At 56.7% G+C, this 56,705-nt stretch carries 54 protein-coding genes and 1 other RNA gene (2 of these 55 cut by a window edge); 42 read left to right on the forward strand and 13 right to left on the reverse strand.

Translation table 11 applies throughout. The annotated features are described in order from the left end of the window. The 18 genes from ACYQ6M_RS04580 to ACYQ6M_RS04665 all read left to right on the forward strand — a co-directional run. Window positions 1–356: the 3' portion of a hypothetical protein gene (locus tag ACYQ6M_RS04580; RefSeq protein ID WP_055655567.1), read on the forward strand. 115 nt of this gene lie to the left of the window's left edge; only the last 356 of its 471 coding nucleotides appear in the window; its start codon lies beyond the left edge, outside the window; its stop codon occupies window positions 354–356. Window positions 357–504: 148 nt separating this feature from the next. Next, the gene (locus ACYQ6M_RS04585; protein WP_460072395.1) at window positions 505–993 is read left to right on the forward strand and encodes a hypothetical protein; all 489 of its coding nucleotides are present in this window, start codon (window positions 505–507) and stop codon (window positions 991–993) included. Window positions 994–1,101: 108 nt separating this feature from the next. After that, the gene (locus ACYQ6M_RS04590; protein ID WP_075282655.1) at window positions 1,102–1,572 is read left to right on the forward strand and encodes a hypothetical protein; all 471 of its coding nucleotides are present in this window, start codon (window positions 1,102–1,104) and stop codon (window positions 1,570–1,572) included. 146 nt (window positions 1,573–1,718) lie between these two features. Then, window positions 1,719–2,198, forward strand: a complete 480-nt coding sequence (locus tag ACYQ6M_RS04595) for a hypothetical protein (protein WP_023000427.1) — start codon at window positions 1,719–1,721, stop codon at window positions 2,196–2,198. Continuing rightward, window positions 2,198–2,509, forward strand: coding sequence for a hypothetical protein (locus tag ACYQ6M_RS04600; RefSeq protein WP_460072397.1), 312 nt, complete (start codon window positions 2,198–2,200; stop codon window positions 2,507–2,509). The genes ACYQ6M_RS04595 and ACYQ6M_RS04600 overlap by 1 nt, the downstream gene beginning before the upstream one ends. 175 nt (window positions 2,510–2,684) lie before the next feature. Then, window positions 2,685–4,448: a hypothetical protein gene (locus tag ACYQ6M_RS04605; protein WP_460072399.1), complete on the forward strand. Its 1,764-nt coding sequence runs from the start codon at window positions 2,685–2,687 to the stop codon at window positions 4,446–4,448. Between the two features lie 324 nt (window positions 4,449–4,772). Beyond that, window positions 4,773–4,994 (forward strand): hypothetical protein, encoded by a 222-nt coding sequence (locus tag ACYQ6M_RS04610; RefSeq protein WP_460072401.1) that lies wholly within the window; start codon window positions 4,773–4,775, stop codon window positions 4,992–4,994. Further along, complete coding sequence (locus ACYQ6M_RS04615) at window positions 4,994–6,697, forward strand: portal protein (protein WP_460072403.1); 1,704 nt, start codon at window positions 4,994–4,996, stop codon at window positions 6,695–6,697. The genes ACYQ6M_RS04610 and ACYQ6M_RS04615 overlap by 1 nt, the downstream gene beginning before the upstream one ends. Next, complete coding sequence (locus ACYQ6M_RS04620) at window positions 6,684–6,998, forward strand: Bbp19 family protein (RefSeq protein ID WP_460072405.1); 315 nt, start codon at window positions 6,684–6,686, stop codon at window positions 6,996–6,998. The genes ACYQ6M_RS04615 and ACYQ6M_RS04620 overlap by 14 nt, the downstream gene beginning before the upstream one ends. A 2-nt stretch (window positions 6,999–7,000) precedes the next feature. Then, a complete protein-coding gene (locus ACYQ6M_RS04625) occupies window positions 7,001–7,912 on the forward strand; it encodes a hypothetical protein (RefSeq protein ID WP_460072407.1) in 912 nt (303 codons plus the stop codon). Window positions 7,913–8,115: 203 nt separating this feature from the next. After that, complete coding sequence (locus ACYQ6M_RS04630) at window positions 8,116–8,772, forward strand: hypothetical protein (protein ID WP_460072409.1); 657 nt, start codon at window positions 8,116–8,118, stop codon at window positions 8,770–8,772. A 301-nt stretch (window positions 8,773–9,073) separates the two neighbouring features. Beyond that, window positions 9,074–9,631, forward strand: a complete 558-nt coding sequence (locus ACYQ6M_RS04635) for a hypothetical protein (protein ID WP_460072411.1) — start codon at window positions 9,074–9,076, stop codon at window positions 9,629–9,631. 811 nt (window positions 9,632–10,442) lie between these two features. Next, entirely contained in the window at window positions 10,443–11,213 is a 771-nt protein-coding gene (locus ACYQ6M_RS04640) for a hypothetical protein (protein ID WP_460072413.1), read from the forward strand. Window positions 11,214–11,953: 740 nt separating this feature from the next. Beyond that, entirely contained in the window at window positions 11,954–12,991 is a 1,038-nt protein-coding gene (locus ACYQ6M_RS04645) for a hypothetical protein (RefSeq protein ID WP_139314137.1), read from the forward strand. A gap of 211 nt (window positions 12,992–13,202) precedes the next feature. Then, entirely contained in the window at window positions 13,203–13,541 is a 339-nt protein-coding gene (locus ACYQ6M_RS04650) for a hypothetical protein (RefSeq protein WP_062488068.1), read from the forward strand. A gap of 21 nt (window positions 13,542–13,562) precedes the next feature. Then, on the forward strand, window positions 13,563–14,225 hold the full coding sequence (locus ACYQ6M_RS04655) for a hypothetical protein (protein ID WP_460072415.1): 663 nt from the start codon (window positions 13,563–13,565) through the stop codon (window positions 14,223–14,225). Between the two features lie 132 nt (window positions 14,226–14,357). Next, window positions 14,358–14,957, forward strand: a complete 600-nt coding sequence (locus ACYQ6M_RS04660) for an FMN-dependent NADH-azoreductase (protein WP_031269103.1) — start codon at window positions 14,358–14,360, stop codon at window positions 14,955–14,957. 750 nt (window positions 14,958–15,707) lie between these two features. Further along, window positions 15,708–16,853, forward strand: coding sequence for a DUF2336 domain-containing protein (locus ACYQ6M_RS04665; protein WP_062488094.1), 1,146 nt, complete (start codon window positions 15,708–15,710; stop codon window positions 16,851–16,853). A 5-nt stretch (window positions 16,854–16,858) separates the two neighbouring features. Here ACYQ6M_RS04665 and ACYQ6M_RS04670 read toward each other — a convergent pair whose 3' ends face one another. Further along, on the reverse strand, window positions 16,859–17,485 hold the full coding sequence (locus ACYQ6M_RS04670; protein WP_460072418.1) for a LysE family translocator: 627 nt from the start codon (window positions 17,483–17,485) through the stop codon (window positions 16,859–16,861). A 98-nt stretch (window positions 17,486–17,583) separates the two neighbouring features. Between ACYQ6M_RS04670 and ACYQ6M_RS04675 the strand changes: the two genes are divergently transcribed. Together ACYQ6M_RS04675 and ACYQ6M_RS04680 are read left to right on the forward strand one after the other, a co-directional pair. Continuing rightward, complete coding sequence (locus tag ACYQ6M_RS04675; protein WP_460072420.1) at window positions 17,584–18,378, forward strand: extensin-like domain-containing protein; 795 nt, start codon at window positions 17,584–17,586, stop codon at window positions 18,376–18,378. A gap of 73 nt (window positions 18,379–18,451) precedes the next feature. Next, the gene (locus ACYQ6M_RS04680) at window positions 18,452–19,672 is read left to right on the forward strand and encodes an alanine racemase (protein ID WP_055655505.1); all 1,221 of its coding nucleotides are present in this window, start codon (window positions 18,452–18,454) and stop codon (window positions 19,670–19,672) included. Window positions 19,673–19,842: 170 nt separating this feature from the next. Here the strand turns inward: ACYQ6M_RS04680 and ACYQ6M_RS04685 are convergent, their stop codons facing one another. After that, complete coding sequence (locus ACYQ6M_RS04685; protein WP_062488097.1) at window positions 19,843–20,283, reverse strand: BA14K family protein; 441 nt, start codon at window positions 20,281–20,283, stop codon at window positions 19,843–19,845. Window positions 20,284–20,465: 182 nt separating this feature from the next. Between ACYQ6M_RS04685 and ACYQ6M_RS04690 the strand changes: the two genes are divergently transcribed. Continuing rightward, window positions 20,466–21,230, forward strand: a complete 765-nt coding sequence (locus tag ACYQ6M_RS04690) for a HugZ family pyridoxamine 5'-phosphate oxidase (RefSeq protein WP_077292326.1) — start codon at window positions 20,466–20,468, stop codon at window positions 21,228–21,230. Between the two features lie 357 nt (window positions 21,231–21,587). Next, entirely contained in the window at window positions 21,588–22,190 is a 603-nt protein-coding gene (locus ACYQ6M_RS04695; protein WP_228872737.1) for a DUF1062 domain-containing protein, read from the forward strand. Between the two features lie 115 nt (window positions 22,191–22,305). Here the strand turns inward: ACYQ6M_RS04695 and ACYQ6M_RS04700 are convergent, their stop codons facing one another. After that, window positions 22,306–24,060, reverse strand: coding sequence for a methyl-accepting chemotaxis protein (locus ACYQ6M_RS04700; RefSeq protein WP_460072423.1), 1,755 nt, complete (start codon window positions 24,058–24,060; stop codon window positions 22,306–22,308). A 222-nt stretch (window positions 24,061–24,282) separates the two neighbouring features. Continuing rightward, window positions 24,283–27,867, reverse strand: a complete 3,585-nt coding sequence (locus tag ACYQ6M_RS04705) for a hydantoinase B/oxoprolinase family protein (RefSeq protein WP_460072425.1) — start codon at window positions 27,865–27,867, stop codon at window positions 24,283–24,285. 202 nt (window positions 27,868–28,069) lie between these two features. On the opposite strand from ACYQ6M_RS04705, the gene ACYQ6M_RS04710 reads away from it, so the two are divergent. Next, window positions 28,070–28,312: a hypothetical protein gene (locus ACYQ6M_RS04710; protein WP_460072427.1), complete on the forward strand. Its 243-nt coding sequence runs from the start codon at window positions 28,070–28,072 to the stop codon at window positions 28,310–28,312. Between the two features lie 2 nt (window positions 28,313–28,314). On the opposite strand, the gene ACYQ6M_RS04715 is transcribed toward ACYQ6M_RS04710, so the two are convergent. After that, window positions 28,315–29,766, reverse strand: coding sequence for a glycosyltransferase family 39 protein (locus ACYQ6M_RS04715; RefSeq protein WP_460072429.1), 1,452 nt, complete (start codon window positions 29,764–29,766; stop codon window positions 28,315–28,317). A 223-nt stretch (window positions 29,767–29,989) separates the two neighbouring features. Here ACYQ6M_RS04715 and ACYQ6M_RS04720 point away from each other — a divergent pair, with 223 nt between their 5' ends. The 7 genes from ACYQ6M_RS04720 (at window position 29,990) to arsH (ending at window position 35,151) form a co-directional block, all read left to right on the forward strand. Beyond that, window positions 29,990–30,985, forward strand: a complete 996-nt coding sequence (locus ACYQ6M_RS04720) for a TRAP transporter substrate-binding protein (protein WP_460072431.1) — start codon at window positions 29,990–29,992, stop codon at window positions 30,983–30,985. A gap of 75 nt (window positions 30,986–31,060) precedes the next feature. Further along, entirely contained in the window at window positions 31,061–31,618 is a 558-nt protein-coding gene (locus ACYQ6M_RS04725) for a TRAP transporter small permease (RefSeq protein WP_031269105.1), read from the forward strand. Further along, window positions 31,618–32,922, forward strand: coding sequence for a TRAP transporter large permease (locus ACYQ6M_RS04730; protein WP_460072433.1), 1,305 nt, complete (start codon window positions 31,618–31,620; stop codon window positions 32,920–32,922). The genes ACYQ6M_RS04725 and ACYQ6M_RS04730 overlap by 1 nt, the downstream gene beginning before the upstream one ends. A 202-nt stretch (window positions 32,923–33,124) precedes the next feature. Beyond that, entirely contained in the window at window positions 33,125–33,583 is a 459-nt protein-coding gene (locus ACYQ6M_RS04735; protein ID WP_208984317.1) for a winged helix DNA-binding protein, read from the forward strand. Between the two features lie 66 nt (window positions 33,584–33,649). Beyond that, window positions 33,650–33,988, forward strand: a complete 339-nt coding sequence (locus tag ACYQ6M_RS04740) for an ArsR/SmtB family transcription factor (protein WP_023000467.1) — start codon at window positions 33,650–33,652, stop codon at window positions 33,986–33,988. A gap of 16 nt (window positions 33,989–34,004) precedes the next feature. Beyond that, the gene (gene arsC / locus ACYQ6M_RS04745; RefSeq protein WP_055655490.1) at window positions 34,005–34,418 is read left to right on the forward strand and encodes an arsenate reductase (glutaredoxin); all 414 of its coding nucleotides are present in this window, start codon (window positions 34,005–34,007) and stop codon (window positions 34,416–34,418) included. Beyond that, on the forward strand, window positions 34,411–35,151 hold the full coding sequence (gene arsH, locus ACYQ6M_RS04750; protein WP_460072436.1) for an arsenical resistance protein ArsH: 741 nt from the start codon (window positions 34,411–34,413) through the stop codon (window positions 35,149–35,151). Before arsC ends, arsH begins: the two co-directional genes overlap by 8 nt. Before the next feature lie 18 nt (window positions 35,152–35,169). Here arsH and ACYQ6M_RS04755 read toward each other — a convergent pair whose 3' ends face one another. Continuing rightward, complete coding sequence (locus tag ACYQ6M_RS04755; protein WP_460072438.1) at window positions 35,170–37,374, reverse strand: putative bifunctional diguanylate cyclase/phosphodiesterase; 2,205 nt, start codon at window positions 37,372–37,374, stop codon at window positions 35,170–35,172. Window positions 37,375–37,740: 366 nt separating this feature from the next. Here ACYQ6M_RS04755 and ACYQ6M_RS04760 point away from each other — a divergent pair, with 366 nt between their 5' ends. From ACYQ6M_RS04760 to ACYQ6M_RS04770, 3 genes are all read left to right on the forward strand, one after another. Continuing rightward, window positions 37,741–38,433: a J domain-containing protein gene (locus ACYQ6M_RS04760; RefSeq protein ID WP_023000471.1), complete on the forward strand. Its 693-nt coding sequence runs from the start codon at window positions 37,741–37,743 to the stop codon at window positions 38,431–38,433. Then, entirely contained in the window at window positions 38,430–39,194 is a 765-nt protein-coding gene (locus ACYQ6M_RS04765; RefSeq protein ID WP_023000472.1) for an N-acetylmuramoyl-L-alanine amidase, read from the forward strand. The genes ACYQ6M_RS04760 and ACYQ6M_RS04765 overlap by 4 nt, the downstream gene beginning before the upstream one ends. Window positions 39,195–39,607: 413 nt before the next feature. Beyond that, entirely contained in the window at window positions 39,608–40,207 is a 600-nt protein-coding gene (locus ACYQ6M_RS04770) for a lytic transglycosylase domain-containing protein (RefSeq protein ID WP_023000473.1), read from the forward strand. Window positions 40,208–40,296: 89 nt separating this feature from the next. On the opposite strand, the gene ACYQ6M_RS04775 is transcribed toward ACYQ6M_RS04770, so the two are convergent. After that, on the reverse strand, window positions 40,297–40,971 hold the full coding sequence (locus tag ACYQ6M_RS04775; protein ID WP_460072441.1) for a pyridoxamine 5'-phosphate oxidase family protein: 675 nt from the start codon (window positions 40,969–40,971) through the stop codon (window positions 40,297–40,299). Window positions 40,972–41,055: 84 nt separating this feature from the next. Here ACYQ6M_RS04775 and pdxR point away from each other — a divergent pair, with 84 nt between their 5' ends. After that, window positions 41,056–42,528, forward strand: a complete 1,473-nt coding sequence (gene pdxR, locus ACYQ6M_RS04780) for a MocR-like pyridoxine biosynthesis transcription factor PdxR (protein WP_460072443.1) — start codon at window positions 41,056–41,058, stop codon at window positions 42,526–42,528. An 11-nt stretch (window positions 42,529–42,539) separates the two neighbouring features. Here pdxR and ACYQ6M_RS04785 read toward each other — a convergent pair whose 3' ends face one another. From ACYQ6M_RS04785 to ACYQ6M_RS04800, 4 genes are all read right to left on the reverse strand, one after another. Beyond that, a complete protein-coding gene (locus ACYQ6M_RS04785; RefSeq protein WP_460072445.1) occupies window positions 42,540–43,190 on the reverse strand; it encodes a 3-oxoacid CoA-transferase subunit B in 651 nt (216 codons plus the stop codon). Then, complete coding sequence (locus ACYQ6M_RS04790) at window positions 43,190–43,843, reverse strand: CoA transferase subunit A (protein WP_460072447.1); 654 nt, start codon at window positions 43,841–43,843, stop codon at window positions 43,190–43,192. Before ACYQ6M_RS04790 ends, ACYQ6M_RS04785 begins: the two co-directional genes overlap by 1 nt. Window positions 43,844–43,973: 130 nt before the next feature. Beyond that, window positions 43,974–45,659 carry a methyl-accepting chemotaxis protein gene (locus tag ACYQ6M_RS04795; protein ID WP_077292341.1) on the reverse strand — a complete coding sequence of 562 codons (1,686 nt, stop codon included), beginning with the start codon at window positions 45,657–45,659 and terminating at the stop codon, window positions 43,974–43,976. A gap of 12 nt (window positions 45,660–45,671) precedes the next feature. Beyond that, window positions 45,672–46,274 carry a hypothetical protein gene (locus tag ACYQ6M_RS04800; protein ID WP_460072449.1) on the reverse strand — a complete coding sequence of 201 codons (603 nt, stop codon included), beginning with the start codon at window positions 46,272–46,274 and terminating at the stop codon, window positions 45,672–45,674. Window positions 46,275–46,702: 428 nt separating this feature from the next. Between ACYQ6M_RS04800 and rnpB the strand changes: the two genes are divergently transcribed. After that, window positions 46,703–47,125, forward strand: an RNA gene (rnpB, locus tag ACYQ6M_RS04805) — RNase P RNA component class A. Window positions 47,126–47,137: 12 nt separating this feature from the next. On the opposite strand, the gene ACYQ6M_RS04810 is transcribed toward rnpB, so the two are convergent. Continuing rightward, complete coding sequence (locus tag ACYQ6M_RS04810) at window positions 47,138–48,625, reverse strand: flavin-containing monooxygenase (RefSeq protein WP_460072451.1); 1,488 nt, start codon at window positions 48,623–48,625, stop codon at window positions 47,138–47,140. A 94-nt stretch (window positions 48,626–48,719) separates the two neighbouring features. Continuing rightward, window positions 48,720–49,166 (reverse strand): cupin domain-containing protein, encoded by a 447-nt coding sequence (locus ACYQ6M_RS04815; RefSeq protein ID WP_031269111.1) that lies wholly within the window; start codon window positions 49,164–49,166, stop codon window positions 48,720–48,722. A gap of 125 nt (window positions 49,167–49,291) precedes the next feature. Here ACYQ6M_RS04815 and ACYQ6M_RS04820 point away from each other — a divergent pair, with 125 nt between their 5' ends. From ACYQ6M_RS04820 to ACYQ6M_RS04850, 7 genes are all read left to right on the forward strand, one after another. Next, window positions 49,292–50,344 (forward strand): cupin domain-containing protein, encoded by a 1,053-nt coding sequence (locus ACYQ6M_RS04820; protein ID WP_460072454.1) that lies wholly within the window; start codon window positions 49,292–49,294, stop codon window positions 50,342–50,344. 414 nt (window positions 50,345–50,758) lie between these two features. Further along, window positions 50,759–51,226, forward strand: coding sequence for a division/cell wall cluster transcriptional repressor MraZ (locus ACYQ6M_RS04825; protein WP_023000484.1), 468 nt, complete (start codon window positions 50,759–50,761; stop codon window positions 51,224–51,226). Next, window positions 51,223–52,263: a 16S rRNA (cytosine(1402)-N(4))-methyltransferase RsmH gene (gene rsmH, locus ACYQ6M_RS04830; protein WP_023000485.1), complete on the forward strand. Its 1,041-nt coding sequence runs from the start codon at window positions 51,223–51,225 to the stop codon at window positions 52,261–52,263. The genes ACYQ6M_RS04825 and rsmH overlap by 4 nt, the downstream gene beginning before the upstream one ends. A gap of 1 nt (window position 52,264) precedes the next feature. Continuing rightward, window positions 52,265–52,618, forward strand: a complete 354-nt coding sequence (gene ftsL, locus ACYQ6M_RS04835; RefSeq protein WP_023000486.1) for a cell division protein FtsL — start codon at window positions 52,265–52,267, stop codon at window positions 52,616–52,618. Window positions 52,619–52,628: 10 nt separating this feature from the next. Next, window positions 52,629–54,341, forward strand: a complete 1,713-nt coding sequence (locus ACYQ6M_RS04840; protein ID WP_460072457.1) for a peptidoglycan D,D-transpeptidase FtsI family protein — start codon at window positions 52,629–52,631, stop codon at window positions 54,339–54,341. Between the two features lie 101 nt (window positions 54,342–54,442). Further along, window positions 54,443–55,912: a UDP-N-acetylmuramoyl-L-alanyl-D-glutamate--2,6-diaminopimelate ligase gene (locus ACYQ6M_RS04845; RefSeq protein WP_460072459.1), complete on the forward strand. Its 1,470-nt coding sequence runs from the start codon at window positions 54,443–54,445 to the stop codon at window positions 55,910–55,912. Further along, window positions 55,909–56,705, forward strand: partial view of a UDP-N-acetylmuramoylalanyl-D-glutamyl-2,6-diaminopimelate--D-alanyl-D-alanine ligase gene (locus tag ACYQ6M_RS04850; protein ID WP_460072461.1) — the 5' portion only. It continues 634 nt past the right edge of the window; only the first 797 of its 1,431 coding nucleotides appear in the window; it begins with the start codon at window positions 55,909–55,911; the stop codon falls past the right edge of the window. The genes ACYQ6M_RS04845 and ACYQ6M_RS04850 overlap by 4 nt, the downstream gene beginning before the upstream one ends.

The following is a 56,705-nucleotide window of genomic DNA, read 5'->3' on the forward strand; positions in this document are numbered from 1 at the left end:
CATATGAGAATGTCGTGCAGATGGTTGAACTGATCCGCGGTGATGAAGAGCTGCACGAGGCTTTACGGAAGAAAATCTGGTTTGCGGCCTATGCCGAAAAGCATGATCTGGAAGTTCACGACGATGAGTTTCTAGAGCTGAACCCGCTCGAGGCTCATGACACCTTTATCGCATTTGAACGGTGGTACCTGATGAAAGCTCCGGTTCGCTTTGATAAAAGGGACTTGATCGTTGCGACATGGCTGGCCATCGATTTGGAGGAGGGCAGGCTGACATCACTCAGAACTGAACAGGCCCGAGACTTCATCAAGGAAAATTATGCGCGCTATATCTCCTTTCCGGGGGAGGAGACGTGATGGAGAAGATTGTTGCGATAGATGCCAATGAAATCAGCCCGATCATGAAAAACTTGGGGCTGGAAGGATTGATCGCCACCGCAAAGCGGGGCTGAAAGAACTTTGGAACAATTGGTGAACATTTGAGACGAGTTTGGAAACAGGACCCATGGCTGATTTTGAAGACATTACCGGCTGGCGGGAAGAGTTGGCCGCATTTGAGAAAACGGAAGAAGGCAGGGCCTTTTTCGACAAATACAGTTCGTGGAGCCCAACAAGACCCCGGGCACCCAAATTGCCATATGAAACAATCCTCCATTTCGCAGAGTTATTCCTCAGGCATCCGGAAGTTCTTGAGGCGCTGAAGAAATCAGGTGCTTGGCGCGATTATCTGACTGCCAATCCGGATTTCGGCCGGGATGATGAGGGGTTTGATGAGCTTTGCCCGTGGGCGGACAACGAAACCATGTACGACTTCGAACGCTGGTATGCGATGAAAACGCAGATCCCCTATGACGGTAACCTCGATCCCGGCCGGCGCTTAGCCTACAGGGTTGCGATCGGAGAGCTTCCATCCCTGGCGGCTCCGGAGACCCGGGCTTACGCTGAAAGAGAGCATTCGACGGATATCGCCTTTTCAGACAAGGGGGCGAAATGAAAGAGAAGGTTATTTTTCCGGACGTAAGCAGACGCAGTGCTTCTGTCGTGTGCAAGAGTGTTTCGGAACAATTGATGAACATTTGGTATGGATTTGGACATAGGACCCATGGCGGATTTTGACGACATTACCGGCTGGCGGGAAGAGCTGGCCGCATTTGAGAAAACGGAAGAAGGCAGGGCCTTCTTTGCCGGCAACAAGCGCTACGGTGGCATTAAAGTTCCATATGAGAACGTCGTGCAGATGGTTGAACTGATCCGCGGGGATGAAGAGCTGCACGAGGCTTTACGGAAGAAAATCTGGTTTGCGGCCTATGCCGAAAAGCATGATCTGGAGGTTCACGATGATGAGTTTGTAGAGCTGAACCCGCTCGAGGCTCATGACACCATTATCGATTTCAGGAAATGGTACCTGATGAAAGCTCCGGTTCGCTTTGACAAAAGGGACATGATCGTTGCGACATGGCTGGCCATCGATTTGGAGGAGGGCAGGCTGACATCACTCAGAACTGAACAGGCCCGAGACTTCATCAAGGAAAACTATGCGTCTTTTGTCTCCTTTCCGGGGGAGGAGGCGTGATGGAGAAGATTGTTGCGATAGATGCCAATGAAATCAGCCCGATCATGAAAAACTTCGGGCTGGAAGGATTGATCGCCACCGCAAAGCGGGGCTGAGAGAGTTTCGGAACAATTAGTAACATTTGAGATAATTTGGACACAGCACCCATGGCGGATTTTGAAGATATTACCGGCTGGCGGGAAGAATTGCAGGCATATTACGAAGAAGGGGGGCAAGAGGCGGTCGATTATATCTATCGACATGATCCAGAGGTCTTCCTTGTGAGTACCAGGCTCTCCCAAGTGCAGCGTTTTGCTGAACTTCTGCTAAAAGACCCGGAACTTAGAGATGCGACTGCTCAGCAAATGGAGTGGTTGAAAGTTGTTGACGCCAATGGGGGAGCCGTTGGCAGGGGGGATCCGGAATGGGACAACCGGCCACTAGAGGCTCACATACTCATGGGAGACTTTTACGAATGGTACTGCCTGAAATCCGGGTATCCTCACGAAGCCAGGCACCTGTATAGTTTTGGTATGTTTACTGCCTGCGATGTCCTTGCGGGAAAATACGAATCTGTTCGGTCAAAGGCGTGTGTCGAATTTTTGCTAGATAGTGGTTACATCGAGCAAGACGAAGGAGGCTTGTGATGAGCAAGCAAACAGTCGTTGCACTCGACCATGCCAAGGTCGGGACGTTGCTCGCCTATACTGTCGAAAAAAAATTACCAAAAGAACAAATAAGGAACAAAGTATTTTCTGTTCTTGATGCCGTTGCTGGATTGGGCGACAAGGTTCTCTATGTACCAAGCGTTGGAACAACAGAACTCACAAACAATATTGCGATTGAATATCTGCCGCATTTCGATGGCTGGTTGAAAAAAAAGAACTTACAACAACAAGATCCTCACAGCATCCGAGGTGAAATCCGAGCGGGCCAAGAAGAAATTCGATCCGGATAATAGGCGAAACTCGTCCAGAGGGGGGTATGAAGGCTGGGATATGGATGTCCGGCAGTTCATGCTGAATAGAAACAACAGAGAGAAGTACGATTTTCTCGTTATTAGTGCGGACGGTGCTTTTCTAGATAACAAATTCAATGCCGACAATGCACTTGAGCGCATGAAATTCAGACGGATGAGTTTCAAATCCCTGATGATCTCGATGCTCACCCATCCGGATGTACCGCTGACACCGCAACAGCACGACACAATTGTTCACGCAGCGAACTCGACTAGCCAAAAATTTGGTGCTTTTCACAATCTAGAGCAAAGTCACCCGAAGATTCCTGAAAGCTTCGAGGCAGCGCTCGAGATTAAGAACGCTCACCGACCGATTGAACTCAACGTTGGCAAGCGGTTTAAGAAGTTGGTCAAGAACGGCGCGCCGGTTTTCGTTCTTGGCCTTGCCGCGCCGGTGATATTCAACAAGGTTCAGGCACGTGCGGACGAGCGGAACATACCGTTTGCGCAGGCGGCAAGAGAGCTGGGGCTGGAGTTTACAGAGGACGATCTGAAGTCCATGGCGGCGGAGGCGGGCCTCGACCTGGCCGTTTCGCTGACGCCTGTCGGGCCGCTGAAAAAGGCCTGGGACGTTCTGGGCAATCTGGACGACATTATCGCCTTGACCCAGCTTTATGGCGAAGCCTATCCGGACAACCTGGTGATCCGGAAAATGGCCGAAATTGCTACAACCGTCGAAGGATCGGAGGCATTTGGCGCTTACGTTTATGGCCGGGACGCGCTGACAGGCGCGGTGGGCAGCGCAATCGACTGGGCGTTTGCCGGCAGCGAGGGTGAGGAAGAGGCCTTGCAGGCGCTGCAGGGGATACAGAACGCGCTTGAGGCCGGCGGAGCCGTGGAGCAGGCCGCAAACCGCGGCGCAACACGCGAAGAATTGACTGACACCCTGACGAGAGACGCAGAGCTGCACCGGGGACAGGTCAGGCAACTGTTGTCGGCGGCCCCGGTGGCGGCGACAGATGCGCCGCTTACGGCACCGCGGCTGGAGGACGGCAGTCTTTCTTCTGAAACCATCCTGATGGATGGCGGGCAAGTGCCATTGGGCGAGAAGCCGGTTCTGCCAGGCTCTTCCGCCATTCTGGCCCCTGGTTTTGAGGAGGCGCGCCAAAACGGCGTGTCTGAGGGCAGCGTGTCTGGAGCCGGCGCAGTTGGGGCCGAAGTGGGCACCGGCAAGCTGGACGGCGTGAGTGCCACAACGGCGGCCGATGTTGCTGACGCCTCGGCCGGTTTGGCTGCATCTGCTGATCTGGCCCGGAAAAGTTCCTATGACCGATATCGGCAGATCGGCAGAACTGCCGCCGAAGAGGCGGAAGCGCTTGCGGATTACGAAAGGCTGTTCAGGCAAAGCTATGTCGAACTGGGCGGCCACAAGGAGGCTGCCAGGGACTATGCGATTTACCGGTTCAAGCAGATGTGGGGTCTTTCGGCCTTCGCGCCGGAGGCGGCAGGAACCGTATTGAAATATCCGGTCGAGACAGCCTATCCGGATCTTGAAAAAGACGGCCATGGTTACGTGCGCAAGGACGTTGAGGACCTGCTGAAAGCACAGGGTGTGCGCGCCGCGAAATGGCATCTGATGCCAAATGACAAGACCGGCCGGGACAGGCAGCAGGCCCCGGCGGACGAGGACGGCTACGGCCCGCGCATGACATTGACCTATGACGACGAGACCGGACAGCGCCATTTGCTGACGGAAGACTTTCAGGCAAATGTCGGCCGGGTTCGGGACAGGGCGTGGCAGGCGCACATCCCAAACAACAGCAGGCGGGCCGCGCGGCAGGCCCCTGCCGCACCGGCTGGAAACATTCCGGCGGCGCTGGCTGCCGCAGCGCCCGGTAAAGCTGCGCCGGTGGATGGAGCTTCCTCCGGGGCGCGGTGAAAAACACCGCCTCGGGCGCACAACCGGGAAGCTTCAAAAAGCCTTTGAGTGGCAAGAGCTTTCCGGAAATGCGTGTCTGAACAACAGGTTCAGACATCTGGCCTTGCTGGACGCTTCGTCAAAACAGGGCTAAAACAGACCTCATACCGGTACTTTGGAAAATTGCGGCTTGGCCGGCAGGAACGCCTTGGCGCAGCCGGATACGTCCGTTCGATCTTTTTCCGGCCGCTTGCGCGGACCGGCCTTGAGGCGCTGCCGCCGTGCCGGCAGGCGGCGCCGATTACACGTTTTCAAGACATTGAGAGAAAGGGACCACCCATGTGCATGTTTGGTGGGGGAGGCTCCAAGCAGCCGGACCCGGAACCGACACCGCCGCCGCCGCGCGAACCCGACCCGCAGCGGCAGGCGCGCATCCTGCAGGAAAACGGGCGCCGGCGCCGGGCCGCCGCCTATAACACCCGGGCCACCAACCTGACCGGCCCGTTGGGCGTTGCCGATTACGGCAGTGCCTCGCGGCCCGGTGTCACACTTTTGGGGCGTGCGTGATGGGAGTTGTCGACGATCTGAAAACCGAGTTGCAATCGGCCCGGGCGGAGCGCCAATGGGTGGAGGCGGACTGGCAGGACTATGTCACCTATACGGCGCCGGACATGGAGCGGGCCTTCAACCGGCCCGGCGGCGTGAGCGCCCGGGATGGCATGAGCGCCCTGCGCGGGTCTGCCGCCCGGGACCGGTCGCGCAAGCTGTACGACCCGACCGCTGTCTGGCTGCTGGACAGGCTTGCTTCCGGCATCGGCTCGCTGACCATGCCCGAAGGCTTTCCCTGGCATGGGGTCGGTTTCGGCGATCCGTTTGCGCCGGCGCCCAGCCAGGCGGACGAGGAGTTTTTCGAACTGGTGCGCGATCACCTGTTTCGTGTGCGGTATTCGGGACGTTCCGGCTTTGCGCTGGCCAACCGCTCGCGCCTGCTGTCCACCGTGAAACTGGGGACGGGTGTGCTGTTTCCGGTCGAAAACGAGGACAGCCTGGCGGATATCCGCACGCCGGTTCATTACCGCTATGTGCCGCTTTACGAGATTTACCTGGTCATCGATGCCCAGGGCAACGATTGCGGGTTCTTTCGGGTGCGCACGCTGAAGGCGTGGCAGGCGGTGAAGGAATACGCCGGCAATGTGTCGCCCAAGGTGAAGGAAGACGCGGCCGACGCGAAGCGCAAGAACACGGACTACACTTTCGTGCATGCCTGCTTTGTGCGCGAAGGCGGTCACGCCCAGGCAACCGACACCAGGAAATCGCGGTTCGAGAGCATCCACTTCGAGGAAGACAGCGGGCATATCTGCCGGCGGGGCGGCTTCTTCGAATATCCGCTGGTGATCAGCCGGTGGGACCGGGACGGGCTGTCGCCCTATGGCTCGCCGCCGCAGGCAAAGCTGATGAGCGACATCAAGAGCCTGCAGAGCCTGGCACGAGACGGGCTGATTGCCAGTTCGCAGGCGGTGCGCCCGCCGATCGCCACCCATGCGCAGGAGCGCCAGCTTGACCTCAACCCCGGCCGGATCAACCCCGGGCTGATCGACGAGCAGGGCCGGCCGCTGTTCCGGCCGATGATTGACACGGTGAACCCGGGGGCGGCGGATGCGCAGATCGAGACCATCCGCGAGAAGCTGCGGGTGGGGCTTTATGGCGACCTGTGGCAGACGCTGCTGGAAGGCAATGGCCGCACGGCAACGGAAGCCAATATCCGCCGCAAGGAAATGGCCGACATGATCGGGCCGTTCTCCACCAACATCATGGCCGGAAACGAGGCCTTGTTCGAACGTGAGATCGGCATTCTGGGCCGGAGGGGCGCTTTTGCCCCCGGTTCGCCCCTTACCCCGCCGCAAAGCGTGCTGGAGGGCGATGTGACCCTGACGCCGACGGCGCCCATCGACCAGATGCGCGAGGCCGGGCATTTCGAGGCGATCATGGGCTTCCAGGAGTATCTCGGCATCGCAGCGGGGGCCGATCCCTCCATTCTGGATCTGCACGACCGGGAAGCCGAATACGACCTGACCCGCCGCGCGCTAGGGCTTCCCGCCAAGCTGAGGCGGCGGCCGGAAGAGGTGGAGGCGCTTCGGCAGGAACGGGCGGCCGAGCAGCAGCAACAGCAGCAGCTTGCGACCGGCGAAAGCATGGCGCGGATCGCCCGCGACGGGGCGCCGCTTCTGCAGGCCCTGGGCGGCGAAGGAGGGCTGGATGGTCTGGCGTAGCCTCAAACGAGCCGCCCGGCAGCGCCGGGAGCGGGCTGGAATGCTGGAACGGGCCTATCGGTCCGTTTTTTTGTGTCCGGACGGCGAAATCGTGCTGGCGGACCTGGCCGCCGAATGCGGCATCTACCAGGCGCCGCCGGTGAACCTGGAGCCGAGGGCGGGCGGTTATCTGGACGGGCGCAAGGCACTTTATGCCCGCATCCTGTCGATGATCCGCATTCCGCCGGAAGAGCACGCCGCGCTGCAGGAAGCCGCCCGGCTGGAAATGCTGCCCGAGTTCGAAACTGACGAGGAATATTGACGATGTACGACGCGATCGACCCGGCGGCAGGACCGGAGGCCGGCGGGCAAGACGGTTCTGGACACGATGGTATGGGGTATTACCCTTCGGAGGGGGGAGGTTTCATCGACGGCCTGAGCGATGCCGACCGGGACATGGCCGCCAGCTATGGCTGGCGCGATACCGCCGGCATTCTGGAAAGCTATCGCTCGCTGGAAGACAGACTGTCCGGGGCGCTGCGGGTTCCGGGCGAGGATGCCGGCAGCGAGGAGCAGGCGGCCTTTTATGCCGATGTTTCCAGCCGCTGGACGCCGAAGGACGGCTATCGCTTCAAGATGCCCGAGACGCTGCCGGAAAACTTTCCCTACGACCAGGCCTTTGCGCAGGAAGCCGGAGACTGGTTCAAGGAGGCGGGGCTTCACCCTGAGGCAGCGCAGAAGCTGCACGACCGGTGGGTGGGCAAGATGGCAGAGCAGTTTTCCGCCCATGAGGAAGCGGCTTTTGACGCAGCGCAGAAACAGGGCGAGGCCGCCGAGGCCGCGCACATGTCTCTGGTCAGGGAATATGGCGAACCGGACAGCGACGGCTATCAGAACGCCATTGCCAAGGCCGACCGGGCGCTGAGCACCCTGAAGACGGCCGGGGTGGACCTGACAGGATGGTTTGCGGAAAAAGGCGCCCTGACCACGGCTGGAAGCGACGGTTCGCAGCAGGTGACGGACCCCGTGGCGGTGAAGCTGCTCGCCTTCATCCACGACAGCGCCTTTTCGGAAGACGGCCTGAACGGTTTCGGCGCGGGTGGGGAGGGGGGCAATCCCTTCGAGACCGGCAATCCGGACCTCAGGCAGCAGTCGGATCTTCTGGAAAACAGCCCCTTGCGGGCACGGCAGATGATCGTCGCGGCGGGGCGGGATCCACGGTTGTTCGGGCTGTAGCGAAGTCTGATAATGATGGCCACAAACTGGTTTAAGGCTTGGTTTTCATGAAGCCGTAGTTCGCAGGAAGGTCTGCTTTGTTTGGTAGGTGAACTTTTCTCATACACTTTTCAGTTGACTACTGAACAAATCATGAACAAATTGGACTCTAGGCAGAGGTTTTGCCAGGTAAAAATTCGAAGTGATTGAGAAGGGAGCCGACAGTGCGTCGTTTTACAAGACTAAGAAGACTTATTATTGCTGGTGCAACAATTTTGGCCACGACAAGCCTTGGAACCACTGTTTCCTACGCCTGTGTAAACAATATGGATATGGTCAAAACCATAACTGGATTGATGGCGGACAGAAAATTCCAACAAGCAAGCCAGTATGCGGAAGAAAATCTCGACGTATGCCCGATGCAGGCCAGGTTTTATCTGGCGTTATTGACTGTAGAGGGACGCGATAACCGGCCAAGTTGCGACGCCGTGTACCAGTTGGAAGAAAATTTCTCGATTAACAATTCCAAAGACAGCCCGGAAATCTTAAGAAAGTCGAATGAAGACACAATTGTAAGTTTGCTCAATCGTATCTACATCGGCGGATATATTGAATATTCAATGATCGAGGGGAATACCTATTCAACTCAGTTGTATATCTCTGAAAATCAGGAAAGATTTCTGAATTACCTGGAACTCGATAAGAATCTTGACACTGGTTACCTGAATGTTGTTCGGCTTCTCAGCTATGCGGAGCAACTTGGCGTTGATCTAAACAACTTTCCCAAAATTCTTGAAATTGTCGGCGCAGATTTCGAAAGAGACGAATACCTGACGAATTCGGGTTGGCCAAAGTCGATTATATGTGATGTTAGAAAATAGGCAGTAAAACTGAATGAAAAATCTGAATGACAATGAGGTTGAAACGGTTTTCGATTTGTACCGGCGTGGAAACACTCTTCGACAAGGTGACTTTCCAAATGAAAAGAATGGGCTCAAACCTTTCATTCGCGAAGGCAATCCCGGTAATCTGGTCGACGAAGGTTCGTTGGAATACCTGCGTTCGCAATAACTAGACCGGCTTTACGATCTGCCTGTCGATAGCAAACAGATTGGTGAGTTTAAGGAACGAATAAACAAGCTGAGGACAGAATTTTATAATCGTTCTATTCTTCCCGAAAGATTGCAAGAAAGTGTATTCGGATATTTTGAGAAAGTAATTGTTCAGGGAGAGATCGCTGACATCTTCAATGAAGAATTACAGAAAAACAATTATGATGGAGACATTGCAGAACAAAAAACCAGGGACTTTTATGAGAGAGCGTGGCCTGCCCTAGAAAGGGGTTATTCGATCGAAGACCTTCGAAAGGGGAAATATTCTGGGGAACATGATCTCAACGGTCCTGAAGGGAAAGTTTTTGATTTAAATCGCGAGATCGAACAAAAGCCATTTCAGAAGAGTCCTGTTCCCAGAGAGCAAATGGTGCCTGCTCCCTTCATGGTTCCCGTTCCGTCCAGCAAGCCAATGCAACCGATGTCTCGCAGAACTCCCTCTGGTTCGAAAAGTCCGAATGTCGGAATGGCAAGTTCAGAAGAAACACTAAGGCGATCGAACCAAAACCCGTTTTTTCTTGAGAAATCTGACCTTCGAGAACAAGATCAACTTCTGGAGAGCAATCCCTTGCTAGCACGGCAGATGATCGTCGCAGCGGGGCGGGATCCGCGGTTGTTTGGGCTGTAACAAGCAGTCTTTTCAAGTTGCCGCGGCGAGGATGAGCGCAAATCGCGTTTGGTGCCGGTTTTCGATTGTTAGTCTGGCAGATCTTGTGCTCAACCCGCATGGTGCAACACGCGAAGAAAGCCAGTGGTGAGCGAAACCCTGTTACCCGGTGAGTTCCTCACACCTGGGAATGATCCACGGTTCGCTGGATGGATCAACGTCGGTGGACCAGAAGGCCAGGTCGCCGGTTTCCAGTACTTCTGCGTGTACCTGATAAACACTGACATCGTCAGAGCCAGGCCACTTCTCGCGGCACACAAAGGTTTTTCCCTCTAATTTTTGGCATCTTGCGCTGTGATAAGCGCGATTTATCAAGAGTAGGTCGTCGATCATTGCGAAATCGTAAGGTATCCACTCTTCTGTGCAGAAATTTTCCTTTGCTTTTAATTCGTTAACGGAAAGAAATACCAGTAGATATGCGGCGATAAACTTAATGAAAAATCTCGTCAACGAATTCACTCGCAATGTCTATATCGCAGCTAAAAACCTTGGGTTGCCTGATCCTCAGGCGCGCTTGGCGGCAACACAAGCATCACTTGAGACCGCATATGCAAATCTGTCAAGATCGGTAATCCGGCCCACAGGCAACAATCGAATCTTTTGGAAAACAACCCTTTGCGGGTACCCCAGATGATCGTGTCCGCCGGTTTCGGAAGAGGTTTTCGTGCCAATTTCAATTAAGGGTTGATCAGGAACAAATAATGAACATATTCTGATTGTGCAGCAACTCGATGCCTTTCTTCGAGAGCGATGATATATAAAGGGATCCGGAATGAAATTGAACACCTTTCGCTTTATCAAGGGCTTTGGGGCAATTCTGAAAGTGTCGGGGGTTATTGCTCTGCCGTCGGTTTGCCTGGCCGCGGACGGTGCTGTCATCCCGTGGGAACAGCAACCTGAAGTTCTTCGGTCTGAAATAGAGGGCTATGTCAATTCAAGCCTCGATCCCGCAATGTTCAAGGTGCAGGTCGCGGAGGATGTCCGTGTGGTCTATCTGGGCTTTTCGCCCGAGGAAATCGAACAGAATGCGGAGCAGTTTCCGGATATTCCAGGCCACAAGGTGACACATCTTCCTTATGGTCGAGAGGATTATTATAGCATTCCCGTAAATATTGTAGATTACCAGACAAATAATACGATCACCTTGCTCAGTGTTGATTTGACAAAGGATGTCGTGCCGGGCGCTGACCTCTATAAAGGAGACATCAGAAAAGTGCTCGATCCGGATGGGGATTTTTTCCATGCGATAGGTACCTCTGTTTATCAATTGATGAGAGCTGGCGGTGTCATCGTTGAACTCGGCCCCCCGATCGAGCGTTTTCGTGATGCGGAGTTCTTCCATCGCAAAGCATTGTTGAATACGGCCTGCACGTCTCAATTCGATTACGCGTCGTTTGACGACGGTACACAGGAAAACACCATGGTTGTTTATTCCGGCGCCGAACCCGGTTCTGCCGAGCAGCTTCAGTGCCTGGAGATGCAGGCTCTGGTTTTCATGCGGCCTGCGGGACTTGCATTCGAGAGTGTATCTTCGAACGACTGATCTACTGCGGTTATTGACCTGATAAACCAAATTGCAGATCACTCGTCCGGGGGGCGTGTGGCCGGTTCCCGGACGGTGAAACGGCTTTGAAGTTCACGGTATGGGCCCGGTCTGACTTCCGGCTGTTCTGATGAGCAAGGCGGAACCAGCTAACTGCCGTGCCTCTGCCTTCGCGGTTGGCTTCCGAGCGAAGCGCATGGTCAAATTCCACCCCTTTATCAATTTCGATTTCAGTGTGCAGGCCTTTTGGCCTGCACAGATGTATTTCGACGTGTCGAATTCGCTGAGGAGGCGAGACAGCAGGCGCGGGAAATTCTGGGACTGAGCAAACCCGGAACGAAAACGTACGTGACACCCTGGACTGATGGATGGTCCGGAGTAAGGCTTCAAAATGGAGCAAATCCGTTCGACGTGAAGCGGTCTGATCTCAAGAAACAAGCTGAAATGCTGGACCGTAATCCGGCTGTCGCCCGTAAACTTATCCTCGCTGCGGGCCGGGACCCCGAATTGTTCCTGGTCTGAGGGGCCCGAGGCTAAGTGCGTTCTATGTCAACGTTACTCGAAGACGAATTTGCTGCTCCGATACCCCGGCCTTGCGCCGGGTTTTTTGTTTCTCACCCCAATAGGCAAACGCAGCGTGAAACAAACGATTTTGAAGGCGTGACCGAATGGTTCGCGATGCCTCGCTTTGTTTGCCTCTTGCTCAAACTTGATCTCTTACACAAACCCAAGGAAATTCAATGACATCTCAAATTTCTGACATCGTCGTCCCGCGTGTGTTTACCCCCTATATGGCGGAGAACAAGCCGGCGAAGCTGATCATGCTGGAAAAATCCGGCATTCTGGCCGGTCCGGCACCGGAAATCGGCAAGCGCTTCAAGGCCGGTGGCAACCAGATTGAAGTGCCGTACTGGGAAGACCTTGATGATGCCGAGCCGACGGTGATCGATGACAGTGATAACAAGATCGGTGTCAGCAAGATTACCGCCAGCGACATGAAGGCCTACAAGCACCGCCTGGCCAAGAAATACGGTGCCAAGACGGTGGCAAGCTATGCCGCAACGGGTCGGGGCGACAGCGCCATGAACCGGGTGGCGGAGCGGATCAGCGCTTACTGGGGACGCCGCAAGGAAGAGCGCATCATTGCGACGGCTGAAGGCGTGATCGCCGACAATGTCGCCAATGACAGCGGCGACATGGTCTATTCCATCTATTCCGATGTCGGTTCGCCGACGGCTGCCAACCGCATCAGCTATCAGGCGATCAACCGGGCCCGGCTGACCATGGGTGAAAACCTGGACGACCTGCGCGTGATCGCCATGCACAGCTTCGTCTATGGCACGCTTCTGGACGACGAAAAGATCGAGTTCAAGAAACCGTCCGAAGCGCCGTTCGAGGTGCCTTACTACGCCGGAATGATGGTGGTGCATTCGGAAATGATGCCGGTGACGGCGGGTGCCAATTCGGACGAATACTCCTGCTTCCTGTTCGCACCGGGCGCTTTCATGCATATCGACGAAGTGCCGAGCCGCTCGACGATCTACGGAAACGAGGGCACCGAAATCACCCGTGATCCGGATATTGGCGACGGCGGCGGTGCCGACTATCTGACCACCCGCCGTTTCGAGCTGATCCATCCGGCCGGAATGGATTTCACGGCGTCTTCTCTTGCCAAATCCCAGGGAGCGAGCCTGGCCGAACTGCGCAACGCGGCCAACTGGGACCGGAAATACAACCGCAAGAACGTGAAGCTGGCCTGCCTGAAGGTGAACATCTGACGGCGTACCCAGCGGGCAGTCTGGAGGCGAGCGACCGCAGACATCCACCCCAACGTTTTTGGACCGATCGACGTTTCTGCCCGTAGCCTTTCCTGCGGGCTTTTTGTTTGACCGGTTCGACCTCTCACGGGCCTGATCAAGTCAGGGCCTGTCAAACTTCTTGGGGCGGCGTTTGCCGCCCTTTTTCATTTTCTCGAAAAAGAGGCCAGACATGGACGAGATCATCATGCGCCGCTTGCGGCATCTCCAGCGCCTGGAAGAACAACACGAAGCCGATTTTCTGGCCCGTTGCGCCCCACCCAAAACCGAGGCCGAAAAGCGGCAGGAACACCTGGCCGATGCGCTGGCCGCGGACTGGAACCGCAAGCAAAGGGCGGCAAGGCAGCCACAGGCCGAAAAGCCGCTGCCCAAAGGCTGGCGCAAGGAGCACTGGAAGACCCAGCAGGCCATGGCCGCGGATTATGCCGGCGTAAAAGCCGCCAACAAATACGAGGCTGTTCAGGCGCTTGCTGCCTATGAGGCCAAAGCCGGCGACCTTGCCGCCGCCTGACCCATTCAAGGAAACTATTTCATGTCGGGAACCGTCAACACAGCCGTTGAGATGGCGAACCTTGCGCTTGCGCATCTGAAGGAAGCGCCCATCCGCGACTTCGATTTTTCCTCCGTGGCGTCGCGCTGGTTCAGGAACCATTATGCAGCGCACCGGGATGCCTATTTGGCCATGCACGACTGGGACTTTGCCATCGAGCTGGTGAACCTGCCTGCGGAAACCGAAAAACCGCCGTTTCGCTGGGCCTACCAGTACCAGCTGCCGGCCGACACGCTTCGCATTCCACAGCAGAGTGTTGGTGGATCGCCGGGAGCCGCTGGACGTGGCCTTGATCCGGACCGACCAGGCGCTTGGCCGGGCCAATGCCCGCGTGTTGCGGTGCAGCCGGTGGTACGACGAAATCAAACAGGGTTACGCAGGAGGCGTGCAGTGAACGAAGATCAGATGCGGGAAATTGCCCGCGAAGGCGGCAAAGAAGGCGGCCGGGAGGCTGCTCAAGAAGTGCTCAAGGCGCTCGGCGTCGATATCGAGAACACCATCGAAGCGCAGAAAGACATGCACTTTCTGCGTGATCTGCGCAAAGGAACGTCCAGCGTCAAAGGCAAGGTGATCAATACCGTTGTAGGGGCGTTGGCGCTGGCTGGCCTCTACAAGCTTCTGTCGGGAATTAGATGGGGGGCTTGAATTCTCAAAAAGGCATTGTTCGTTAACTTGACATACTGTTCACCATTTTGATGCTAGTTATTCGAAAATATCAAAACTATCTCCAATTAACGAACAAACGCCGATGCCGGTTTTGAAACTTTGGAGATCAAGATGTCCTCACCGTTGAAATCAATTCTGCATGTCAATGCCTCAGCACGTACCGCCGGTTCAGTGACGCGTGACCTCGGGCAGACCTTCGTGACACGTTTGCTGGCAAAATCACCAGATGCAAAAGTCCTTACTCGCGATGTTTCCCAAGGGGTACCGTTCCTGAGCGAAGAGTGGATTGGCGCGACTTTTACAGATCCTGCTGCACGAAGTGCAGAACAAAAAATGGTGCTTGCTCTGTCCGACACGCTTGTTGGAGAATTGAAGGAGGCAGACACCATCGTAATTGGGACGCCTGTTTACAACTTTTCTATTCCGGCTACGCTAAAAGCGTGGGTTGATATGATCGCGCGAGCAAGAGAGACGTTTCAGTACACTGAGAACGGACCTGTTGGTCTGCTTCAGGGTAAAAAGGCTTACGTCATCATTGCCTCTGGTGGAACCAAAATAGGATCAGAGATCGACTTTGCCGGAAACTACCTGAAGCATATTCTTGGCTTTATCGGCATCTCCGATGTGACAATGATCGCGGCAGATCAATTGATGATCGAACCGGAAAACCGTGACGCAGCACTGGCTCAAACGATTGAGCTGGCCGCATGAGCGGAACCTGTGTTTAGGCCTGATATACCAGCGTTTGAAATTGCGGAATGCAACAGGCTTCCTGCGAAGTGAAATTTTTGGTTGTGTCTGGGCAGCTGCGTCAATTGCCCAGTCTCCAGTACGTTCGGGTGCTATTTCTCACCCTCGACACCCGTACGAGCGATCAATTCTGGAATCAGCACAGCGTCTTCGGCGGCTGCACCTTCTGGTGCAGCCGACTACGCCGGGAATCTAAAATTGTTCGTTGAATTGTCCTGCTGTCTGCTCGGCGCAGCTCGTTTTCTTTGATTTCTTGCCGTTTGGTTCAGATTGCACCAACTACAATTGCAGCCAAAAACGCAAAGGCTGCTAGGAAGGCAATCATGTTCAGGTTCCGTACAAGGGTCATATGTCCGCTCCCGATTACCTCTTTCTGACGGGGTGATACTAAGTCAGCATAATGCCGAAGCGAAGCAAAAAAGATGCTGCAGCGCAGCGGAGAATTGCATTCCAGGGTTGTGTTTGTTGAGGAAGCATTAAGTAAAGCCTTGATTGGAAACGTTCACTGCCTTTTGCGAAAAAAAACAGAACTAATTTGTCCTGGAGATGCGATCGAGGGTTGCAAACATTTATTTGGCGCGTCGAATTATTTGTGGAGAGGCCTTCCTGCTGCTGGCCGTTTTTCCAGTTTATGCGGCGATCAACGGTAGCTTAATGTTAAGGGCCTGCTGATAATGTCGAGGCTTACGCGACTGTCGCGCCGGAGTGTCGATGATCAATCTTGCAAAACTTGCTGATCTGGCGAGGGACACAAGTGCTGGAGGGCGCAAAAGCCTGGTCAGCATGCTGACGGACCTGTTCGTGAACTCCGGTGACGACCGTGACGAGCAGATCAGCCTGCTATTTGGCGACATTGTTCTCAAAGTTCTCGGACAGCTGGAGGAAGAAACCAGGATCATTCTGTCCAAACGAGTTTGCAAGGAGAAAGATGCTCCTCGTGAACTGATGGTGAAGCTGGCACAGGATGAATTTCCGGTTGCCGGCCCGGTTCTGGAAAACTCACCTGCACTCACCTCAGAAGACCTGGTTGAGATCGCATGTTCTGCGTCGATGGAGCATCTGGGGGCAATTGCCGGGCGTGAAACCGTCGACAAGGCAGTTACCACTGTGTTGGTGGATCGGGGGGATACGGCGGTTTTAAGTAAAGTCGCTGAAAACCAGGGTGCAGAGTTCGCTGATGCATCCTTCCTGAAATTGGTGGAAAAAGCCCGATCGAGTGAAGCAATCCAGGCTGCCTTGATCAACCGCACCGACTTGCCGGATGCAGCTGCTCATGCCTTGCTGCCTTTCTTGACGGAAGAGTTGAAAGAAAGGGTCAGTGCACTCGGTGCCGACAGCACGCTTGTTCAGCTACTGGCTGAACGTGCCGCTACCGAAGTGGCCGCTCGTGCGCACAAGCTTGAAGAGGCACGTGAACAATCCAACGCATTGATCCGTGACGTGGTGAGCAAGAAGACCAAAATCGATGATGCCGTGATCTTGTTCGCCCGTTCGGATCGAACAGCGGAGCTGGGGATGTTGCTTGCTAAGGTAAGCAATCTGCCGCCCAGTGCGGTATCCCAGCTCTTGTTCAGCGCAAGCGACAAGCCATTGATAATTCTTTGCAAGGCGAACGGCGTTACGGCCGAAGCCTACAAGGATATCCTCACGATGAGGGCCAGGCGGTTGCGCATTGGCGGATTGGAGCTGAATGCCGCCATCCAGCGTTATGCAGCGCTTAGTGAAGATGGTGCCCGCAGATCACTTGAAACCTTGAAGCAATCCGGTGCTAATTTCGGTTTGAAAACCGAAGAGGAAAAAACCGAAGCGGAAGCCGTACGGTCGAAAAAGAACATTCCCTTCGCATCAAGTCGCTGATTTTTTCAGTTCGCAGATCTCTGCAATGTAGCTGTCATCGCCGCAGCGGAGATCAGGAATGCGCCGCCCACCTTGTTTACCAGTCTAAGCAGGGAAGGACTTCTCAGTTTTTGACCAAGGGCTGCTGCTGCATAGGCGTAAACAGCTGCATTCAAAACACCCAATGCGACGAAAGTCGTTCCCAGAAGTGCGAGCTGCGGGACAACTGGGGCGTGAGGTGCAATGAAGTGTGGCAGGAAAGCCATAAAGAAAACAATGCCTTTTGGATTGAGCGCTGTGACCACATATGCATGCCAGAATATTTTTCTGGGGGTAACATCGGCAACCTGATGCGGCCCAAGTGCAGTTGGCCGGCTTCTCCACATTTTCAGACCAAGCCAGACCAGGTAGATCGCCCCTACCCATTTGAGCACGGTGAATGCTGTTGCAGACGTCGCCAGAATGGCACCGAGACCCATCAGCGACGCAGCAGCTGCTGTCGCGTCCCCCAAGCCAACACCCAATACGCTGGCAACCGCAGACTTGCGTCCCTGGGTCAAAGCATAGCTGACAACAAGCATGATCGTCGGACCCGGGATGGCGAGGACAATCAATGTGGCAATCACATAGGCGAAAAAAAGTTCTAAACTCATCGGGAGCCATCCACTTTTGGGGTCATGCAACCATAGACGCAGGACAAGCGTTGATCAATCATGAGGGGCGCTGGCAAGTACAATGTGCGGAGTAGGGAATGCACTTAAAGCTCGTGTCAATTGGTACTGCTTTCGCGTTGTGTTGCCTACTGCCTTTAGATGTTTATGCAAGTCCTCCATTGCCACAGGAAAAGCCGCTTCCCGGCCTCGGTAGTTCGCAATTCATCGAGGGGGTTGATGTGCCGGCGATCAAACCAGCTACTCTTCAGGAAGAGCCTTTGGCAGGACCTGACGACGGTGGCAGAAAAGCTTCTGCGGGCGAAACCTCCACACCGGCAACTTGCGATATACCGGGTGCTACATTTGAACAACTTACTCCCATGCAAGTGCAAGGGGATCAAGATGATGAGGACTGCGGGATCGCCGTACCTGTCAATCTTTCTGGGTTACGTGGCGAGGATGCCGAAGTGACCTTCCCGATGAAAGCCACGCTATCTTGCGGTTTTGCGACGTCACTTACAGCGTGGGTGATTGAAGATGTCTTGCCCATTGCACAAGCACAGTTCGGGAAACCAGTGTCCGAGTTTCTCACAGGCCCTGGATATCAGTGTCGCCGACGAAACAATCTTCCAGATGGAAAGCTCTCCGAACATGCGCTTGGCAAAGCCATTGATATTGTGGCCTTCCGATTAAGTGACGGTACTGAGATTTCAGTTGAAAAGGATTGGGCGCGCAACACGCAGAGCGGAAGCTTCCTGTCCGCCATACACAAGGCTGCCTGTAAAAGGTTCACCACCGTTCTCGGCCCCGATGCAGACCCAAATCACAAGTCTCACTTCCACCTCGATATCGGATGCCACGGCAAGAGCTGTAATTACATTATCTGCCAATAACCCAATCCCGGCTTGCAAATCAGCCTCAAGCTTGTTCCTTTCTATTCGATGACTTCTAACGCCGGAAGGACTGATGGAACGTTATAAAACAGCTATTGACGCCGCCTTGGATCTTCGTCCCGATCAGCCTGTGTATTGTTTCCGGCCGGACGTGCTCAGGCATGACGCACAGCAATTCCAGTCGCTCTTCCCCGGCAAGACGGCTTACGCGGTCAAGACGAATGGTGAGCCATTTGTCCTTGAGGCACTGGCAAAGGCCGGGATCAGTTGTTTCGATGTCGCATCGCCTGCAGAGTTCGCCGCGGTGAAAGAGGCAGCGCCGAAGGCTGAGATGCTTTACATGCATCCTATCAAGGCACAGTCGGACATTCGGCTAGCTTTGGAAACCTACGGTATTCGAACCCTTTCGCTCGACCACGAAGACGAAGTCGCGAAGATCCTGCGTGTTGTTAGGGCCCTTGATATAGATCCTGGAACGATCACGCTCTTCGTTCGTATCGCCACCAAGGGGCATGCTGCTTACGAGTTGTCGAAGAAGTTTGGCGCGGCTCCAGGTCACGCCGTTGAGTTGCTGCAACGGATCGACCGTATCGGGTTCAAATGCGGATTGTGTTTTCACGTAGGAAGCCAGATCGAAGAACCGGAAACCTATGAGCGAGCGCTGGCTTCAGCCGATTGGATCAGGTCACGTGCTGGCGTGCCCGTTGTGGAGCTTGATGTCGGGGGAGGGTTTCCGGCCGTTTATGGTCACGATCCGCGCCGCAAAGCGCCTGAGATGCCCTCGCTCGTGGAATTGATGGGGCAGTTGAAAGCCGATATTGCTGATTGGCAATTTGATGACCTGCCTCTTGTCGCCGAACCAGGCAGAGTGATCGTGGCCCGATCGATCTCTCTCATTGTCAGAGTGCTGTTGAAGAAGGGGCGGCGCCTTTACATCAATGATGGCATCTGGGCGTCTCTTTCCGACAGTTGGACCGGAAAGATCACGCTGCCGGCTCGTTTCATTCCGGATCCGGCTCGCAAAACACGGGCTGGTCAGCCCGACAAGATTGTTCCCTTCAAGGTCTGCGGCGCAACCTGCGACAGCGTTGATATTCTTTCCAGGCCTTTCTGGCTGCCGGAGACAGTCGACACGGGAGACTGGATCGAGATTGGCCATATCGGTGCCTACAGCTTGTCGCTTCGCACAAGGTTCAATGGTTTTTATCCCGACAAGGTCATTGAGGTCGACACGCCGTTCGATTTCGGTGCTGCGCCGGAAGGCTTCGCTTCAATAGAAACCATGGCGGATTGATGCAAACAGGCTGATTGAACGAAACAACCTGGTTGCACTTGCCCACCGAGGCTGTTCAGTTCCCTTGGAACACGAGTCTTCTGAAAAGAATGACAACAAACGGGTGACCGGTTCGGCCGGTCGGTCGTTTGTTGCCACGAGTTCTTCAGTACCACCAGGCGGGCGCAAGCTTATTGGCAGAAACGCTGTTCACCCTGGTAGGTGGTATAGGTACCGGTCGACGGGTTGAACGACCGGTATTTCGAAGAGCAGTACTGGTACCAGGCTGGGCTCCACGGCTGATAACCGATGGCCGTGTTGACGCGACCAGGATAAGGAGCCGGCGGGTAGTGATTTACCGGCGGCGGGCCTGCGTAGCTCGGCTGGCGGGTTGCACCCAGCAGAATTGCTCCTGCAGCGAGGCCGATGACACCTGCCGCGACAGCCGCACCAAGATTATCATTGTTTTTGTGTCGGTTATGATTTCGATTATTGTGTCTCTGGTTATGGTGGTGGCCGCCACGGTGGTCACGCCAACCGTTGCGCGAGCCGGCTTCAGCAGCCGCGAAGGTCGGCAAAAGAAGGGCGCCCGTGAGGGCGGCGGCAACAAGACGTTTGCTCATGGTCTTCATTGGTTTTCTCCAAAGGCAGGCGCTGTTCTCGATTGGCGCCGTATCTGATGGTGAGACAATCGCATAGGCGCCCTGAACCGGTTCTGAGATGTCTGTTCATCTGACGTTCAGAATTCGGGTGAAGGCGAAAACCGTGGAATGCAGCTTGTCTGCGCCGACAGAAAACAGAACTTGGAGGGGCCGTGAGCCTGGAAAAAGAACCGAAATCAGTAATCCGGCCGACCGATGATCAAGCCAGAAGATTGGCTAAGGAGTTGATCAGAACCGCGAGGTTTGGTGCTTTGGCGGTGTTAGAAGCCGAAACGCGGCATCCACTTGCCAGTCGGGTTGCGGTGGCGACCGATTTGGATGGTGCACCTGTCATCCTCACAAGTACATTGTCCGGACACACGGCGGCAATTCTGGAGAACCCTTCATGTTCGCTATTGTTGGGCGAACCTGGAAAAGGCGATCCGCTCGCTCATCCGAGAATTTCTCTTTTCTGCAAGGCAGTGAAGATATCGAGAGGAAGTTCGGATCATGAGCGGTTGCGCAACCGTTACCTCTCTCGTCATCCCAAAGCCGAACTTTATGTCGATTTCGGAGACTTTTCCTTTTTCAGGTTGGAGCTCTCCAGGGCCAGCCTGAATGGAGGCTTTGGTAAGGCTTTTGAATTGGAGGAAGAGGACTTATTGGCAAAAGTTAGTTCGCCTGGTGACTGGTCTTCAATGGAAGCCGGAGCGGTTGCGCATATGAACGCAGACCATAGGGATGCGGTGAAACTTTATGCGCAGAATTTGCTGAAGGCCGGAGAGGCCAATTGGCGGCTTGCCTGTCTGGATCCCGAAGGCGTTGATCTTGTGGCTGGAGATAAGGTTGAACGTCTCTGGTTTGCAGATCCATTGGAAGATCCGTCTGAACTGAGGCCTGCACTGGTCGCTCTGGCTTTGCAGGCGCGCAACACCTAAACACAATTCAAACGACGTCTCGTCGAAACTCCAAGTTGAGCTTGCTTGTCATTTTCGTAAGCGCTATCGAGGCTCATCTGTTTCAATTTGGACGTTTGTTTTGCCAACACTCTGACCGGTCATCGATCCCGCCATGCATTCGCTCGAATGCGTCATGAACTTTGTTCGTCCTGGCGGCGGATCGGGGCCGGTGTGGCTTGGCCATGCGCATCTGATCCTGTTTCGGTTCACTGCATACATTTCGAAATAGCTTCCAGCCAGACTGAGTGCCGATAGCTGACGCTGTCCGGCCGTCCCGACTGCCTGTGACGGACTTCCCGTGCGAGGAAGACCCACGGAATGTCGTCTATATTGAACATGGAATGGTCCGTTGTCCGTTCTCAGACACCTAGAATAAAGCGTCCCTGCCAACGATGCGGATTTGTGAAGCCTTTTGGTTCGACGGGCAAATTCCGGTTGAACGCGAATGGAAGCCAGCTTGACGCCTGGCTGATCTATCGTTGCGATGTCTGTGGAAGCAGATGGAACAGGGCCATTTTTGAACGTCGAGCCGTGAGCAGCCTTTCGGCAGAACTCATGGAAGCCTTGCAGCGGAACGATGAGGGAGTGGCGAGCACCTTCGCCTGCAACACCAAAGGGAGAGGCGGAGGCAAGGGGGGCACTGATTTCAGCCTGAAACGACGAATGGTTGCCGGCGATTGTGCAGATGCCTGCACTGTGGCACTGACAATCCTGAATTCGGATCACGTCCAGGTTCGTCTGGATAAGGTCCTTGCAAAAGGGCTTGGTCTCTCGCGCAACCGCGTTCTGCTCCTGGTGGAGCAAGGGTCGCTGAGATTTCCCATGAACAATGTGAAGATCTTGAAGAGACGGGTTCCCGAAAAGATCTGTATCGAGCTTTGCATTGGTCCGGCAAGCGACAGATCGGTCTTTTGGAATTATCTGGTCTGCACGGATTAACCGCAGGAACGGGAGTTGGAACCCGGATGGTTCCAGATCCCCGTGTCCGCGTTGCGGACACGGGGCAGCGGTCAGTCGTTTTGGCTAGTGTTCCGGAGAGCGTGGCAAGCAGTTGTCAAGCTGCGCGCAGGTGACCGAGAAAATCGCCTAACCCGTCGCGAATTGTCGTTATCTGGGAGGAAATGTTCTGAATGCCTCCCACGACTTCCTGCACCCTGTCGCCGGATACCTGCGCTGCCTGGTTCACTTCGGAGATATTGAAGGTAATGTCGGCACTGCCTTGCGCGACCTGATGCGCGTTTTTGGCTATCTCTGACGTAACTGCGTTTTGCTCTTCAATCGCAGAGGCAATTCCGGAAATCTGTTCGCGAATTTCCATCATGGCTTTGACAACCGTGGTAATTGCATCAGAACAGGTTGCCGCCCCGGACTGGACACCGCTCAGCTGTGAACCAATCTGATCGGTTGCCTGTCCGGTTTGCGTGGCTAGCGCCTTTACTTCAGAAGCCACGACGGCAAATCCCTTGCCTGCTTCGCCAGCTCTCGCTGCTTCGATAGTTGCGTTCAAGGCCAGCAGATTGGTCTGGGCAGCAATGTCGCTGATCAGTTTCAGGACATCCGTGATCTCCTCTGCCGATGTAGACAGTTTTCCGACTGTCTCTCCGGAAACTTCGGCCTGTTCAGATGTACGAGAGGTGGAGGAATTCGCGAGTGTAATCTGGCGGCTGATTTCGTGAATTGAACTCGCCAGTTCCTCAGACGCGGATGCAACAGATTGGACCGATGCTGTGGCCTGTTCGGCTGCAGCGGCAACCGTGTTGGACCTTTCAATGGTCTCATGACTGTTGCGCGCCAATTCGTCGGCACCGGACGCAAGTTCACTCAATGCAGAAACCGCTGTGTCGCAGCTGGTCATCAGGAGCCTTTCAAGCTCGTCGGCCAACCGCAATCTTGTATCGCGACGATCCGCTTCTGCCTGCATTTCTTCTTCGCGAGCCTGTTCCTGAAGGCGCTTCATCTCGATCGTGTTTTCACGGAAGGTTTCGAATGCGCTTGCCACCTGACCGATTTCGTCATTCGTGCGTACATTGACTTCCACATCCGTGTTGCCTCTAGCGAGCTCCAGAAGGCCTGCGGTGACCTGGTGCAAGGGACGGGAAATCAGATATCTGGCGAAAAGGACTGAGCCGACAAGGCACAAAATCAAAGTCAGCGCCGCGGTGATCGCGATTTGCTGAAAGGCCTGTTTCTCGTGTTCTTCTGCAGATGACGCTGCTGTTTGCGTAAAACGCTCGATCTCGGTGAGTAGCGACACCAGTTCATGGTCGAGGCGGGTCTGTTCCTTTTCCAACTCAACGAGAAGGGTGCTCGCATCGGAGAGGTTGTTCTGTTCGATCTTCGCCAAGATACCAGCTATTTCTGCAGAATAGGTTTGGTACTCGTTCTCGATGCGTTTGAGCTGTGTGAGAGTTTGGGAAAACTCGTCCCTTTGCGTATCGGATGCCGACTTTTCCAGTGCCGAGAGGGCGAGTGCTTCCGCTTTCAGAATTTCATCGGAAACCTGCTCGTTCAGAGCGGCCAAAGTGGATTTCAAGGCAGCGGTTGATTCAGCATCTTCACCGGAGGTCAGGCCGGAGACGCGCATGATCCGTTCAATCACCGCTGCCTGCTGTAGTTGATGATTGGCAACCTGACTGATTGCTTGCGTGAGTGGAATATCCTTTTCCGCAATGTTTTGAAGTTCCTTCCCGATCATTCCCATCTGAACGATGGCAACTGCGGCCACAACAAGCAGACCAAGACTGAGGAAGGCAACCAGTGCTAGAATTTTTGCCGCAACCGAAGTTGCAATGGGATTTGATGCAAACATTTCTCAAAAGCCCGAGTTTCTCAGCGCCATAGGCAGCGCCAGAGTTGAGGTTGTGTCAGTTTAGGCGGACTCAGATTGAAAAAACGGTAAACTTTGTCCCTGAGAGAAATAATAATTCTCGTATAGGTAGAAGTGACGATGTGCATATCTGCAGCGAGATTACAAAAAAACGGCCACCCAATCAGGTGGCCGTTCTTTTTCTTCGATCTATTGGAATTTGGATCAGGCGTGGCCCCAACCACCCGCCGTGGGCGTGATGACGGTGACCGCTTCTCCTGCCTCAAGAACCGTCTGATCACAGCCCTCCAGTTGTTGGATCTCGCCATTCAGCCGCCGAACTTCGGTGCGGCCGAGTTCACCGTCGCTGCCACCGTCCAATCCTTTCGGCGGAACGGTACGGTGGGACGCCAGGATCGCGCAGTCCATTTTCTCAAGGAAACGCAAGGTCCGTTTGGTACCATCACCTGCTGACCATTTGCCTTTGCCACCGGACCCCTTGCGGATGTGGAAATCCTCCAGGAGAACCGGGAAACGGAACTCCAATACTTCTGGGTCGGTTAGCCGGGAGTTGGTCATGTGGGTATGGACACCATCCGTACCATTGAAGCCAGGCCCTGCCGGCGAGCCGGAACAGATGGTTTCATAGTACTGATACGTGTTGTTGCCAAATGTCAGGTTGTTCATCGTTCCCTGAGCATTGGCCATGGCACCAAGAGCTGCGAAGACGGCATTGGTGACATGCTGGGACGTTTCCACGTTACCCGCCACGACCGCAGCCGGATAGGAAGGCCGCAACATGCAGTCATCCGGGATGATGATGTTGATCGGTTTGAGACAGCCGGCGTTCATCGGAATGTCGCCGTCTACCATCACCCGGAAGCAATAAAGGATTGCCGCACGGGTCACAGGTTCCGGCGCATTGAAGTTGTTCGGCTTGACGCCGGAGGTCCCGGTAAAGTCGACCGTTGCCTCGCGCTTTGATTTGTCGACGGTAATCTTGACCTTGATCACGGAGCCCTGGTCAGTCGGATACTCGTATTCGGAGTCCTTCAGCGCTTCGATCACGCGGCGAACGCTTTCTTCCGCGTTGTCCTGGACGTGCCCCATATAGGCCTGGACCACGTCCAGTCCGAAGTGGGTGACCATCTTCCGAAGTTCCTGGATACCCTTTTCGTTTGCGGCGATCTGTGCAGACAAATCGGCGACGTTCTGATGCGGGTTGCGGGCGGGGTAGGGATGGTTGGTCAGAAGCTCAACCAGTTCCTGTTCGCAGAAACGTCCTTCGTCGACGATCTTGAAGTTGTCGAACAGAACACCTTCCTCGTCCACGTTGGTCGCGCGCGGCGTCATGGAGCCTGGGGCGGAGCCGCCGACATCAGCATGGTGGCCACGGGACGCCGACCAGAAAAGGATCTCCTTGCCTTCGTCATCGAAGACCGGCGACACAACTGTGATATCCGGTAAGTGCGTGCCACCGTTGTACGGGGCGTTCAATGCAAACACGTCGCCCGGCTTGATCTTGCCCTTGTTGAGCTTGATGACCGTTTCCACCGAACGGTCCATGGACCCCAGATGAACCGGCATGTGTGGTGCGTTGGCAACCAAGGCACCGTCTGCGTCGAAGACGGCACAAGAGAAATCAAGACGTTCCTTGATGTTGACCGAGTATGCGGTGTTCTGAAGGGTGACCCCCATCTGTTCCGCAATAGACATGAACAGGTTGTTGAACACTTCGAGCATGACCGGGTCGGCGTGCGTTCCGATGGCTTCTGCGCGTTTCAACGGCACGATACGCTTCAGGATCACGTGATCCTTTGAATTGATCTCTGCCTGCCAGCCGTCTTCAACCGCGATCGTGGCATGTGGTTCGATGATCACCGCAGGTCCGGTCACCTTCATGCCCGGTTTCAGCACTTCGCGTTTGAAGATACCGGCCTTGTGCCAGGTGCCTTCGGAGTAAATGCTTGTGGAGGTTGCCGGGGAGGGCGTCCCTGTGGCCAATGTCAGATCCGGCTCGGTGAGACCGGCGCCGCCACCGGCCGTTTCGACTTCCAGGGCTTCAACGACGACCGGCTTTTTCTCATAGGCAAAGCCGAACTGTTTCTTGTGTGCATCCTCAAAGGCTGCCCGCATTTCAGAGACGGACCCGAGGGGGACCGGTAGCGGCGTGTCCGTGCCGTCGTAACGCAAGTGTGCGGTTGCGGTCGTGCGGCGCGCGGCGGCAGTGATCGACTGCCTGTCGAGTTCCGCTTCCGTCTGGCTGGCAAGCTGATCACGAAGAGCCTGCAGTTCAGGGATCAAATCGTCCGTAAGTGTCTTGACGACGGCCTGTTGCCGGTCTGCGCGGATATCGGCCAGTCCCATGCCGTATGCCGACAGGATGCCCGAGAACGGGTGCAGAATGACGGTCTTCATGCCGAGACTGTCAGCAACGCGGCAGCCGGTCTGGCCACCAGCGCCACCGAAGCAGGTCAACGCGTATTCGGTCACGTCGTAGCCGCGTTGGACCGAAATCTTCTTGATGGCATTGGCCATGTTCTCGACGGCGATTTTCAAAAAGCCGTCTGCAACATCTTCCGGGGTGCGTCCATCGCCAATGCGCACAGCCAGATCCGTGAAACGTTTGCGAACTACATCGCCGTCAAGCGGCTGATCCTGGTCCGGGCCAAAGATCTTCGGAAAGAATTCCGGTGCCAGTTTGCCTGTCATCAGGTTGGCGTCTGTAACGGTGAGAGGCCCGCCGCGTCGGTAGCAGGCCGGACCCGGATTTGCCCCGGCTGAATCGGGGCCCACCTGAAAGCGGCCGTCGGCATAATGAAGGATCGAACCGCCGCCAGCTGCAACCGTATGGATCATCATCATCGGAGCGCGCATGCGCACACCGGCGACTTCCGTTTCGAATGCGCGTTCGTAGTCGCCGTCGTAGTGACAGACGTCTGTAGACGTGCCGCCCATGTCAAAACCGATGATCTTTTCGAAACCGGCCATGCGTGAGGTCTCGACTGCGCCGACAACACCTCCGGCCGGGCCGGACAGGATTGCGTCCTTGCCCTGGAAGAGGTCTGCAGCAGTGAGACCTCCGGAAGACTGCATGAACATCAGCCGCGGACCTTCGCCCAGTTCTTCCTGTACCTGGTTCACATAGCGGCGCAGGATGGGTGACAGATAGGCGTCGACCACAGTGGTGTCGCCGCGTCCCACCAGCTTCATCAGCGGTGACACTTCATGGGACACAGAGATCTGCGGGAAGCCTATGTCTTCAGCAATCTTTTTGAGAAGTTGTTCATGGGCCGGATAGGCGTAAGCGTGCATCAGCACGATTGCGATGGAGCGAATGCCGTCATCCCATGCGGCCTGCATTGCACTACGGGCCTGTCCTTCGTCCAGCGCGAGTTCCAGTTCGCCATCGGCGCGGACACGTTCGACGATCTCGTGGACGCTCTCATAAAGTAGCTCAGGCTTTATGATTTCCTTGGCAAAAATATGCGGTCGCGCCTGGTAGCCGATCTCAAGCGCATCCCGAAAGCCTTTCGTGATGAACAGAGCTGTTCGCTCACCCTTGCGCTCCAGAAGTGCATTGGTGGCAACGGTCGTGCCCATCTTTACGGTCGCGATCTTGTCCGAGGGAATAGTCGCGCCTTTTTCCACACCAAGCAATTCCCGGATGCCTTGAATGGCGGCATCGCGATAGGCTTCCGGATTTTCGGAGAGCACCTTGTGCGGATGCAGCGTGCCGTCCGGTGACCTGCCGACGATGTCGGTAAAGGTGCCGCCACGGTCGATCCAGAAATCCCACTTGGCTGTCATGATCTTCCCTCTGATGCTGCCGGCTTTAAGGAACACGCGATTCCATGCCGATAATTAGCGTTTTGATAGCAAGTGAATTTATGCTGACATTTTATCGATAAAATGTCGATGAAAAAATCTGAATGGGTTGTTATTTGATCTTTTTATCGCCTGCGGTACCCCCATATGATCTTGTGTTAAAAGGGAAAACAGAAAGCTGGCGATGTCGGAAAACGATAAATCAGAAGAACGGGATCCGTTTCTGCTGCGTCTGGGGGAGGCTGTCGACTTCACAATCAGTATACTGACAGCAGACCTCTGGTTCGTTGGCATCTTCCTGCTTGTCGCCCTGCTTCTCGGCGTTTCCCTGCTTGGGCTTTTGCTGGAAGTTGCAATTGGTGCAGGGGTACTTGCGGCTGTTGCTGTATGTTTCTGGTTGTTTTGCGACTTGCATCCAGACGAGTGAGATTATTCGACAGGGCCTCGCTCCAAAAGTGTCAGGCCACTGGCTCCCCAGCCAAAGCGCCTGGCTGCTGGAGTGCCTTCCCGCGGGGCAAAGGCTTCTTGCGCTTTGCTTAGTTCCTCACTGTTTGTGTGGACGATCAATAGCCATCGGGCATCAGCGGTGCCCTTGTATATTTCGGCAATTGTATCAACTGGCGTGAAGGTGTTGGGGTCGCGCAGGTAATAAGACAGGGCCGGTGCGGCAAATCCCTTGAACAGCAAGAGATGATCGCCATCGGCTTTCTGTTCCAGATAGTCCCGTGCGATCAGGCGCCATTCGGGGCGTATTCTCTCCAGCAGCGTGAATTTCAATTCGGGGAAACTCAACCATATCGCGGCAGCAAACAGTGCGATCGGTGCAACCTGTGGCGCCAGGCGCTGGGCTGTTACAGAGGCGAGCAGGACAAGCCCTGGCCATGCCGCGATCAGGTATCGATCAAAAAGGATCGGCTGCACGCTTATGGAATAGAGATAGGCCAAAAGCGGTGGCCCAACGGTGTAGGCAAAGCAAACGAGGATTGCGTCCGCACTTTGCGGTTTGCCGAAGTACCTGCCTGGCAGGTGAACGACGGTCAGGAGACTGGCGACGGCCAAACCTGCCAGCACCCAGAACAATGGCAGCGACCCGGCTATGCTAAAAGCGATGTTGATGAGAAACGTCGGATCAGGATAAGCAATCCAGAAGCCTTCTTCGGCCACCGACCTTGCTCGCATCGCCAGGATGATCAACCAAGGTAAAAAGGCAAGCGCGCTCGCTGCCATTGCAAGGCAGACAAGAACCGCATTGGTGAGACTGATGCGGCCGGATTTCAAAATGCCGGTCAATGCCAGGATGCCGCAGACCACACCAACGGATGCGAAGCCCAGAAGGGCGTAGATGTGACTGTAGAGGAACAGGGCTCCAGCCACTCCAAGCGCCACCAGCCGCCAGGCCGATGGCCTTTCAAGGTTTTTCAGAACCAGGAGCAGAAAGGCGAGCCCGCATGTTGCCAGCAGGGCATACATGCGGGCTTCTGTCGAATACCAGATGTGGAACGGAGAGACGGTCAGGAGAGCGGCAGCAAGCAGGCCAGTGGTGTTTCCGGCCAGCGTCTTGCCAGTCAGATAGATTAGCCAGACGGCAAGAACACCTAACAACACGGATGGCAAGCGCAATGCTGTTTCACTGTCACCTGCCAAGGGCATCGTCAGCCAGAGCAAAATATTATGCAGCGGCGGATAATTGTCAGCTGCAACGGCGGTCAACAGCTCGGCGATGGTTCCCTTGGACTGGCTCCAGCTGACGGCTTCATCGTACCAAAGGCTCGTCCTGTCCAGGTTCTGAAAGCGTAGCAAGGCCGCCACTACCAAAATGAGCGCCAAAATCAGGCGGTTGGCGTTGTTGCCAGTCAAGAGACGGTGGTTGGTGTTTGGCACGAATTCAGGTTTCCAGGTTGTCTGGCCGGAACGCTAGCCAATCCTTTTCGCGGAGGGAAGGACGCATTGGTTTTGAAGATGACAATCACAATTTATCGATAAATTGTTGATGTCGGTGGTTTTTGAGTCTAGTGTTTGTGAAGATGTGCTCCAAAAGGTGTTCGAAGAATGCACCTCGAGCAGCATCCCGACGGGTAATCCCCGCTTCCTAGAGGAGAAAATCATGCTGCAATCTCGTTCCCTGACACGTGCCGGAATCCATCTGGCTGCTGCCGCCGCATTCGGCCTTGCGGGTTTCACCGCTGCTTCCGCTGAAACCAAGTGGGATATGCCGACACCTTATGGTGACAGCAACTTTCACACACAGAACATTGCTGCCTTCGCTGAAGAAGTGAAGGAAAAGACTGACGGCTCGCTGGTCATTCAGATCCACTCTGCGGGGTCGCTGTTCAAGCATCCGGAAATCAAGAACTCGGTCCGCAAGGGGCTTGCCCCGATCGGCGAAATTCTGGTGTCCCGCCTTTCCAACGAAGATGCGGTCTTCGGGGTGGATTCCGTACCTTTCCTGGCTCCGTCCTATGATCAGGCCTGGAAGCTTTACCAGGCGTCGAAGCCTGCACTGGAAGAAAAGCTCGGCGAGCAGGGACTGCAGCTGCTGTATGCCGTGCCGTGGCCGCCCCAGGGTATCTACGCCAAAAAGGAAATCACCAAGGGTGATGATCTCAAGGGTTTGAAATTCCGTGCCTACAACACAGCGACTGAACGCCTGGCCCAGCTGGCTGGCGCCGTGCCGACGCAGGTTGAAGTGCCGGATATTCCGACCGCCTTTTCCACCGGTCGTGTCGAAGCCATGATCACGTCACCGTCCACCGGTGCGAATTCCAAGGCTTGGGACTTCCTGAGCCACTATCATGACACCCAGGCCTGGCTGCCGAAAAACATGGTGTTCGTCAACAAGGGTGCTTTCGACGCCCTGAGCGACGACGAAAAGGCAGCTGTCCTTGAAGCCGCCGATGTTGCTGAGAAGCGCGGCTGGGAAGCTTCCAAGGTAGAAACCAAGACGCAGACCCAGGTACTGGTCGACAACGGCATCACTGTCGTTCAGCCGAGCAGCCAGCTGATCCAGGATCTCGCAGCAATTGGCGAGACGATGGCTGCCGTATGGCAAGAGGAAGCCGGTGAAACCGGCCAAGCCGTTCTCGAAGCCTATAAAAACTAAACAGCTAAAGAAGCGCCGGACCTAACAAGTCCGGCGTTTTTTTAATATCAGCTGCACATCCGGTAGGGGAAGCCGATGCGAAAGGCTTTGAATACGCTTTATCAAGCGTCAACGGCTATGGCTGCGTGTTGTCTCGTTGTCATTGCCAGTCTCGTTGTTCTTCAGGTGTTTGGACGCATATTCGACTGGTCTCGAACGGTCTTTGGTCTTGAGCCACTCGGGCTGCAGGTTCCTTCACTTGCTGAAATTGCAGGTTTTCTGCTGGTAGGGGCATCCTTTCTTGCCCTATCCGGGACGCTGCGCAACGGTGATCACATCAGGGTCGCGATCCTGCTGCAGTCCGTGCCCAAAGCTGGGGCGCGTATCTTGAATGTCTGGGCGGTTGCGGTCGCTCTTGCGCTGGCGGCATTCTTTACATGGAACGCCGGACAGCTTGCGCTCGACAGCTTCAAATTCAACGAAACCTCCTACGGCGTCATTCCGATCCCGCTCGTCTTTCCGCAGTCGGTGATGACTTTCGGACTGCTGGTGTTCTCAATCGCTTTGCTGGACGACCTGATAATGGCGCTCACTGGCAAGGCGCCGAGTTTTGAATCGGTCGTGAAGGCCGATCCGATAGAGGGGAAAGAATAATGGATCTCTCCCTTGTCGCCCTCCTGCTCGGCATTGGGATGCTGGCGGCGCTTGCAACCGGTATCTGGGTAGCTGTTGCGCTGTTTGCCGTCGCGCTTGCTGCAATGATGGTTCTTGTATCTGCGCCTGCCGGACCCGTTCTGGCAACGACGGTTTGGGGGGCATCGAATTCCTGGGATCTGACGGCGCTGCCCATGTTCATCTGGATGGGTGAAATCCTGTTCCGATCTCGTCTGTCGGAGGACATGTTCGCCGGTCTTTCTCCCTGGATGCGCAATCTGCCGGGCCGGCTGCTGCATGTGAACATTCTCGGGTGCGGTATCTTTGCCGCCGTGTCGGGTTCTTCAGCCGCTACCACCGCCACCATCGGTCGTATGTCTCTGCCCGAACTGAAGCAGCGCGGGTATGACGAACGCATGGCGATCGGCACACTGGCGGGGTCGGGTACACTAGGCCTGCTCATTCCGCCATCGATCATCCTGATTGTTTATGGCGCTGCGACCGAGCAGTCGATTGCCCGGTTGTTCATGGCAGGCGTTCTGCCAGGGGCAATGCTTTGCCTCCTGTTCATGGGCTATGTCGCGATCTGGGCACTGCTGAACAAGGACAAGATGCCTGCGAAGGAGGAAGTCATTCCTTTCATCGAGCGACTTCTTGCAACGCGCAGGCTGTTTCCGGTGATCGGTCTGATCGTGGGTGTGATCGGCTCGATCTATGCGGGTCTTGCTTCGCCCACAGAGGCGGCGGCCATCGGTGTCATGCTGGCCTTGCTTCTGTCCTGGGTAAGCGGAACGTTGAACCGCAAGAGCTTTGCTGAAGCGTTGATGGGCGCCACGCGGACATCCTGCATGATCGCGTTCATTCTGGCCGGCGCAGCATTCCTGACCGTTGCCATGGGGTACACCGGCATCCCGCGTGAGTTGGCTGCCTGGATCGGCTCGCTGAACCTGTCACCCTACGCGCTCCTGATTGCCCTGACGCTGTTCTTCGTGGTGCTCGGGTGTTTTCTGGATGGCATTTCGGTGGTGGTTCTGACGACCTCCGTGATCCTTCCTATGGTGGAGCAGGCAGGCCTCGATCTCATCTGGTTCGGTATTTACCTGGTGCTGGTTGTCGAAATGAGCCAGATCACGCCACCTGTCGGGTTCAATCTGTTCGTGCTGCAAGGCATGACCGGGTACAACATCTTCAAGGTTGCCCGCATGGCCTTGCCGTTCTTCCTGTTGATGATCCTGGCAATCGTCTTGATTGTGGCCTTTCCGGGCTTGGCTCTTTGGTTGCCGCAGATGATGTTGAGCAACTAGTGCATTTCTTCCCGTGAACGAACAGGGGCGGATGTACGCACACCTTTGAAACGATCAGAAAAGGGCCTTCGACCGGTTCCGGTTGGAGGCCCGCTGAAAAACCAAACTGTGCCGGAGATCAGATGTGACGGATAATCCCGACTCCAGAAGCGATGCCCCCATCGGGCCAGTTGTCTCTGCAGCGCATCTTGCCTCCGGTGCAATGCCTGCGCTTTCGGAGATCGAATTCGCGGTGACCATGATGGTCAATGCCTATCACCGATGGATGGTGCGTTGTATGGCGGCCAGCGGGTCGCAGGGGCTTGGTCCCCTGGATGTGCTTGTGCTTCATTCGGTCAATCACCGTGGCCGAGCCAAGACACTGTCAGACATCTGTCTTGTGCTGAACATCGAAGACACTCACACGGTTACCTATGCGCTGAAGAAGCTTGAAAAGGCTGGCCTCATTTCATCTGGCCGTCGGGGCAAGGAAAAGACCGCCGAAATCACGAAATCAGGCGAAACTGCCTGCCTTGAGTACCGGCGTCTGCGCGAGGCTCTCCTGGTCAAGCCAATGAAAGCGCTGGGCCTCGACGAAAACGAACTCTCCAAACTTGCCGCTACATTGCGACTGGTGTCCGGCAACTACGATCAGGCCGCTCGCGCCGCTGCAGCCATGTGATATCGCACACAGGGTATGTTCGCTTTCATTTGTTGAATATTCCAAAATTTCTTGTAGTGTCGAATTATGGAAGATCAGGAAGCAGTCTCTGCATTGGGTGCCTTGGCACAGGAAGACCGGCTGGCGGCGTTCCGGTTGCTGATGACGGTTGGGCCAGATGGCTTGCCGTCCGGCTCGGTTGCCGAGCGACTGGACATACAGCCAACCAGGATGTCGTTTCATCTGACCACGTTGGAACGGGCCGGGCTGCTGACGACCCGCCGGGAGGGCAGGCATATTCTTTATGCGGTCGACTATGACCGCATGCGGAACCTTCTGGGTTTTCTGATGGAAGACTGCTGCGGCAACGATCCCGCTGTCTGCTGTTTTCCGGCAGCAGATTTTAAGAAACCTTCGGGACTTTGACAGGACGATACCTCACATGAGCATGACGATTTATCACAACCCGAAATGCGGCACGTCCCGCAACACGCTGGAAATGATCCGTAAATCCGGCGTTGAGCCGCAGGTTATCGAATATCTGAAAACGCCGCCGAGCCGCGAAGAACTCGTTGACCTGATCAAGCGCACCGGTCTTCCGGTGCGGGACATCCTTCGCCAGAAGGGAACGCCCTATGATGAATTGGGTCTCGGTGAGGACAGGTGGACGGACGACCAACTGATCGATTTCATGATGGAACACCCGATCCTGATCAACAGGCCGATCGTGGTGTCGGAAAAAGGCGTCCGCCTGTGCCGTCCGTCCGAGAAGGTGCTGGACCTGTTGCCAAAGGATATCGGGTCTTTCACCAAGGAAGACGGCGAAGTGGTTTCGTCCGGAGCGCCAGATGCCTGAGCCGAAAAGTTCGCATGCAGACTTGAAGAACGTGACGGCGGCAGACTTTCAGGAAATCGACCGGGAGAAGTTGAAGGTTCCAACGGGGCCGTCGCATCCACCGCGGATATTGCTGCTCTATGGTTCCCTGCGCGAGCGGTCCTACAGCCGCTTCCTCGTACACGAAGCACAAAGGCTGCTGCAGGCTTATGGTGCGGAGACCCGGATCTACGATCCATCAGGTCTGCCGCTTCCCGATGACAGCGGTGCCGATCATCCCAAAGTCACCGAACTGAGAAATCTATGTGCCTGGTCCGAAGGACAGGTCTGGTGCTCTCCCGAGCGCCATGGGGCAATGACCGGTGTACTCAAGTCGCAGATTGACTGGATCCCGCTGAGTTTTGGCGCCATCCGGCCGACACAGGGCAAGACACTGGCCTTGATGCAGGTCTCGGGAGGTTCGCAGTCTTTCAATGCGGTCAACCAGATGCGTGTCCTCGGCCGCTGGATGCGGATGGTTACCATCCCCAATCAGTCGTCGGTGCCCAAGGCCTACCAGGAATTTGATGATGATGGCCGGATGAAACCATCGGCCCTTTACGACCGGGTGGTCGATGTCATGGAAGAGCTCGTCAAGTTCACGCTGCTGGTTCGTGGCCGATCGGACTATCTTGTCGATCGTTACTCCGAACGCAAGGCAGACCGCGAGCGGCAGTCGGCCGCTCAGGATGCCGCAGCCGGGGTCAGCCTCTGAAAACCTGCAATCGCGGTTTCAGCCTGCAGTCTGCAAGGAGACCTGCTCAATCTGCGATGTCGGGTCCTCGCTTTCCCCTCCGATAGCCGGTTGCGGGCCAGCGGGCCTCACGCTCTTGGCAAGTTTGGGGGCAAGGCGAATGCGCGGTGGCACCTGGACCGACGTCGCTTGATGCTGCATTCGGGGGAACCAGCGTCTACCGGCTGGGCTGAGTGGAAACACCGGATAGGCTGCCTCGTGTTTTGCAACGGTATCAGGCTTGCCGAACAGGAAACCCTGGACGAGATCGCATCCGGCCGCGCTCAGCAGTATGGCCTGTTCCTCGGTTTCGACACCTTCCGCGGTAATCGTGACATCCAGCGAGCGGCCCAGGCCAACGATCGATGTCACGATCGCGTCGGTACTGGCATCCTTGCCGAGGTTCTGGATGAAGGCCTTGTCGATCTTGATCTTGTCGAAGGGAAACAGGCTCAGGTAGCTTAGCGATGAATAGCCGGTTCCGAAATCGTCCATGGCGATAGAAACACCCATGTCGCGGATCTGCTGAAGTGTCTCGATGACGGCGTCCGTGTTCGAAATCAGCAGGCTCTCGGTGATTTCAATTTCAAGCCGCTTGGGGTCTAGACGGGAATTCTGAAGCGCCTGGGCAACGCGTTTCTGGGTTTCGCCGGCAATGAACTGAGCGGGAGAAACATTGACTGCGACCTTGCGCGAGCGGTCCTGCCATAACGCTGCTTCGCGGCAGGCGTGGTTGAGGACCCATGTTCCGATTTCCTCTATAAGGCCCGTGTCTTCTGCAATCGGGATGAAATCGTCCGGCCGGATGATACCCTTGGAAGGATGGTCCCAGCGGATCAGGGCCTCATAGCCCTTCAGTGTTCCGTCCTTCAGCGCATATTGCGGCTGATAGAGCAACTTGAACTGGTTGAACTTGAGCGCTTTGTTGAGCCCTTCTTCCACTTCCTTGCGTTTCTGCGCCTCTGCATCAAGGCTTTGTGTGTACCACGAGAAGGTGGAACGCCCGCTGTGTTTGGCCCGATATAGAGCAAGGTCCGCGCAATGAAGCAAACGAGAGGAGCGCCAGGAGCCGTCGGTTGCCCTTGCAAGACCAATGGACAGCGAAATCCTGATGTCCTTGCCGTCGATCGTGCAGGGAGCTTCGGTTGCGGCAATCATGTCCGTTGCAAGTCGGGTCATGCGGGCGGGGTCGGACAAGGATGTCAGCATGACAGCAAATTCATCGCCTGAAAGGCGGGCGACCAGGTGGTTTCCGAAAACTGCCTTCAGGCGTTCCCCCACGATCTGAAGAAAAACGTCGCCGATGCCATGACCATAGGTGTCGTTGATTTCCTTGAACTTGTCGACATCGATCAGCATGACGCCGATATTGGAAGCCTTGGCCTGTGCAAGGCGCAGCGCTTCGGTCAGGCGCGCGTTGAAGACGGCGCGGTTCGGCAAACCGGTCAGCGTGTCGTGATGCGCCAGATACTGAAGGTCTCTGCTGGTCTGGAGCTGGTCATAGAAGCGCAGCCAGAGGAGAATGCCAGCAAACATGAAAGAAGCCAGGCAAAGACCGCCAATCGCGGCACTGATCAACCAGATCAGCGGCGTGAGCCCGTTCAGGATCTCCGACTGGGTCACCAACAGCAAGAGCCCCGGAAAGTCCGGGGAGGCTCCTTCGGGACGGTAGGCAATCAGTGCATTCGCCCCAAACGATCCGTGCCACGACATGTCCGGAATGGCAACGAGCGGGCTGTTGCCGTTCAGAGCGGCCTTGGCCTGCGAGATCGTATTGCTGGTACGAAGCCGCCCTTCACTATGCCAGTGAATTTGCACCGGTGAGGGGCGCTGGAGGCTGGATCCGGTTGGCGCAGGGAAGATCGCGACCGCGTCCAGTACCCTGGATGTGTCCACAGCCTGGCCGGCATTGCGTTGCAATTCGCCAACCAGGTCGTTCGGCTTCCGGCTGTCGGCAGAAGCCTCTTTGGTCAGCCGCAATGCGGACATGTCGGCTGCCGGTTCGGTTTCGATCCGGCTCGCCAATGCCTGCAGGATCGAGTTGAAAGTCTTTTCCTGCGGCAGGAAAGCTTGCTCAAGACCCCGGACAACCAGCCAGTGCGTTAGAAGACGATTGCTCGCGTAGACACCCAGCGCCAGCGTCAGCACCAGCGACATGGAAATGAAAAAAATGACAATGTTGCTTCTTCCCAGGGGGACTGCCATCCGGCGAGGAACCATCTTGCGAACACGAGTCGCGAAAGGCTAAGCGTAATTCCTTTAACCATCATGAATCGCAAGCTTGCTCAAACCCAAGGGAAACCCGAGGAAAATGGCGGGGTAGGCCAGGCTGTCCGCAAACTGCGGAGCTGCGTTGCAGTGGTCCATTCGAAGGTCCAAAACATCGGCGCGCGGGAACTCGGTTTTCGCTCGTCCACGGGCGCGACCAGCTGAAGCACCAATGGGGACAGGCGAGGGTTGATCTGGTCAAATCCGGCCCATGCCGATAAGAGTCTGCAACGCATCGATTCATGCGGTTCACGGCAAGCTTTCCTGCCTGCCTTTTCCCACCGGCCCAGCGGGAGCTGAAGTGTGAGTGTCTGGAGTAGCCTCGGCGCTATTGTAAGTTCGATCGGAACAGGAGGGGCGCAGATCGTCGACCGCCTGGTCCAGCTCGTGCTTGCGCGGCCGGAGGGGACCAACAGTGTCGGCTTCACCGTTGCGATGATTGCGCTGTCGGCCAAGATGGCCAAGGCCGATGGTGTGGTGACCACCGATGAAATTATCGCTTTCCGCGAACTTTTCGATGTACCGCCCAACGAAGAACGCAATGTCGCCCGCCTGTTCAATCTGGCGCAGGAAGACATTGCCGGCTTCGAGGTCTATGCCAAGAAACTGGCGGATCTGTTCCCATACGACCGCAAGACGCTGCTCGACATTCTGGATGGGCTTTTTCACATTGCGAAAGCTGACGGCGTCGTCCACGAAAGCGAAATAGGCTACCTTTCCAGAGTGGCGGAGGTCTTCGGGATCGATGACCGGGAGTTTTCCAGGATACTCGCCAGACATGTGCGCAATGACGGCAACCCCTACGAGGTGCTGGGTTTGGGACCGGAAGCAAGTGACGGGGAACTCAAGTCCCATTACCGCCGCGAGGTCCAGGAAACGCATCCCGACCGGCTGATCGCAAGAGGCGTTCCGGAGGAGTTCGTCAGGATTGCGAATGATCGTCTTGCGGCGCTGAACGAAGCCTGGGCGAAGATCTGCGCGGAAAGAGGCATATGAGCGTTGCGACTGATACCGGTGTGAAGGCCAGGGTCCATCCGTCTCCCAACCACGGACAGCGGGCGCAGGGAGCCCCTGTGGATATGGTCGTGCTCCATTACACCGGCATGCCGACCGGCGAAGAAGCCTTGCAGCGCCTGTGTGATCCTCGTTCGGAAGTCTCCGCCCACTATGTCGTCAACGAGGATGGCAGCATCCTTCAATGCGTGCCGGAATCCCGCAGGGCCTGGCATGCGGGGCGTAGCTTCTGGAAAGGCGAGACCGATATCAATTCCCGATCGATCGGCGTCGAGATCGTCAATCCGGGGCATGAGCACGGCTATCAACCGTTTCCGGAGCCACAGATCGAAGCCGTTGTCGCGCTCGTTGGCGATATCTGTGCCCGTCACGGGATCCATCCGTGGATGGTCCTGGCGCATTCGGATATTGCTCCTGCCCGGAAGGAAGACCCGGGTGAACTGTTCCCATGGGATCGCCTGTCAGAAGCCGGCATCGGTTTATATGTAAAACCGTTTCCACTCGGGGCGGGTCTGCTGATGCAGGAGGGCGATAGCGGCCAGCCTGTTGAAGCGGTGCAGTCGATGCTCGCACTCTATGGCTACGAGCTGGACATCACCGGGGACTTCGACTTGAAGACACGCCAGGTGGTTGCCGCGTTTCAACGCCATTTCCGACCAGAGAAGGTGGACGGTGTCGTCGATCAATCGACGATCGAAACGTTGCATGCGCTGCTGCGCAAGTTGCCTTCCCTGTCGGCCTGATCGAACGGTTGGTTAGGTTTTTTTGTGCGGTTACGAGTTCGGACCAACGAATTAAACGCGCAGTCAACAAAATTAGTTCCCGCAACGCAGCATTTTTAGGCGGCTCTGCGCCACGAGTGGTCACAGAATTTCTTCTGATGGCCCATCCATTGCCGAATTGCTTGCTAATTTTGGCCACAAACTACAGAAAATGACTAAGAACAGCATTAAATTCCTGTAATTTTATGTAATAATTTGAAATAATTCGTGATGTATTAGCGCCCATTTTCGTCCAATAGCTCCGGCATTTCTCCCGCCTGATTTCAACGCAACGAAAACCAAAAGGGCTGGACTGAATGTTACGGTCATTCAAGACACTTACTGGGGCGCTGTGCCTTTTCGCCTATGCAACCACTCTTGCAGCACCGGCTGCAATGGCTAAAGGTACGGGTTCCGGGTCGGAGCCGATCCTCCATATCATCGACCCGGACAAGAAGAGCGAACCTGCCGAAGCCAAGCCGTCGGTCGGCTCTGGTTCCAAACCGATCCTGCACATCATTGAATCGAGCAAGCAGGAAACGCAGGAAAAACCTGCCAAGAAGACAAGAACTGCAAGCCTGACGCGCAAGGTGTCCCCGAAGCGGACGGCTGTTGTCAGCAACGACAAATACGCCAAGCTCATCCGTAAGGCCGCCGCCAAACATGGTGTGCCGGTCAAGATCGCCAAGGCAGTGGTCCAGGTGGAGAGCAACTTCAATCCGCGTGCACGCGGCAGCGCCGGTGAAGTCGGTCTGATGCAGATCAAGCCGGCAACCGCGCGTGGCATCGGCTACCGCGGGTCGACCAAGGCGCTCTATGACCCCGAAACCAATCTGGAATGGGGCATGAAGTACCTTGCCGGCGCGCACAAGAAGGCGGGCGGCGACGTTTGTGGCACCATCTTGCGCTACAATGCCGGCCATTTCGCTAAGCGGATGAACCCGGTCAGCAAGCGCTACTGTTCCAAGGTCAAGCAGATCCTGGCCTCCAGCTAAAAGCGGCAGGGCGGTCAGCCGTGGGCAAACTGAAAACCCCGCCGGGATTTCCGGCGGGGTTTTCTTTTTGTGTGCTGAAGGCTGTCAGCTTATGCGAACTTCCTGCGGGCGGCTGGAACCGAGGCGGGAACCGGCGTTTCGGCAGGCACATCAGGTGCCGATAGGGGCTGGCCGAGTGCGGTCACCACAGGCACCACACCAGCCCATATATCGGTCCCGAGATCTTCCTTGTCGTCCACCGGTCCGCCCGTGCGGACCTTCGTGCTGACATGGTCGATATCCATGACAAGCACACCGGTTGCCTTGTGTTCCTTCGGCATCATTTCGCGGCATTCATCCCAGCGGCCAGGCAGAAGATGGTCGGTGATAGCGGCCAGGGCTTCGATCTGTTCCTGTTCGCTTTCGACAAGCCTCGCCGTGCCATGCACGATCGCGCAGCGATAGTTCATGGAATGATGGAAAGCGGAACGCGCGACCACCAGACCATCTACTAGTGTCACGGTCAGGCTCGCCGGTACGCCTTCCGCGTTTGACTTGATGATGCGGGTGGTGCTCGCTCCATGAATATAGATGCGGTCGTCGATCCGGGCATATGCCATCGGGATCACCATCGGTCGGTCTTCGTGAACGAAGCCGCAATGGGCGACAAGGCCCGCATCCAGGATGTCGTAGGCAACGGTCCGGTCGTACCCGCCGCGGTTCATCTGGCGGATCTTGGCATAACGGGGCAGATCCGCTGCCTGGCGTTTTTCCAGAGTGGACATGGTCTCGTCTCCAATTGACTGTTTGTCTTGTGTTGTGCTGTTTGTCCGATAAATTGGCCCCAAAGAAGGTCCGGTTTTTAGAAAATGACAGAACCAGTTTTTCCTGAAGGCATCCTGTCTCTTGAGCGGTCGGCAGACGTGCCATTGGCGGAACAGATCTATCGAGGCTTTCGTGACGCCGTGCGCACAGGCTTGCTGCGCTCGGGAACAAAGTTGCCATCCACGCGGCGGTTGGCAGCGTCGCTCAACGTTGGACGCAACACCGTCAACACGGCTTACGACCTTCTGCAAGCCGAAGGTGTGATCACCGTGCGCACCGGCGCTGCTCCCCGCATTACCGAAGGGCTGGTGCTGGAAGGTGCGCATGCGCAGCGCAAGGTGGAAGCGCTCGGGCTGAAGCTGTCGCAACGTGGCAGGACATTGAGTGCCAACTTGCGCGGCGAGGGGTGGGCCTATCGCCAGGGAGGCTTGCAACCGGGTGCGCCGGCACTTGATCTGTTTCCCTACGAGGAATGGGCGAGATCACTGCGCAGGGCCGCGCGGCTCGAGCGCAGCGCGGATCTCCACTATCAGAATTTTGCCGGTCTTGAGGTGCTCAAGCGGCAGATCGCCCGGCACCTTGCGGCCGAACGCGGGGTTCGGGCTGACCCTCATCGGATTCTTGTCACCAGTTCAACACAGGCCAGCCTGACGATGCTCAGCCAGGTGCTCACTGATCCGGGTGACGACGTCTGGCTGGAAGAACCAGGCTACCTCGGCGCGCGGACGGCCTTTTCCGGGGCAGGTCTGACGATCCGGCCGCTGCCAACCGACGGAGAGGGCGCGGACGCGTCGAAGATGGCCCATCTGGATCAGCCGCCGAAGCTGATCTATGTCACACCGTCCCATCACTATCCCCTTGGGGCACGCATGCCCTTGGCGAGGCGTCTGATGCTTCTTGATGTTGCCCGCACCTGCGGCGCGGTGATCCTGGAAGACGACTATGACAGCGAGTTCCTGTTCGAGGGCCGGCCTGTGGCTGCGCTGCACGGATTGGCGGATGAGGGACAGGTTATCTACATGGGCACGTTCGCGAAGAGCCTGCTCCCCGGGCTCCGGATTGCCTATTGCGTCGTACCAGAGGTTCTTGTAGCCCCGCTCACCCAAACCATGCGCAATATCGGCTGTTCTGCGAATGTTCAGGCCCAGGCTGCACTCGCCCACTTCATGGATAGCGGGGCCTATCAGAAGCACCTGAAACAGATCCGGCCAGTCTATCTGGAGCGGGGGACGATGCTCGCCGGCGCGTTACGGCAGAGGCTGGGCAATCGTGTGGAAGTTGCGCCTCTGACAGGCAATGTGCAGTTGACGGTCATGTTCCGGGAGCCCGTCAACGATATTGCACTTGCAGTCGCGATGCAGGACCGCGGCTTTGCCGTTTCACCGCTCAGCAATTGTTATCTAGCCGAAGGAGGGCGGCCGGGGCTTATTGTCGGCTTTGCCGGTGCAAATGCACGGCAGATCGAGGAGGGCGTGGACACCCTTGCCGGTTTGCTTGGTACTGGACACGCGCATTGACCCGTCTTCCTTCAAAGCCTCATGGTCGGGACGTCCCCGTGAACGATCAGCGAGGCTTCTGTTGCGGAGATGACATCATCGACACTCATGCCGGGGCCCGTTTCTCGCAGGACGAGGCCGTCGTCCGTCGGTTCGATCACGGCCATTTCCGTCACGATCAGGCTGACACGACGGCGAGCTGTCAGGGGAAGTGTGCATTCCTTCAGGATCTTGGGGTGGCCTTTGGCCGTGTGAACCATTGCGACGATCACCTGTTTGGCGCCGGCCACAAGATCCATTGCACCGCCCATGCCCGGAACCATCTTGCCCGGGATCATCCAGTTCGCGAGATAGCCACGTTCATCCACCTGCAAGCCGCCGAGAACGGTCATGTCCAGATGGCCGCCGCGGATCAGGCCGAAGCTCATGGCGCTGTCGATGGAAGCTGCTCCCGGAACGGCGGTCACGAAACCGCCGCCGGCATCGGTGAGGTCGGGGTCTTCCATCCCTTCGGGCGGGCGGGCGCCCAGGCCGATCACACCGTTTTCGGCCTGAAAGAAGACATGCACTTCCTTCGGCAGGTAGTTGGCCACCAGTGACGGCAGGCCGATGCCGAGATTGACCAGCGTACCGGCTTTGATTTCCTGTGCCACGCGCCGGGCGATGATTTCCTTGTCGTCCATCAGGCGGCCCTTTCCAGAAGATGATCGACGAGAATGCCGGGTGTTTTCACGCTATCTGGCGAAATCACACCCACGGGTACGATCGTGTGCGGTTCCGCGATAACGGTCTTGCCCGCCAGAGCCATGGTCGGGTTGAAATTGTGGGCGGTGAGGGAATACTCCAGATTGCCGACGTAGTCCGCCCGGTAGGCGGCCAAAAGGGCGAAATCGCCATGGATGGGAGTTTCCAGAAGATATTCCTTGCCGTCGACGGTGATCTTCTGCTTGCCTTCCTCGACGAGCGTGCCAATGCCGGTCGGAGTCAGGATGCCACCCAGACCGACGCCGGCCGCCCGGATGCGTTCGACCAAGGTTCCCTGGGGAACCAGTTCGACATCAATCTCGCCGGATATCATCTTCTGCTGGGTTTCCGGGTTGAGGCCGATGTGAGAAGCGATCACCCTTGAAACCGAACCTGCGCTGACGAGCTTGCCGATGCCACGATCCGGCATGGCCGTGTCATTGGCGACAATCGTCAGGTTTCTGGTGCCTTTCGCCACTATGGCGTCAATCAACCGATGGGGCGAACCCACCCCCATGAAACCTCCCACCAGCAGGGTGGCTCCGTCTGGAATGAGGTCCGCAGCTTCCTGCGTCTTGATCGCGTGTTTCACGAAAACGTCCCCCGGAATGAAATCCTAAGGGGACGTTAGCCGCTGGCGTCGCACAAGAGAAATGAAGTTTGTGCGACGCAGTATTTTTACCGAGACCGTGAAACCCATTACCGGGCTCGATCAAGGCTGGTTACGCTGCTCGCACCTTGCCCAGGAAGTCCTGCATGGCGTGGCGCAGTGTATTGGACTGTTCATGCAATTCGCCGACAGCCGCATTCATGTCCGAGCTCAGGTTTGCTGTTTCGCTGGCAGCGCCACTGACCTCGGAAATGGATCTCGAAACGCTTTCGGTACCCTGTGCGGCTTCGGAGACGCTGCTGGCGATTTCGGTCGTTGCCAGGTTCTGTTCTTCCGCTGCACCGGACATGGCGTGCGTGTTTTCCGAAATCTTCTGGACGAGACCGGCAACAGACTCGGTTGCTTCTGTCGAAGCATCCGCGGCCTGGCGCATTTCCGTGATCTGCCGGTCGATTTCCTCCGTCGCCTTGGATGTCTGTTCCGCGAGGGCCTTGACCTCGGATGCAACAACGGCAAAGCCCTTTCCGGCCTCGCCGGCACGGGCAGCTTCAATGGTCGCGTTGAGGGCGAGCAGGTTGGTCTGTTCGGCAATATCGGTGATCAGCTTCGTAACGTCACCGATGCGCGAAACCACCTGCTGCACCGTCGCTACGGCTTCGTTGGATCGCCCGACTTCATGTTCCGCTTCCTGGGCGATTTCCGAGGATGATCGCACCTGTTCCGTGATTGCACGGATGGAAGCTGAAAGTTCCTCTGTCGCGCTGGCCACGGTATTCACGTTGGTGGTTGCCTGTTCGGCGGCTGCCGAAACGGCCAGGGCCTGGTCCGTGGTGTTGTTGGCAATCGTTGACAGTGATCCGGCGGAACTGGTCAGCGCATCCAGTCGTGTAATCATCCCGTCGCAGATGTTGAGGACAGTTGCTTCGAAGTCGCTGGCAACCTTCTCCATTTCCTCGCGCTTGATGCGTTCGGCGTTGATGCGTTCCGCTTCAGCCTGTTGCTCAAGTTCGCGTGTGCGGATCAGGTTTTCGCGGAAGACGCCGAGCGCGCGGCCGAGAAGACCGATTTCGTCCTTACGGTCGCTGATATCAACCGTCTGAGACGTGTCTCCGGCCGACAGCTTGTCGGTTATGACGGACAGTCTCGATAGCGGCGCTGAAATCGCGATGTGATTAAGGAAGCCGAGGATCATCGCAAGCACGGTGAGGATCAGTGTGCTGGAGAGCGAGACGATCTGGACCGTGTTCAGTGACCTGTTCTGGGCAATAACCGATTTCTGCCGTTCCGCATCAACTGCGTCGGCAAGCTGTCGGCTTTGCTGCTGAACAGCTGACAAAAGACCAGAGCTTTCCGGTGTCAGGTCAATCGCACGCGCCATGTCGACCGTCTCCGGTGTGCGCATCAGTTCGATCTGGCGTGCGGCAATCTGGCTGTACCAGGTTTCCCAGCTTGATTTCAGTTCGGAGAGATGGCTTTGAAACTCAGGCAGGCTCGCGTCGACAAGTGAGCCGACTTCCGAAAACCCTGTCTGAATTTCATCGTTCAGATCCTGGGACCGGGTGAGAAGATCACGGTTGCCGGTTAGCAGGAAGGATTTCACCGACAGAGCCTGCGCTGCGATCTTTTCCGTGAGTTCAGCCGTTTCCACGTTGAGATCCGACAGGTTGTTTGCTGTCTTGACTTCATCCAGAGCCGAATGCGTCTGATAGGCACTCATGCCACCGGCCACTGCGCCGACCAATGCGAGCGTCAGGAACCCTGCGGCGATCTTTTTGCTGACGGATAGATTTTTGAACATGGTATTTCCCGCTTAAGATCCCGTACCCTGACGACGCATCAGTTCGGTCAGGTTGAATTCGACTGTTGCAGCCCCGATGGCTTTCTTGGTTTCGGGGTCAGTGATCGTCATGTTGAGCTGGGCACGCCAGATCTTGCTGCCGTCGTCCCATTCCGGTTCGTCGATGAAAATGGTTTCAGGGCCGTTCGGGAAGGTCTTCTGGAACTTGGCCTCGTCTCCCTGCCAGTAGTCGCTGGTAATCGCACTTTGCCCGACGTTCAGACCGTTCGCGTCCATGACGAAGATTTCAGGATAGAGGCCGAGGGACCCTGCCTGAACGCGCAGGAGGTAGATCGACAAGGGGGCGGACAAGGTCGCGGAAATCAGAGGCTTGTCCGCTGCTTCGCGTTCCTGTCGCCATTGGGCGTCCAGTGCGTCGATGTCTGCCTGTGAAAGAGATCCGCGCAAATTGTTTTGTGCGTTGATCGACAAGGCGACAATCGGGTTGGAAAGCCATTCGGCGACGGCTTCCACAATCTCCGGCTGGATCAACGCTTTCGCATCGGGCGGTGTTTCCGCAGCCTGGGCTGCAGTTGCCAGCATGATCGCAGGCAGGAAGACGCACAGTTGACGCATTTTTAGCTCCATGTTTGTTCCCATTACCTTCCGTCACATGGGTTTCTTATTGCTTAATATTTGGGCAATGACGGGAAAAAGTTTTTATCTTTCGATGACCTAGTAAAAATTTATATTGATATTTTTTACAATAATTAGAATTACGTTCCTCTTTTCACCGTTCCGGGGTTGGCGGGTTTTGCCGCAGGCTCTTGGGTGTCTGGCCCGATGGCACCTTGACAGTTTTGCCAGCCTATAGCCCTGCAAGAGCTAGCTTGCGTGAGGATTGTGAAGCGTGCGAACGGGTGAGGCGGGGCGCGAAGTCGCAGCCGCCAGTGGACGGCAGGTTGGCGGAATGACACAGGACGGGGACGCTATCCCGGGAATTCGCGCAGCACGGCCTCGACTGTCGCTTGACCTTGTCCGCAAAGCCTCCTAAGTCCCATGCGCCAGTCGGTCGGACAGCCGCTGCCGCAAGTGCCGAAAGGCCGCGGGGGAGGAAAGTCCGGGCTCCATGGAAACACGGTGCCGGGTAACGCCCGGCGAGGGCGACCTTAGGGAAAGTGCCACAGAAAGCAAACCGCCCCGGACAGATCGAGAGATTTTCCCGGGGTAAGGGTGAAAGGGTGGGGTAAGAGCCCACCGCGCAACTGGCAACAGCGGCGGCATGGTAAACCCCACCGGGAGCAAAACCGAATAGGGACAGCGCGAACCGGAGCGATCCGGTTCAGGCCGGTTTCCAGGCCAGTTGTCCGGGTTGGTTGCGATAGGCGTCTGGCAACAGACGTCACAGATGAATGGCTGTCACGTCCGCGTCAGGTCTCGTATCTGGCCGGGCCATACAGAACCCGGCTTACAGGCCGGCTGGCTCTTACTTTCCCTGTTCAGCCCGCTGCATATTGCGGCGTGCTGCCAAGAAATGTCCCGTAAGCTTCTGCTTTCGGGTAGGAGAACTGCTCCGCCAACGGGTTTGCGCGTTTTCGCTTGGCAGCCCCCATATCCGCCAGCAGTTCATCGAAATGCCGGAAGTGGAAGGGGGCAGAGCAAAGACCGCCATAGACCTGGGCAGCCGGCCGTTCCCGCCGACGCCAGTGGAGCATCTGGTCGATGTTGCTGCGCATTTCCCTATCCGTCGGTTGATGGGCCAGTTGCCCGTCGGCATAGCGAACCAGCCAGTTGGCAATCATTTCCGCCGACAACACGGTGCAAAAACTGGAGTTGAAGCCGACAAAGCCCATGTCGGGCAGGTCCGGGTTCACCGACAGACGGTAGACCCTGTATTGCCCGTCGGGCTCAATCAGTTTGTCCCGGTATTCCTTCGCCAGGTAGGGAATACCGAGTTTCCAGCCGACGGCCAGCACAGCCAGATCACAGGGCAGTGCTTCTCCCGTGGACAGGATGACATTGCCATTCTCATAGCGCTCGAAGGTTCCCCGAACCGGGCGGATGCTGCCCGCTTCAAAACCTTCGAAAAGCCCCGGTGTCACGATCGGCAACGAACAGGAGGCATCCTTTTCGATCGGGATATCCGGAACCATGTCCCATTTCTTCAACTTGAGCTGAAACTTGAGCAGGGTTTCCAGCCCTCTGAAATTTGCCCAGATCAATGGCTTGAAGGCAGCAGAGACCGCTTTTGCAAGGCCGGTCCGGCCCCAGCCGTTGAACTGCTGTTCCTGGGCGCGCATGTAGAGCAGGCGTTTGAAATTGATGCCGCCGACAAAATAGGGCACGCGCCAGACCGGTTCCCGGTAGACCAGCGTGACCGATTTCGCACCGTTTCTGGCGGCGTTGACCACCAGGTCGGTCGCGGATTTGGAGCCGCCGAGGACGATCACATGTTTGCCCCGCGCCATGCTGCTGTCGGTATAGTCCGAGCTGTGCAGCACCTGGCCGCCGGCGGCCTCGAAGGCTTCTTGCCCAGGGTGGGAAATGACGTTCTTGTCCGAAAACTGGCCGGTGCAGATGGCGACGAAGTCGAAATCTTCGCACCAGGTTCTGCCGGCCGCCTCAAGTGTCAGCGTCCAGCCCGGATTGCCATCCTTGCGGCGATCCATGGACAGGACATTGGTGTTCAGCCGGAACAGGCGGCCGAGTTTGTGTTTTGTCGCATAGGCATGCAAATAGGCATGTACCAGAGGCCCTTTCGGCCATTCAGGATAGTCGTCCGGCATGGGCAGGTCGGTGAAGCGGTAAAGGTCCTTGGGCGACTGGGTCTGCACGTCCGGATAGGACCGCGACAGTTCCCAGACACCACCGAAATCGTGGCTTCGCTCGAAGCCCATCACCCGGTGCCCGCGTTCGTCAAAGGCTTTTGCAGCCGCAAGCCCGCTCACGCCGCCGCCGATTACGGCGACAGTCTTGCGTTTCGTCATTCTCGATGTCCTCTCGCCTCAGGGGGCGCCGGCAGTGTGGTATCTGCCGGCAATCCACCCCGTCACGTCAAAAGCTGGATCTGGCCGTGTTGGCTCAGGCCTGATCGGGAGGCGGCAGAAAGTCGACCTCATGCAAGGCGGAAAGCCGGACCAGTTCAGCCGGATCTGTCACGCCGTCGAGCGCGCCGAAGAGTTCGAAGAGTTTACGGGACGGCGCAACGCCGAAGACACAGGTGGCCGTCTTGCCAGACCTGTTGAAGATGCCGTGGGCTTCACCCATCGGCATGCGGATCGTGTCGCCCGCCTTTGCCTTGTGGGTCTGACCACCCATTTCGACTTCCAGCTCCCCTTCCAGCATCACGATCCATTCGTCCTGGGTCGGATGTATGTGGGGCGGGACAAAGGTCTCCGCCGGAATGAGCGCATGCCAGATGAAGGCATTGCCGCTCAGGAGTTTCGGCGTATAGGTGTGCCCGACCACATTCCAGCTGATATTGTCCAGTCCCGCGTTAGCTGCGGTAATGCCTGCGCCATCTTGCATGATTGTTCCCCTCATCGCTCATTTGGTGCGCTTTGGCCTTTCGACAGGTGAAAGGCTAAGCGCGGCTCGATGGATTTCTTTATCCAGAAAGCGAAATTACTTGGCCGGATGCAGTAAAATGACGCATGGCACACAAGGTGGCGCTTGAAAGGGCCTCGCAGCAGCGGCATGCTTCCACAATGTTGTCTCAGGCAGAAAGCAAAACGCCGCTCGATCGCTTCAAATGCTTCGAAACCACGGATGTGGACGAAGCCAGGGAAATCGTTGCCCGTCACTTCTGCAATCATCGCCTGGGGCGTTTTTCGGCATCCGACAGGTTTGATGCCTGCCAGAACCGGGTGCGTGGGCAGCATCTTTCTCTCAACTACCTGCGGTATGGCGCTGATGTGGCGATCGAGCCAGGAGAACTTGCCGAGTTTTATCTGATCCAGCTTCCGATTACCGGCACGGCTGAAGTCCGCAATGGTTGTCGTTCCATGGTGTCCACGCCGAGGGTTGCCTCCATTCTCAATCCGGACCGGCACACTGCCATGCGCTGGCATGCCGGCTGCCAGCAGATCCTTCTTCAGATCGAGACGGGTTTCCTGCAGGAAGTTGCAAGCAGAATGGCCGGTGTGAGTGTTGGTCAGGTTCGCTTCGAACCCGAATTCAATCTTCTGTCTTGCGCTGGTGCTGCATGGCGCCGTCGCTTGCGCGGTGTTCTGGGTGCAGTCGAGGAAGGGCGGGTTTTTCAGGGGGAAGGGAGCCCGGAACAACGCCACCTGGAAGAAGCGCTTGTCGGAGCGCTGCTGGAATTTCAGCCGAACACCGCGTCGCCGCTGCTGGAACGGCGGGAGACCGGCAGGTCACCGGCCATCCTGAAGCGTGCGGTCAGCCTGATCGGCGAGCGTTTTGCCGACGACATCAGTCTTCTGGATATCAGTACCCACGCAGGAACCTCGCCCCGGAACCTTCAATTGCAGTTCCGGCAGGAATACGGCTGTACTCCGCTTCAGTACCTTCAGGGCGTCCGGCTGAGTTACGCACGGCACCTGTTGTTGTCGGAGGGGCACAGTCTGCCCGTGGCAGAGGTGGCCTACCGGTCCGGCCACCGGCACCTGGGCCGGTTCTCGGTTGCCTACCGGGAGCGGTTCGGCGAGACACCAGGGGCCACGGGTCGGGCGCTCAGGTTCGGTTGAGACACTCGCCACGAAGGCGGTTTTCTTTCTCCACAAGTCTTTCCAGATAGGCAGAAATTGCCGGTTTTCCGGGCTTCGATGCGGAAAACCTCCGTATTCCTGCGAATCCGATTCTCCAATTGTGTCAAGGCTTCATTAAGCATGTTTGCCTTAAGGTCTCTCGACGGGGTCGTGTGCGATCAAATCGAGCCGGAATCCATGAGATTCCATTGACCGCCCATGATTTCCCATGGTATCCCATAAATACCCAGAATGGGGAGCGCGGGCCCATCTCAGTAGGGTCATGGACATCGATTTAACGGTTCTGAAAGTGCCGTTTTTGCAAATTGCGTGTCCGGGCAAGTTGCCGGCCTTCCTCTCATTTACGGGTGAACTTGGGATTTGAACGGGTGGGGACCCGTTTCGAGGGGATGAATGGCCGGCTTTGTTTCTCACTTTACCAACCGGCTGGATGCCAAGGGGCGCGTGTCGATCCCGGCGCCCTTCCGTACGGTATTGGCGAGAGATGGATTTGAAGGCCTATATTGCATTGCTTCTTCACACTGCGCGGCTGTCGACGCGGGCGGAAACGATCTGCTTGCTGAAATCAACAAGCGCTCGGAAGCCTTTGCAAAGCTCTCTCCCGATCATGATGCGCTGGCGATCGCCCTGTTCGGCGCCAGTGAAAACCCGAGGATCGATGGGGATGGCCGCATGACCATTTCCGACATGATCCGCGAACACACCGGAATTACCGACCAGGTCACCTTCGTCGGCATGAATTACAAGTTCCAGATCTGGGAACCTGAAAAGTTTCGCGAGTACCGCGCAGAGGCCCAACGGCGTGCGCTCGCGATGCTGTCGGGGCAAAGCTCCGCATCCTCTCAGGGAGAGCCGGTATGATGGCGCTCGGCGACAGAGACGTTGCTCCTGACGCTGGCGGACCCGAGCGCCATGTGCCGGTTCTCCTGAAAGAGGTTCTGGAGTGGCTTGCACCGCAGCCCGGCGAGGTGATTGTCGACGGTACTTTCGGTGCCGGAGGTTATTCCCGCGCAATTCTGGAACGTGGTGCCCATGTGATCGGTATCGACCGGGATCCGGACGCGATTGCCGGCGGGCAGGAGCTTGTGAAAGCTTCCGAAGGCCGTCTGATGCTCGTGCCGGGTCAATTTGCGGGTCTTGAAACGCATGCCCGCGGTTGCGGTTTTGATGGTGTCGACGGTGTGGTTCTCGATCTCGGCGTTTCTTCCATGCAGCTTGATGAGGCTGATCGCGGCTTTTCATTCCTGCGCGATGGACCTTTGGACATGCGTATGGAGCAGGCCGGGCCATCGGCTGCGGATGTCGTGAATGAGCTGCCAGTGAAGGATCTGATCCGCGTCATCGGTCTGTTGGGCGAGGAAAAGCGGGCGACGACAGTTGCGCACGCCATCGACAGGGCCCGCAAGGAAAAGCCATTCACTCGGACCCTGGAGCTGGCGAACCTCATCGAAAAGGTGCTTGGCCGGTCGCCCAAGAAGGCACAGATCCATCCGGCAACGCGAACCTTCCAGGCGCTGCGGATCTATGTGAACGGCGAGTTGCATCAGGCGGCTGAAGCGCTGGGCGCGGCCGAGCGGATTCTGAAGCCGGGCGGACGCCTTGTGCTGGTGAGCTTCCATTCCCTCGAAGACCGTATCGTCAAGCGGTTCTTCCAGGATCGGACCCGGACCCGCGGTGGCGGATCACGACATATGCCGGAGGAAGACGTGCCTCCGGCGACATTCGAATTGTTGACGCGCAAGGCGGTAGAAGCTGCCGACGCTGAAACGGACATCAATCCGCGGGCAAGATCCGCGAAGCTTCGGGCCGGGCGGCGGACCGAAGCTGAGGCGCGAGAGCTGGACATCCATCAGGCGGGTGTCCCACGTCTCGCAGCCTTCCATGGGCTAGGGGGCTAATATGGTTCGAACGCTGAACATCGTGTTCATACTGGCGGTCGTGATCGGCGCGGCGACGGTCTATGACATGAAGCTCGCAGCGACGAAGTCTGCGGAAAAGGTTGCCGATCTGAAGCGGCAGATCGATGAGGAGCGCGACTCCATTCGTCATCTGAAGGCGGAGTGGAGCCTTCTCAACAAGCCGGACCGGCTGCAGTCCCTTGTCGAACGCTATAACGATTATCTTCTTCTTGAACCGCTTGATGTGAAACAGATCGTGACAACGGAAGATCTTCCGGCGCGTCCTGTGATGCTGGAGCCAATCGGTGGCAGTCAGATGGGCGGCTATGCCGGCTCGTCTGCTGTGATCCAGTGAGGGCGCGGTCATGACGATGGTTAGTGAACCGACCAGCTTCCTTCAGGTAAGACGGGCTCATCCGCGGGCGACAAGGGACTCCGTCTCCGCCAGCGCAGTCAAATCCCGTGTCTATGTGGCCATGCTTGCCTTTGCCTGCGTCTATGTTGCGATCGCGGGCCGGCTGGTCATGCTGGCGCAAATGGAAGAGGCGCCGTCCCATGCCTGGATTTCGGCGCAGGATTCCGTTGCCGCCTCCCGTCCGGACCTGATCGACAGGAACGGCGAGATCCTTGCTACCGACATCAAGACGGCTTCGCTTTACGCTGAACCGCGCCGCATCATGGATGTGGATGAGGCGGTCGAGGGGTTGATCCGTATCGTGCCGGATCTGAACGAGGGTCTGGTGCGTCGCCGCCTGGAAAGCGGCGCCGGCTTCGTCTGGCTTAAGCGTGAAATGACCCCACAGCAGGCCGAAAGAGTTCACAATCTCGGCCTGCCGGGTATCGGCTTCCTTTCGGAAAACCAGCGTTTCTATCCGGGTGGGCCGACAGCGGGCCATATTGTTGGTTCCGTCAACGTCGACAATCAGGGCCTCGCCGGGATCGAAAAATACATCGATGATTCCTGGTTGAGAGACCTTCAGTCGCTTGGCTTTACGTCGGACCGTACGATGGAACCGGTGAAGCTGTCCGTCGACCTGCGCGTCCAGCATGTCGTGCGCGATGAGCTCGTGAAGGCGATGGAACGCTACAAGGCGATCGCCGCGGCCGGTATCGTTCTTGATGTGAAGACCGGCGAAGTGGTCGCCATGTCCTCCCTGCCGGACTATGACCCGAACGACCGGGCCCAGGCCCTGGAAAAGGACCGCCTGAACCGGGCGACCGGTGGTGTCTTTGAAATGGGATCGGTCTTCAAGACCTTCACCACCGCGATGGCACTGGATTCGGGGGCTGTTTCGATCAATGACAGCTTCGATGCGACCCGTCCGATCAGGGCAGGCGGCCGCACGATTTCGGATTTCCACGGGAAACACCGCATCCTGTCGGTGCCTGAAATCTTCATCTATTCATCCAACATCGGCACCGCAAAAATGATGCTGGCGACCGGTATTGCGCGCCAGCAGGACTTCCTGAAGCGCCTGCACCTGACTGACCGTCTGCAGACCGAGTTGCCGGAAAATGCAGCGCCGCTGCTGCCGCCGAAATGGAACGAGCTGGCGGCGATGACCATCTCGTTCGGGCACGGTATCTCGGTAACGCCGATGCAGACCGCCGTTGCCGCCGCAGCGCTGGTGAATGGTGGCGTCCTGCTTCCGCCAACCTTCCTGCCGAGAAGCCCCGAAGACGTGCAAAAGCTTGGCAAACAAGTCGTTTCTCCGGAAACGAGCCGCATGATGCGTTATCTCTTCAGGCTGAACGTGCTCTCCGGTTCGGGCCGCCGGGCCGATGTCCCGGGCTACACGGTCGGTGGCAAGACGGGCACTGCGGAGAAGATCGAGAACGGTCGATATGTCAACAACAAGCGCCGCAACTCGTTCCTGTCGGCCTTCCCGATGGACGACCCGCGCTACGTGGTTCTGGTCGTTATCGACGAGCCGAAACCGGAACGCGACGGCATTGGTGCGACGGCTGGTCTGAACGCTGCGCCGATGGTTGGCGCAATCGTTCGCCGCTCGGCTCCCATGCTTGGTGTGATGCCGCGGTTCAGCAAAGGGGATGAACCAATCGAGATTTCCTATTAAGGAGACGAGTTGAGCTTTGAAAACCGGCGGGGTCGCAGCCGAAATCCGGTTTTCCGAAAAAGCTCATTAATGACGACGCACAAACCGGATGATCGGGTGAGATGGATCTTGAGTATTTAGCTGCCGGGCTGACCTTGCCCGAAGCGGCAGCGGCTCGGAAAATTACGGGGCTGACGGCTGATAGCCGCAAAGTTCAGCCGGGCTTCTTGTTTGCCGCCTTCAAGGGGGCTTCCGTCGACGGGACAAAATTCGCCCCGGACGCAGCAGCGGCCGGGGCAATTGCCATTCTGTGTGCTGAAGAGGCCGCAGATGCAGTGCGTGCACAGGTGCCGAACACGGTTGCCGTTGTCAGTGCCGCAGAGCCTCGTCAGGTTTTTGCAAGAATGGCGGCCCGTTTCTACGGAGCTCAACCCGACACTATCGTTGCCGTCACCGGAACTGCGGGCAAGACATCCGTTGCTCATTTCGCCCGCCAGATCTTCCAGTCTGCAGGCCATCCTGCCGCAAGTCTTGGTACACTGGGCGTTATCAAGCCGGATGGAGAAAGCTACGGCGGCCTGACAACGCCGGACCCGGTTGCCTTGCACAAGCAGTTGGCAGAGCTGGAAGAAGAAGGTGTCAATCACGCGGCGCTTGAGGCCTCTTCGCACGGTCTCGATCAGTACCGGCTGGACGGTGTTCGGCTGACGGCGGCCGCCTTCACCAATCTTGGCCGTGATCACATGGATTATCATCCGACGATCGAGCATTACCTGAATGCAAAACTTCGCCTGTTCAAAGAGTTGCTTCCGTCAGGTGGCACAGTGGTCTGCGATCCGGGCGAGAAATATGCTGACCGGGTCATGGCGGTCGCGCAGGAGAGAGGGCTGCCGCTCTTCACGGTCGGAGAAACCGGCCGGAACCTCACCCTGACCGGCCTGAAGCCGATGGGGGCAGGGCAGGAACTGACGATCCAGAGTGCGCGCGGCGAATACAAGGTGACGCTGCCCCTGATCGGTCGCTTCCAGGTTTCCAACGCACTCATTGCTGCCGGTCTCGCGATTGCCGCCGGCATCGACACGGGAACTGCCTTGCGGGCCCTTGAAAACCTGAAGGGGGCTCCTGGCCGTCTTGAACTTGCCGGCAAGACGCCAGCAGGCGGACTGGTTTTTGTCGATTACGCCCACAAGCCGGACGCGCTTGATAACGCCCTTGCGGCTTTGAAGCCGTTTGTCCGTGGCAAGCTGTCCGTGATTATCGGCGCCGGTGGCGACAGGGACCCCGGAAAACGCGAGCTGATGGGAGAAGTCGCGGCTCGCAGGGCCGATCTGGTTATCGTCACCGACGACAACCCGCGCTCGGAAGACCCGGCGACCATTCGCAAGGCGGTGTTGGGTGGCGCACCCGATGCAATGGAGATTGGCGACCGGTATGAAGCGATCGCAGAGGGAGTTCGCCGCCTAAAGGATGGCGATATCCTGTGTGTGGCCGGAAAAGGTCACGAAACGGGCCAGATTGTTGGCGACACAGTGATTCCCTTTTCCGATCACGAAGCCGTAAAGCGCGCCATCAGTCTTGAAGGAAACACATGAGCGACCCGCTTTGGACCCTTGATGCCTTTGTTGAAGCCGCCGGTGGCCGCCTTCAGGGTGATGCTGGCGCTGAAATTACCGGTATATCCATAGACAGCCGGACGCTGGAGCCGGGTGATGCATTCGTCGCGATCACCGGCGACCGTCTGGACGGGCATGATTATGTCGCCGCCGCACTGGAAGCCGGCGCATCGGTGGCGCTGGTTGGCGAGGATCGCTTGTCCGATCTGCCCGAAGATGGCCGCTACGTGGTTGTGGACGATCCGCTTGAAGCCATGCGCAAGCTCGGTATCGCTGCGCGGGCTCGCAGTAGTGCCCGAATTGTCGCGGTCACCGGTTCTGTCGGCAAAACCGGCACGAAGGAAGCGCTGCGCCTGACACTGACAGAATCCGGCAAGGTTCATGCCTCGGTTGCCTCCTTCAACAACCATTGGGGCGTACCGCTGACATTGGCACGCATGCCCGCCGACACGGATTTCGGTGTCTTCGAGATCGGCATGAACCATGCGGGCGAAATCTCGCCGCTGGTAAAGATGGTGCGCCCGCACGTGGTGATCATCACCACCGTTCAGCCGGTGCATCTGGAATTCTTCGACAGCGTCGAGCAGATAGCCAAGGCAAAGGCTGAAATTTTCGACGGACTGGAGCCTGGTGGAATTGCGATCCTGAACAAGGACAATCTGCAATTCGACCTGCTGAAGTTTCTGGCTGCTGCTGCTGGTGTTTCCAAAATCCAAACGTTTGGCGAAGACCCTTCGGCAGACAGCCATCTCCAGAAGGCCGTTTCCTATCC

It is taken from the genome of Roseibium sp. ROS1 (assembly GCF_054658215.1).

What these genes read in the sequence shown, in the direction of transcription:
- pdxR (WP_460072443.1), top strand. Translation starts at nt 41,056, where the DNA reads ATGACAGAACCAGTTTTTCCTGAAGGCATCCTGTCTCTTGAGCGGTCG.
- ACYQ6M_RS04785 (WP_460072445.1), bottom strand. Translation starts at nt 43,190, where the DNA reads ATGGACGACAAGGAAATCATCGCCCGGCGCGTGGCACAGGAAATCAAA.
- ACYQ6M_RS04685 (WP_062488097.1), bottom strand. Translation starts at nt 20,283, where the DNA reads ATGAAGACCATGAGCAAACGTCTTGTTGCCGCCGCCCTCACGGGCGCC.
- ACYQ6M_RS04775 (WP_460072441.1), bottom strand. Translation starts at nt 40,971, where the DNA reads ATGTCCACTCTGGAAAAACGCCAGGCAGCGGATCTGCCCCGTTATGCC.
- arsH (WP_460072436.1), top strand. Translation starts at nt 34,411, where the DNA reads ATGCCTGAGCCGAAAAGTTCGCATGCAGACTTGAAGAACGTGACGGCG.
- ACYQ6M_RS04645 (WP_139314137.1), top strand. Translation starts at nt 11,954, where the DNA reads ATGACATCTCAAATTTCTGACATCGTCGTCCCGCGTGTGTTTACCCCC.
- ACYQ6M_RS04600 (WP_460072397.1), top strand. Translation starts at nt 2,198, where the DNA reads ATGAGCAAGCAAACAGTCGTTGCACTCGACCATGCCAAGGTCGGGACG.
- ACYQ6M_RS04705 (WP_460072425.1), bottom strand. Translation starts at nt 27,867, where the DNA reads ATGACAGCCAAGTGGGATTTCTGGATCGACCGTGGCGGCACCTTTACC.
- ACYQ6M_RS04650 (WP_062488068.1), top strand. Translation starts at nt 13,203, where the DNA reads ATGGACGAGATCATCATGCGCCGCTTGCGGCATCTCCAGCGCCTGGAA.
- ACYQ6M_RS04675 (WP_460072420.1), top strand. Translation starts at nt 17,584, where the DNA reads ATGCACTTAAAGCTCGTGTCAATTGGTACTGCTTTCGCGTTGTGTTGC.
- ACYQ6M_RS04615 (WP_460072403.1), top strand. Translation starts at nt 4,994, where the DNA reads ATGGGAGTTGTCGACGATCTGAAAACCGAGTTGCAATCGGCCCGGGCG.
- ACYQ6M_RS04795 (WP_077292341.1), bottom strand. Translation starts at nt 45,659, where the DNA reads ATGTTCAAAAATCTATCCGTCAGCAAAAAGATCGCCGCAGGGTTCCTG.
- ACYQ6M_RS04595 (WP_023000427.1), top strand. Translation starts at nt 1,719, where the DNA reads ATGGCGGATTTTGAAGATATTACCGGCTGGCGGGAAGAATTGCAGGCA.
- ACYQ6M_RS04825 (WP_023000484.1), top strand. Translation starts at nt 50,759, where the DNA reads ATGGCCGGCTTTGTTTCTCACTTTACCAACCGGCTGGATGCCAAGGGG.
- ACYQ6M_RS04660 (WP_031269103.1), top strand. Translation starts at nt 14,358, where the DNA reads ATGTCCTCACCGTTGAAATCAATTCTGCATGTCAATGCCTCAGCACGT.
- ACYQ6M_RS04815 (WP_031269111.1), bottom strand. Translation starts at nt 49,166, where the DNA reads ATGCAAGATGGCGCAGGCATTACCGCAGCTAACGCGGGACTGGACAAT.
- ACYQ6M_RS04585 (WP_460072395.1), top strand. Translation starts at nt 505, where the DNA reads ATGGCTGATTTTGAAGACATTACCGGCTGGCGGGAAGAGTTGGCCGCA.
- ACYQ6M_RS04725 (WP_031269105.1), top strand. Translation starts at nt 31,061, where the DNA reads ATGCGAAAGGCTTTGAATACGCTTTATCAAGCGTCAACGGCTATGGCT.
- arsC (WP_055655490.1), top strand. Translation starts at nt 34,005, where the DNA reads ATGAGCATGACGATTTATCACAACCCGAAATGCGGCACGTCCCGCAAC.
- ACYQ6M_RS04625 (WP_460072407.1), top strand. Translation starts at nt 7,001, where the DNA reads ATGTACGACGCGATCGACCCGGCGGCAGGACCGGAGGCCGGCGGGCAA.
- ACYQ6M_RS04700 (WP_460072423.1), bottom strand. Translation starts at nt 24,060, where the DNA reads ATGTTTGCATCAAATCCCATTGCAACTTCGGTTGCGGCAAAAATTCTA.
- ACYQ6M_RS04810 (WP_460072451.1), bottom strand. Translation starts at nt 48,625, where the DNA reads ATGACGAAACGCAAGACTGTCGCCGTAATCGGCGGCGGCGTGAGCGGG.
- ACYQ6M_RS04765 (WP_023000472.1), top strand. Translation starts at nt 38,430, where the DNA reads ATGAGCGTTGCGACTGATACCGGTGTGAAGGCCAGGGTCCATCCGTCT.
- ACYQ6M_RS04640 (WP_460072413.1), top strand. Translation starts at nt 10,443, where the DNA reads ATGAAATTGAACACCTTTCGCTTTATCAAGGGCTTTGGGGCAATTCTG.
- ACYQ6M_RS04755 (WP_460072438.1), bottom strand. Translation starts at nt 37,374, where the DNA reads ATGGCAGTCCCCCTGGGAAGAAGCAACATTGTCATTTTTTTCATTTCC.
- ACYQ6M_RS04670 (WP_460072418.1), bottom strand. Translation starts at nt 17,485, where the DNA reads ATGAGTTTAGAACTTTTTTTCGCCTATGTGATTGCCACATTGATTGTC.
- ACYQ6M_RS04610 (WP_460072401.1), top strand. Translation starts at nt 4,773, where the DNA reads ATGTTTGGTGGGGGAGGCTCCAAGCAGCCGGACCCGGAACCGACACCG.
- ACYQ6M_RS04740 (WP_023000467.1), top strand. Translation starts at nt 33,650, where the DNA reads ATGGAAGATCAGGAAGCAGTCTCTGCATTGGGTGCCTTGGCACAGGAA.
- ACYQ6M_RS04710 (WP_460072427.1), top strand. Translation starts at nt 28,070, where the DNA reads ATGTCGGAAAACGATAAATCAGAAGAACGGGATCCGTTTCTGCTGCGT.
- ACYQ6M_RS04800 (WP_460072449.1), bottom strand. Translation starts at nt 46,274, where the DNA reads ATGCGTCAACTGTGCGTCTTCCTGCCTGCGATCATGCTGGCAACTGCA.
- ftsL (WP_023000486.1), top strand. Translation starts at nt 52,265, where the DNA reads ATGGTTCGAACGCTGAACATCGTGTTCATACTGGCGGTCGTGATCGGC.
- rsmH (WP_023000485.1), top strand. Translation starts at nt 51,223, where the DNA reads ATGATGGCGCTCGGCGACAGAGACGTTGCTCCTGACGCTGGCGGACCC.
- ACYQ6M_RS04735 (WP_208984317.1), top strand. Translation starts at nt 33,125, where the DNA reads ATGCCTGCGCTTTCGGAGATCGAATTCGCGGTGACCATGATGGTCAAT.
- ACYQ6M_RS04845 (WP_460072459.1), top strand. Translation starts at nt 54,443, where the DNA reads ATGGATCTTGAGTATTTAGCTGCCGGGCTGACCTTGCCCGAAGCGGCA.
- ACYQ6M_RS04665 (WP_062488094.1), top strand. Translation starts at nt 15,708, where the DNA reads ATGATCAATCTTGCAAAACTTGCTGATCTGGCGAGGGACACAAGTGCT.
- ACYQ6M_RS04695 (WP_228872737.1), top strand. Translation starts at nt 21,588, where the DNA reads ATGGAATGGTCCGTTGTCCGTTCTCAGACACCTAGAATAAAGCGTCCC.
- ACYQ6M_RS04680 (WP_055655505.1), top strand. Translation starts at nt 18,452, where the DNA reads ATGGAACGTTATAAAACAGCTATTGACGCCGCCTTGGATCTTCGTCCC.
- ACYQ6M_RS04820 (WP_460072454.1), top strand. Translation starts at nt 49,292, where the DNA reads ATGGCACACAAGGTGGCGCTTGAAAGGGCCTCGCAGCAGCGGCATGCT.
- ACYQ6M_RS04730 (WP_460072433.1), top strand. Translation starts at nt 31,618, where the DNA reads ATGGATCTCTCCCTTGTCGCCCTCCTGCTCGGCATTGGGATGCTGGCG.
- ACYQ6M_RS04620 (WP_460072405.1), top strand. Translation starts at nt 6,684, where the DNA reads ATGGTCTGGCGTAGCCTCAAACGAGCCGCCCGGCAGCGCCGGGAGCGG.
- ACYQ6M_RS04605 (WP_460072399.1), top strand. Translation starts at nt 2,685, where the DNA reads ATGAGTTTCAAATCCCTGATGATCTCGATGCTCACCCATCCGGATGTA.
- ACYQ6M_RS04655 (WP_460072415.1), top strand. Translation starts at nt 13,563, where the DNA reads ATGTCGGGAACCGTCAACACAGCCGTTGAGATGGCGAACCTTGCGCTT.
- ACYQ6M_RS04770 (WP_023000473.1), top strand. Translation starts at nt 39,608, where the DNA reads ATGGCTAAAGGTACGGGTTCCGGGTCGGAGCCGATCCTCCATATCATC.
- ACYQ6M_RS04590 (WP_075282655.1), top strand. Translation starts at nt 1,102, where the DNA reads ATGGCGGATTTTGACGACATTACCGGCTGGCGGGAAGAGCTGGCCGCA.
- ACYQ6M_RS04720 (WP_460072431.1), top strand. Translation starts at nt 29,990, where the DNA reads ATGCTGCAATCTCGTTCCCTGACACGTGCCGGAATCCATCTGGCTGCT.
- ACYQ6M_RS04840 (WP_460072457.1), top strand. Translation starts at nt 52,629, where the DNA reads ATGACGATGGTTAGTGAACCGACCAGCTTCCTTCAGGTAAGACGGGCT.